Origin of the sequence: Providencia sp. PROV261 (assembly GCF_028477945.1) — a bacterium.
Taxonomy (GTDB): domain Bacteria; phylum Pseudomonadota; class Gammaproteobacteria; order Enterobacterales; family Enterobacteriaceae; genus Providencia; species Providencia stuartii.
This window is the reverse complement of the sequence record NZ_JAMPMC010000015.1, coordinates 57,672-115,342: the sequence shown is the minus strand read 5'-3', so window position 1 is coordinate 115,342 and position 57,671 is coordinate 57,672. Positions and strand designations below refer to the sequence as shown.

Below are 57,671 nucleotides of genomic sequence, written 5' to 3'. Positions count from 1 at the left end.
GACCACGAAGTTCACTTCCAGTTACACAGCGATGTTTTTGCTGAGCTGAACGTTATTATCGTTGCTGAGTAATCAAAAATGATGGTAGTACTATCGGACTTATTCGATGGTACAAAAAAACACCGGCTTGTCCGGTGTTTTTTATTGCCTAAAAACCGTTATTTTTACTTAAAAGTCGTGAGCGTTTTACCTATCCTGCTGCTTTCCACGAAATAACCTTATTCACACCACTCCATCCTATATCGAGTACAGTGATACCACTGATTTGCGACTTTGATAGAAAATGGCAATAGCCTAATTTTTTCAAGTGTGAGTTAGAGTCGGAGCAATCGAGCTAAATGCGATTGCGTAATAGCAAATTTACCGCGTAAGGTTGATTGACAGTATGTGGCATAAAGCGAAATGGGATTTTTTGTATAAACATTAATGCCCCAGCTATTGCCTGATAGTGGAGCGTTAATGTTTTAACGAATAACTAAGGTGTACGGTAGTAACTACCATCACTTAAACGGGCAAAACTAACCGTTTTACCTTCCGCAGTTGTCACTTCTAAAAGCTGTACTTCACCTTTGGCATTCGCTTTCAAACGAATTTTCTGCCCTTGGCGCAAGTTACTCAATGGTTTTTCTGGGCCTTCAACGCGTGCCATGATAAATGCATCGTTGGCTTGCAGATGATTATCACGAAATAACTGAGCCAGTGTTTTTCCTTTTTGGACTTGATAATTTTGCCAATTATTAGTGGAAGGACGCGTAGCTGGACGCTTCTCTTGCTCTGTTGGTGTGGTCTGTTTTGGCTCTGATGGTGTGACCGGTTGCTTAGGTTGCTCGACAGTGGTAGGTGGAACGGTTTCAACGGGAGGCTCTTGAATAATTTCAGGCTCATTAGGTAAACGCGTTTGTGTGTCGTCTGTTCCACTACTGATGGTTGGCTCCTCCGAAGGGGCTTGGGTCACAATTTCCGGTGCTGTGGGTGGTGGAACTACAATAGGTTGTGGCTGATTTTGTGCTATTTGCTGATCGCTGTTTTTGTCATCGACAGGTATAAAAAACGCCGCGATGATAATGATCGTTAAAACAGCAATACCAATACGATGAAATATTGAAAGTTTAAACATGACTCCTCCTTGATTGAGGAAACCCTAACAACAGGCAAAATAACTTGTGATAACAAGAATACTAGCACTGATTTGTAGTAATTTGATTACCCTAAGTTATTTTTCAGAGAACACTGAGCGGGATCAGGCTGTCCGAAAGGCTTTTATTCTTGATAGGCATTGTTTAGGTTTACCCATAAGAGAGGGGCTGTTATCCTTGGTTTTTTATCAAAAACCATACAGGTATTTTCATGGCAAACCAAAATTTTGATTCAGTAGAAGCTCAAGCAAGCTACGGTATTGGCCTGCAAGTTGGTCAACAACTATTAGAGTCTGGCTTAGAAGGCCTAGAGCCGGCAGCTATCTTAGCGGGTCTTACTGACGCATTAGAAGGTAATATGCCTTCAGTTCCCGTCGAAGCGCTACATAAAGCGTTACGTGAAATCCATGAGCGTGCAGATGCTGTTCGTGTAGCTCGCCAAGAAGCGATGGCCGCAGAAGGCCGTGCATTCCTTGAAGAAAACCAAAAACGTGAAGGTGTCTCAACCACTGAGTCTGGTTTGCAATTTTCTGTCATTAACCAAGGCGAAGGCGCAATTCCTACACGTACAGACCGTGTTCGCGTACATTATACCGGTCGCTTGATTGATGGTACTGTATTTGACAGCTCAGTGCAGCGCGGTCAACCCGCAGAGTTCCCTGTTAGCGGCGTTATTCAAGGTTGGATTGAAGCATTAACACTGATGCCTGTCGGTTCTAAATGGGAACTTTATATCCCTTCCGAGCTTGCTTATGGTGAACGTGGTGCAGGCGCATCTATTCCGCCATTCAGCACGCTAGTCTTTGAAGTTGAGTTACTCGAAATTCTGTAATCTTGGCGGTCAGTATAACTGACTAAGCTACTATCAGGGCTTTGCAGGTCAGCCTTTTTATTATGAAGGCGAGGCCGCAAAGCCCTTTTTATGTTTTAAGCGGTAGGCGTAATTGTGGGTGAATCTTTTTTCGTTCTAAACACCCGTTTATTTATAAGACGTGCAATGATAATAAAAATCACAATACCAACGATGACGAAGAACTTATCTAAAGTGGCGATTTGTTGATTGGCCTTTATTGATAAATAGAGTAAGAATGCTAACAGGCTCATTATCGCCAGTAGTATAATGGTATTAATGAACGAAAGAAGCATTAAACGTTTTACCTTGAGTTGACTTCCTTGGAAAGGAATTGTTCTATATATACTTAAAAGGAAGATAACGATAGCAGCTGCTGTTGCAGGAAATAACATGTCAGACGCTTGGTAACTCAGAAGCAAGAAACCTTTTAATATCAGTTGATTCTCCTTGAATAATGCAATGCTATATACTGTGATAAAGGTGATAACAAGCGTAAAACATAACATGGTTATGGTATAGAGTGCATTGTAAATTAACCCATGATTTTTTTCTGTTAATACGAAATCATGACGCGCTTTTTTACAAAAAAATATTCTTGGTATAAATAGCAAAATAAGTATCAAGACGTTGATAATGCTAACTATAATGGAAAACCTGTAGGCATACACTAAGCTGGGGCGATGATATAATCCTATCCCTCCAAATGTCTTGTTCATGACTATGCCACTTAAGTGTTGCGTAAATTTGAGAATAAAAAAGTAGACAATGGCAATACCCGCAACAATAAGGATATTCTTAAGGTTAGCTTGGTTCAATTTGGTGTAGTAAAAGATAAGACAAGTGGAAAGTAGGAAGATAAAAATCTTAATGAACCACTCTACCCTTAGGCCATATATAATCGAATTTAAATAATGCGGTGGCGCGTATAATAATGGTTGGATTGTCACGCTATAAAACCACAAATATTCAGTGAGGATCCAAACACTCACAAATATGGCGGGTAATCTAAAAAAAGAGAGTTTGGCTGCATTTGATTGACTCATTTTTATTCCTAAATTTTAGAGAATCACATAATTGATAGCGGTGATATATAAATAGAAAATTACATTCCCGTTCAAAAATGCTATCAAGCTTACTGTCATTTTTACTTATTGTTCTGTATGGCATTAAATCATAATGCGTTGTTGCTACTCGAGAATGGATCATAACGTTTGCTATCTTAATGTTGCCATCGGGCATAAATATAGGAATTTTTCTTAGTAGCGTGAGAGCTAAAAACCTAAACTAACTTCGGATATATATTCACAATCTATAATTGCTTTTATTTAAAAGAAGCTCACGGCTCTCGCTTATTTGTTTCTTACGCATACAAAACAATGGATTAAGCAATATCACTATTGCAAATGTCGAGTAATAAATCAAACTTAAAGCAAAATATAAAGCACTATTCTGATATAACGCAACATTTCCCCAAGAACACTATTCTTTTCATTAATTGAAACTACTTAGAAAGAAAATAATGTAGATTGATAAGGTAAGTGTGAACGGTTTCTGTGGCTTCAATTAGCGTGCACTTACTATCTATGGCTGTTAATCTTAAGGTAAAGAGTGATGGAAAAGAGGTGAATCATGCTAAAACAAATTTGTGAACTGGCTATCGATGCAGGCTCTGCCATTATGGAGATCTATCATGCTCAAGAACCGCTACAAGTTGAGCAAAAAAGCGATAAATCTCCGGTGACGGCTGCGGATATTGCCGCTCATCAAATTATTACAGCGGGTTTGACTCGCATTGCACCGGATATTCCTCAGTTATCTGAAGAAGACCCCCCTTCATGGAATGAACGCAAAGGTTGGCAACGGTATTGGTTGGTTGATCCACTTGATGGCACAAAAGAATTTATTCATCGTAATGGGGATTTTACCGTTAACATTGCCTTGATTGAAAAGGGGATGCCCGTTATGGGGGTTATTTATGCGCCCGCCAAAGGCTTGCTCTATTATGCGGAGGGTAATCAAGCGTGGAAAGAAGAGGGTGGGCATAAACAGTCAATCCATGTTAAAGATATAACACCTCCAATCATAGCGATTAGCCGCTCTCATCAAGACGCTGAATTACGTGATTACCTTGCACAATTGGGGAACCATGACACGGTAGAAATTGGCTCATCATTAAAATTTTGCTTGGTAGCGGAAGGGAAAGCGCAGCTCTATCCTCGCTTTGGGCCAACTAACATTTGGGATACAGCAGCAGGGCATGCAATCGCAATGGCAGCTGGGGCTAAGGTGCTTGATTGGAATGGCAAAACATTAGATTACACACCACGTGAATCCTTTTTAAACCCAGGTTTTCGCGTAACGTTATTTTAAACTATGGTGAAATAATGTCGGGTAAATAACTTTATTTACCCGACAGCGCTGAATTAATTATCCAGTTTGAGCACTTTTGCCGTTGCCGCACGGATATCAGAGCAAGCTTTTGCATCGACTTTTAAGTCAATACCATAAGTTGGAATGATCTCTTTTAAGCGTGCTTCCCAGCCATCTGCACTAAGCTGCTCGGCAAAACAAGTTTTCAAAACGTTTAGCGCGATAAAGGCCGCAGTAGAAGCGCCCGGTGATGCTCCCATTAATACGGTGAAGGACTTATCTGCACTGGTAATTAGCTCCGTGCCGAATTCCAAGACCCCTTTCTTATCATGATCTGGCTTAATGATTTGTACACGTTGACCCGCGACAACTTCTTTCCAGTCTTCATGTTGTGCTTCAGGGTAGAACTCTTGTAGCATCGCAAACTGATGTGCTGATGTTTGTAATACTTGTCCAACTAAGTATTCCGCCAGCGACCAGTTATCTTTAGCAACTGCCAGCATCGGTTCGATGTTATTTAAGCGCACAGATTCAAACAAGTCTAAATAAGAGCCATGTTTAAGGAACTTACTGGAAAAACCCGCGTAAGGTCCGAATAGAAGTGAACGTTTGCCGCCAATGATACGTGTATCTAAGTGAGGCACTGACATCGGAGGGGAGCCTTTGCTTGCTTTACCATAAACTTTTGCATGATGGCGATTAGCAATCTCTTCGTTGTCGCAACGTAGCCAGATACCACTTACAGGGAAGCCACCGAAGCCTTTACCTTCTGGGATGCCTGATTTTTGTAGTAGCTCTATTGCACGTCCACCCGCGCCCACAAACACAAATTTCGCTGATGTGATGGTTTTTTCGTGAGTGAGTAGGTTTTTAACCTCAATATTCCATCGACCCTCTGCGGTTTTCTTAACATCAACCACTTCATGTTTGTAATGAACAGTGAAACCCGATTGCTGTGTTAATTGCTCCATCAATAAATGGGTCAATGCACCATAATCTACGTCAGCCCCCGTTACCACGCGTGTGACTGCAATGGCTTCTTTTGGATCACGGCCTTCCATGATCAACGGTGCCCACTCATTGATCTGCTTAGGATCATCACTGTATTCCATGTTTTGGTAGCAGTGGTGAGCAGACATTTGGCGATAGCGTTGCTGGAGGAATTTTACGTTATCATCACCCCAAACAAAGCTCATATGTGGGCAAGGGTGAATGAAGTCACGGGGATCTTTGATTTTACCTTTGGTGACAAGATAGGACCAAAGTTGACGTGATAGGTCAAATTCAGTATTAACTTCAAGCGCTTTGCTGATATCCACTGTACCATCTGGGTTCGGTGGCGTGTAGTTCATTTCACAGTTTGCTGCGTGACCTGTTCCCGCATTATTCCATGGGTGGGAACTTTCTTGAGCACAGTCATTGAGTCTTTCAAATATCGCAATATTTAGCGATGGCTCAAGCTCTTTTAAAAAAGTTGCGAGTGTGGTGCTCATGATACCTGCGCCAATGAGCGCAATATCAACTTGTTCTGAAATAGGCTTACTCATTCAAAAAACTCCTAAGACTTAGAGGGTTTAAAACACAGTTCAGTGCCTTCTTGATAAACAACATAAGCACGGCGCCATGGTTCATCACCAATTAAACGCCATTTATGGCCAGTACCTGTGTTGTCTTGTGCGAGTAAAATATCACCAGGCTTGATAATAAAAGTTGAGCCGTCTTTGGTTTCGAATTCTAAAGTGCCTGAAAGTGTGATGACATAACGTGGTACAGGATCTTTATGCCAATCCCAAGACCCACCAGAGGTTGTTTCACGAAATGAAAGTTCACTGACGGCAATAGCAGGCGTTTCTTTATCGCCTCTAGCTTCACCACTTAATTCAATCGTACCTTCTTCAAAAAGAGAATTGCCATCTTCACCGGTCCACATACGAACACAACGTATCATATTATTAACCTCTTACATTTTATATGGCTGAACAAACAACTTAATTGGTAAAAGAGTGAGACTTTCAATAAAGGACTTTCTAAAAAAGACTAAACTGAAAATTAATAATTAACCTACTCGTTATTGTTGTAAATATAAAATATCACATTATTTGATTGTATCGTGTTTTATTTAAAATAAACACTGTAGTTATTAGATTAATAGTTCCTGATAGTATATTTGTGAATAAAAAATTATCGTAACCTATTGATTGTAATTTGGTATTTTTATTTATTTTTTGAGCTGGGATAAGAAATGTCAATATTTCTAGTATAGAGGAAATAAAACGTATTAATGTAAAAATATAAGAAGAAATAAACCCTATTTAATTTTCCTTCTTGGTTCTTATCAAGAAGGAAAATAGAATAATATAAATAGTACTTTTAATGACTCTTTAAAATATTATTTAGGGCAATGTGTTGTATAAGCATAATCGTTTTTCCATCAACAATCTCACCACTTTTTATCGCGGCTAATGCTTTTGGGAATTCCCACTCTAATACTTCAATATCTTCACCTTCCTCGGTAAGCCCACCTCCCGAATTGATGCGGTCGCCATCGTGATATTCGGCAATATAAAAATAGAGTTTTTCGGTGACGGAGCCTGGGCTCATATAGGCTTCATAGACTTTTTCTATTTTTTCGATACGAAAACCTGTTTCTTCTTCTGTTTCGGCAATAATGCGTTCTTCGGGCGATGTATTATCAAGCAACCCAGCCGCAGCTTCGATAAGAAAATGAGGATAGCCGTTGATATACAAAGGAAGGCGGAATTGGCGGATCAGTATAATGGTATTTTTCGCTTGGTTGTAAAGTAGGATAACAGCCCCGTCTCCTCTGTCATATGACTCACGGGTTTGCTGCTGCCAACGACCATCGCGGCGTTGAATTTCGTAAGTGTATTTTTTTAAGGTATACCAATTATCAGAGAGTAAAGTTTCACGAATATGACGGATTTGGGGCGTTTTAGCAGACATGATGTTACCTTCGTAATAGGGGTAACGGTTAATTTAGCACTGTGGTCACCATCCTTAAATAAGAGTTTATGCCAGTTTTATCACATCAATCTCTATCAATATAAATAAGGCAGCCGTAGCGGCTACCTTAATTTTTACCAAAAGATTATTTTATAATTTGGATCTGTTTGACTTCCACTTCGCGTGTATTCCAGTCTTTGTCGATTTTACCGCGGATCTCTACTTTATCTTTTGGCGTGACATTAATGCCATTCCAGCGTTTTGGGCTAATTTCGAGATTGATGGTGCCTGTCCCATCGGTAAACTCATAATGTTTTTGATCTAACTGCTTAACAATATTACCACGCAAGATCACCCAGCTATCATCGGATAAATCGAGAGCTTTAGCGACCGTAGTTTCGCCGCTATTTGGGCCAGAAAAGCCACCAGCTTGGTTTGTTTGATTGGTGGTCGTCTGAGCCGCGCCTGGTCCATCAAAGCCACCATTTGCAGCGAGTACAGGTGCAGAAGCTAATGCAGCAATTAACGCGATTAAGGGTAATTTTTTCATAGTGGTCCTCTCCATTTGTTACCAAAATTTGTTTACGGGAGCTATTAAAACAAGAAATTCTTAACAGGATCTTAAGAACCCACAGAAAAAAAATATATTTTAAATTTAGTTCATAACAACTGGTCATATCCAAATTAATCGGATAAATATAACAATATTCTAATAAAGGAGAAAATCATGCGTATTTTGCTGATCGAAGATGACCGGTTAATTGGCGATGGTTTAAAAGTAGGATTAAGCCAACTTGGCTTTACCATTGATTGGTTTGCCGATGGTAAGCAAGGGCAAGTCGCCTTATTCGATGCGCCTTATGATGCCGTGATACTCGACCTTTCTCTGCCGAGTGTAGATGGTATGGAGATTTTGAAGTTTTGGCGCAAAGAAGGGCGTGATGAGCCTGTTTTAATATTAACCGCAAGAGATGCCTTGGATCAGCGAGTTCAAGGGCTACAACAAGGTGCCGATGACTATCTTTGTAAGCCCTTTGCGCTTGCAGAAGTTGCCGCGCGTTTGCAGGCATTAATCCGTCGGCGTAGCGGGCAATTGTCGCCAATATTAAAGCATGGTCATATTGAAATGGATCCTGTTGCAATGACTGTCACCTGTCACGGTGAACGTATCGAATTAAAAAGTAAGGAGTTATCTCTATTATCCTTGTTTTTACATAATCCAAACAAGGTGCTGTCTCGTGCCTTCATTGAGGAAAAATTGTATAACTGGGATGAAGAGGTATCCAGCAATGCCGTCGAGGTGCATATTCACCATTTACGGCGTAAGTTAGGTACACGTTTTATTCGAACAGTTCATGGTGTCGGCTACCGTTTAGGTGAGGAAGCATGAAAACCTTTAGCTTACGCTTAAAATTGACACTCATGCTGTTGCTACTCGCGCTAATGACGTGGGGAGTGGCGAGTTTACTTGCGTGGCATCAAACATATAAAACGATCAATGAACTGTTTGATACTCAGCAAATGGTATTTGCTAAACGTTTGTCTGTATTACCTTCTGATCTCGATTTTAATGATGTTTCATTAGCAAAAACGAAGAAAATCTTACGTAAAAACCGTGGTAATCAAGATGATGATGCGCTGGCATTCGCCATTTTCACACCTCAAGGGGAGATGGTACTGAATGACGGTGATAATGGTCGCAAAATCCCGTTTAACTTTAGCCGAGAAGGGTTTACCGAAGGCAAAATTAAAGGAAGTGATGATGAATGGCGCTTTGTTTGGCTAAGATCATCGGAAGGGCAATATATTATTGTCGTGGGGCAAGAGTGGGAATATCGGCAAGATATGGCGATGGAGATTATGGTTGCGCAGTTTTTACCTTGGCTAATTGCGCTGCCTATCATGCTAATCCTGTTTTTATGGTTATTAACGCGTGCATTGAGGCCATTACATCAAGTCACAACCCAACTCTATCAACGGCGGCCCGATGAGCTGAGTTCAGTGCATGTTGAGCGGCTCCCCTCAGAAGTCAAGCCAATGTTAGATGCACTCAATAGCTTATTTACGCGTATTCAAGCGATGTTTGCTCGTGAACGCCAATTTACCTCGGATGCGGCCCATGAGCTACGTAGTCCGTTGGCAGCACTGAAAGTGCAGGCCGAAGTTGTGCAGATAGCAGGGCATGATCCTACCATTCGAGAACATGCGGTTGCTAACTTATCCGAAGGGATCGATAGAGCCACACGTCTTGTCGATCAGCTATTAACGCTTTCTCGTTTAGAGTCATTGTCACAGCTTGATGATGTGGAGCAACTTTCATGGTTAGCCTTAATTGAGTCTGCACTGCAAGATATCTCATTAGAGGCGAAAGCTGCACAGACGACAATGGATGTTGTAGTGGTTAATGAGCCACCATTATTGACTGGGCAGCGTCTGTTATTAGCTATCCTTTTAAGGAATTTGCTACATAATGCCATTCGCTATGGTAAGGCTGGTGGAAAAGTAGATATTGTACTGAATAAGGATCACCTCACGATCCATGATGATGGGCAAGGGGTAACTCAGGATGTTCTTAAACGGTTAGGTGAACGCTTTTATCGTCCACCGGGGCAAGAGAAAACAGGTAGTGGTTTAGGGTTATCTATTGCGAAACAGATTGCTGAGCTACACCATTTCAGATTGACTTTTGCAAATGGCGAAAATGGCGGTTTTTGCGTCAAAATCGCTTGGTAATAATGCTTGGTTATTAATAAATTCCAAATAATTATTCACCATATAAATTTAGTGGCTAATAAGTCTTTTTAGAATAACTCACTAGTGATAGATAAACTCACACCTCTCTTTTAATATGTGCACGACAGCGATGTTTCCGTGCACGAGAGGTGATGAGCGCTATTGAGCAAGTTCAGATTTAATTAATGTGATCACTTTATCCACTTCAGGGGCAGTGAGCGCACCGTCTTTGAAATAAAGCACTTTTCCTTGTTTATTCAAGATGATAATCGCTGAACTTTCTGGTGCGAGATGCCATGCTTTTTTAACGACACCATCGCTATCAACGATAAATTGCGAATAAGGAAACTCTTTTTTGCTGTCTTCAACACTGTTACTGACGAAAACACCTGTGCCAAAAATGGCATCATCCGCATTGATAATTGAGGTTGTTTGATAAGCATCATGGGGAAAATTCGCTTTTTTGATCGCTTCAATCAATGGTGCATTCAGCTCTTTAGCGGAAGAGCGCCCCGCAATGTGTTGAACTGTACGGACTTTTCCTGGTAATTGTTGGCTTTTCCACTCTTGATAGGAAAATTTCCCCTCTTGACTTAATAGCATCTCTCCTTTGTCTGTAACAGAAACTGCCGGTACAGGTTGATTTAGTTGGATTTGGCTTGCGAAAGCTGTGGATGATAAAGTGAGTAGGCAAGCAAGTAAAAAATTCTTTTTAATCATTATATTACCTCATTATTACTCGGTTTGAGAGTGTCATGCAATGACTGAAACATGGCAGTCATGTTTTGCGCTTACAGTTATAGCATAGCTCATCCGATGAGTTGTGAAACTGAAATTAACATTTTTGCAAAATTTAGCATAACTACAAAGTTTTTGAGGTTATTGACAGAATGTTCGTAGTGTCATTTTCTGTAAATGAATTGAATAAAACTGCAATAATAGAACCAAAGTAAATATTACTGGTCTATTATTAACGAGCGGTATGAGTGAACGAGTATCGTATGACAAAAGGAAAGGAAAAGTTCTAATGAAAATATTTAACCGTTATAACCCATCCAAAATTGCACTCTACGTTAAAACGCTATTCCGTGGTCGTATTTACATCAAAGGCTTTGGTGCATTTGAATTCAATTACGGCAAAATCTTACCACCTAAAGTGGGTGATAAGCGCCACTACAATGTAATGAGTGAGGTGAATAAACAAGTTCTGGTTCTACAATCTGAGTTGGGGTAAATGCTGTTGATTTAATTAAATAGTTGTTCGCTATTTAATTAAAAGCAGCGCCACACAAGGTGGCGCATCAAATGAAACGGCTTCGCTGTAAAGTATTACTCTTTGACTTTTTGTGTTGGTTGTTCTGCGTTAGCCGTTTCTGTGTTGTTTTTACCCGCTTGAACCACGACAGGTGCGGGTGGCGTTGTAATTCGGGTGACAAGCAACTGATCAATCTTATAGTTATCGATATCGACAACTTCAAATTTATAGCCTGCATATTTCACATAATCAGTACGTTTCGGCATTTTCCTTAAACGGTACATCATAAAGCCTGCGATGGTCTCGTAATTACTCACATCAGGGAATTCATCGATATCTAAAATACGCTGTACATCTTCAATCGGAGTACCGCCTTCAACCAGCCATGAGTTTTCATCCCGCGTAATAATCTGCTCTTCTTGGCCCGGCCCAATCAGATCACCCATTAATGTTGTCATAACGTCGTTGATCGTAATAAGCCCCATCACAAGAGCGTACTCGTTGAGAATGACGGCAAAATCGACCCCATTTGTTTTAAAAGCTTCGAGTGTATCGGAAAGCGAGAGGGTATCGGGGATCATCAGCGCATTTTGAATATGAACGCCATCTTGCAAGTTAAGGCTTTGACCATTCAAAACACGATTTAGCAAGACTTTTGAATCAACAAAGCCAATGACATGGTCAATATCACCACTGCAAACTAAAAACTTAGAATGCGGCTCGGTTGAAATTTTATGTTTAATACTCTCCTCTGACTCTTCTTTATCAAAGAAGATAATACTTTCACGTGGCGTCATTGCAGAGGGAACGGTGCGTGATTCAAGTTCAAATACGTTTTCGATCAGTTCGTGCTCTTGCTTACGCAGCACACCTGCAACAGCTCCCGCTTCGACCACAGCAAAAATATCATCGGAGGTAATATCTTCATTACGTGCCGTTGGTAACTTGAAAATTTTGAAGATCAGGTTTGCAAGACCATTAAAAAACCAAACTAGAGGGCTTAATACGGTCAAACAAAAACGCATTGGATTGACAATTCGCACTGCGATGGCTTCAGGTTTCACCATTCCAATACGCTTAGGCGTTAGATCCGCCACTAAAATAAATAGGCTGGTGACAATCGTAAATGAAAGAATGGATGCGGTTTGCTGTGCCCAAGTTGGTGATAAGAAATGAATAAATACCTCTTGTAGTGATGGCGCAAAAGCAGATTCGCCGACAATACCTGCTAAGATGGCGACGGCGTTAAGGCCAATTTGCACTACGGTAAAAAACATACCCGGCATTTCTTGTAATTTTAGAACACGAGCGGCATTAACATTGCCCTCATCAGCCATGAGTTTCAATTTAATGCGGCGAGATGCTGCCAATGATATTTCTGACAGCGAAAAAAATGCGCTGATAGCACATAATAAAAGTACGATTAGTAAACTGTTAAGCATAAATTATCCAGACATTACCTTCAGGTATAACGGATCTTGATTTGAGATCACCTGAAGGTAACTCGTTCTACTACATAGGTAAAAATAACGCGGAGTGCGCAAAAATTCGGTTAGTGGCGTTATTATAGCATTAGGTTAAATTTTCTGCCTAGTTTATGTTCTGTGGTGGTAAACAAATGCCGATTCCACCTAAACCACAATAGCCTGCTGGGTTTTTGTGAAGATACTGTTGATGGTAATCTTCCGCAAAATAAAACACTTCAAATGGCATGATTTCTGTGGTGATTTGGCGTGGATCACCCTGTGCTGCCATCGCTTGTTGATAAGCGTCCCGCGTCTTTGTGGCTTGCTGTAATTGCGAATCAGAGACGGTGTAGATAGCCGAACGGTATTGGGTGCCAATGTCACCCCCTTGGCGCATACCTTGTGCTGGATCGTGGTTTTCCCAAAACAGGGTCAGTAAGTCTGCATAACTAATAGTTTGTGGGTCAAAGACGACTCTCACGATTTCAGTATGGCCGGTGAGACCCGTACACACTTCTTCGTAAGTTGGATTTGGCGTAATCCCGCCACTATAGCCAGCGGATGTTGAGTAAACGCCCGGTTGCTGCCAAAATAAACGCTCAACTCCCCAAAAACAGCCCATCGCAAAATAGGCAATTTCAGCGTTCTTCGGAATATTGTCAATCGAATGATGGTTAACCGCATGGTATGGTGAATGGGGAATAGCACTTTGCCTACCGGGTAGCGCTTGGGAAATATTTATGGGTTGTGACTGATTAGATGACATAACTATTCCTATGAGTAATGTTGTGCACGTTAGGTAAAAATTAGGATAAAAACTTGTATCTAAAATTTATTTTACTCAAAATAAATTGATATGGAGTCTTTAGTCAAACTATCAATGAACTTAGGAGCGGGCGTGTCAAAATACCCTATCATTTGTTTTCTCAGCTTAACGGCGGCGGTTTCTACGGCATATGCTGCAAATCTTCGCCTTAATATTGAAGGGCTTGAGGGGCAACCGAATCAGAACGTCCGAGTTCAATTATCTACGATTTCTCAAGATGAAGTTGTGCCTAATGGTCGCTTCCGCGCTCGGGTAACAAAAGCGATTGAGGATGGTTTAAAGCCGTTAGGCTACTACCAACCAAAAATTGAATTCAGCTATCAAGAAAATAAGCCACCAGCGCGTTCTGTGCTGACAGCGAAAGTGACTTTGGGTGAACCCATTCGAGTACAGGGTGTAAATATTGAATTAGAAGGGGGAGCCAAAAACGACCCTGACTATGCCAAAATGATTAAAAGTAATACACCCAAAATTGGTACGATCCAAAATGATGGTGAATATGAAAGCTTTAAAGGGAAGTTTAGTAGCCTAGCGATCCGTAAAGGTTATTTCGATGCGATAATGGAAAAAAGTCAGTTAGGGATATCGCTAGACCACCACGCGTCTTATTGGGATTTTAATTTTAATAGTGGTGAGCGTTATCGATTTGGTGCTATTTCCTATGAAGGTTCTCAAATTCGCACGGATTACCTAAATAACCTTGCTCCCTTTAAAGAGGGGGAATATTACACGTCAGAGCAATTAGCTGAATTTAACCGCCGATTAGTCGAAACTGGCTGGTTTACTTCGGCTATTGTCACTCCAAACATCGCTAAAGCGCGAGAAGATGATACTGACATATTGCCGATGGAAGGGGTGATGGTGCCTCGGGCAAAAAACTTTGTTGAATTGGGGGGCGGTTATGCGACAGACGTGGGGCCGCGTGTCAAAGCAACATGGAATAAGCCATGGGTCAACTCTCGTGGGCAAAGTATTACATCCAATATTAGCCTATCACAGCCAGAACAAATTATTGATGCAAGCTATAAGATCCCCCTTAAAGCCAATCCACTTGAACAATATTATGCCGTTCAAGGGGGGTATAAACGTACTGATTTAAACGATACGGAGTCTGATACCACAACGTTAAATCTGTCTCGTAACTGGGATTACTCCAGCGGTTGGCAGTATGGCGTCAATATGCGTTGGATGCTCAGTCACTTTACTCAGGCAGATGTCACAAATACCACGATGCTGCTCTATCCAGGGGCAAATGCGAGTCGCATTCGTCAACGCGGAGGGGTGATGCCAAGTTGGGGTGATAGCCAACGTTATTCTGTTGATTACTCAAATGAAATTTGGGGATCAGATATTGATTTTCTCGTGTTACAAACAAAACAGGTCTGGATCCGTTCTCCTTGGGAAGGGCACCGTTTTGTGTTTAGAGGCAACTTAGGTTGGATTGAAACTAATAACTTTGACAAAGTACCGCCAGACTTGCGTTTCTTCGCAGGAGGTGATGGCAGTGTACGTGGTTACGGTTACCAAAAAATCTCTCCAGAGGATAGTAAAGGCAAGCTAACCGGGGCATCTAAACTGGTTGTCGGCTCTATCGAGTATGATTACAACTTCACGGGTAATTGGTGGGGCGCCGCGTTCGTTGATACCGGTGAAGCAGTTAACGATATTAAGAAAAGCGATTTTAAAACAGGGGCCGGTGTTGGCGTCCGTTGGGTTTCTCCTGTAGGGCCAATTAAATTCGATTTGGCCACCCCAATTGGAGATTCGGATAACAATAAAATTCAATTTTACATCGGCTTGGGGACAGAACTATGAAATGGATGAAGTGGTTAAAATGGACTAGTCTCACCATTTTATTAGTCTTGATCTTGGTTTTTGCCGCGCTAGGCTGGGTACTTGGCACACAATCGGGCCTGCATTTTGCCTTGAACAGCGCCACCCGTTTTGTATCGGGGTTAGAAATCCGTTCGATTGAAGGGGATATTAATAATCTCACCTTGACCGACGTAAAATACCAAATGCCAGGTGTTGATGTGAATGCTGGAAAATTACATCTGGCGTTACGTTTAGGCTGTTTGACTAATCGGGAATTATGTATTGATGATCTTTCGACCGAAAATGTGGTCGTTAATGTTGATACATCCAAAATGCCACCTTCAGAAGAGACACCACCTTCTGAGCCATTAACAGAGTTGAATGCGCCACTGACCATCAACCTAAATCAACTACAACTGACTTCAACGCAAGTCAATGTGGATGGAATGGCGATTGATTTAGGGAAGTTTAAAACGGGTATTTACTGGCAGAAAAAAGCGTTAACGGTAACGCCAACCGATATTATTGATTTGGCGATTAATTTACCTGAAAACAAAGAGGCACCACCAGAAGAGCCCGTCAAAGAAGTCGCGACTGGCGAAGAAAAATCTATTGGTGAAACGCTAAAAACATTATTCGCCAAACCGTTATTAGCGGAATTGCCGGAAGTGATTTTGCCTGTTGATCTAAATGTTGAAGGTATTAATGGTTCAAACTTGCAACTGACGGGAGTAACCGAAGCGGTTATTAATAGTTTGAATTTAACGCTTTCAAACGATGGGCAAAACGTTTTACTTAAGAAATTTACGATTGATTCACCGCAAGGTAATGTCGCCTTATCAGGCACCGCAACATTACAGGATAAGTGGCCGGTTTCTTTGTCGATAACAGGGGAAAGCCGCCTTGAAGATCTTAATGGACAAAAGATTGATTTATCCCTTAAAGGTGGATTGCTCGAAGAGTTAAAACTGGCACTGAATCTCAGTGGGCCAGTGAATGCGACGTTGAATGCTCAGACCGATCTTGGTCAGGCAGACTTACCTATTCAATTAACGCTAGAGAGCCAAAAATTGAGCTGGCCGCTGGTGGGAGAGGCTCAATATCAGCTTGATGGCACTCGTTTACGCTTAAATGGGCGTCCTTCGGCTTATGATTTATCCTTTCGCTCAGCGATTACCGGACAAGATATTCCACCTTCAACGCTAATGTTGGATGCGAAAGGTAATGAAGAGCAAATTAACCTTACGCGCCTACGTTTAGCGGCGTTGCAAGGTAATGCGGATATTACGGGGGTGGCTGACTGGAGCAAAGCGATCAGTTGGAATGCAGTACTGACGTTATCAGGTATCAATACCGCAAAACAGTGGCCTGAATGGCCAGCAAAAGTCGATGGTAAGATTGCCACTCGCGGTAGTCTTTATGGCGGTAGCTGGCAGTTACAAGTCCCTGAGATTAGCTTAGACGGTAACGTCAAGAATAATCCGCTAAAAGCACGCGGTCAGGCTTCAGGTAATGCGGCAGGGCAATGGAATATACCTGATCTGAAACTGTCATTGGGTAAAAACCACCTTGATGTTAAAGGAAGCCTTGCGGACAAATGGAACCTAGATACTAAAATCAATGCACCGGGCCTTGATGGCATATTGCCGGGGCTAGGTGGTGTGATCATCGGTGATGTAAAACTACGCGGTGATCTCGACGCACCAGAGGTGCAGGCTGATCTTACCGCTCGTGGGGTGAGATGGCAAAAAGACCTATCCATTGATAATGCAGTTATTAAAGGAAAAGTCACATCGGGTGAGCAAATCAAAGGGGATTTATCCGTCGTTGTTCGCCAACTCAAACAGGCTGACTTGGTGATCAGCCAGCTAACATTAGATGCGAATGGGAGCGAGAAAAAACATACCGTAAAATTGGATGTGAAAGGTGAGCCAGTTTCGGGGCGCTTAACGTTAGCAGGTGGTTTCGATCGCCAAACTGAAACATGGAAAGGTAATCTCAGCAATACCTTATTTGAAACGCCAGTGGGTGAATGGCAATTAAGTAAGGTCATGGCGCTGGACTATGCAAACCAAACGCAAGAAGTGACTATTGGTACTCACTGTTGGGTGAATACCAATGCACGCCTTTGTGTTCCCAAACCGATTAAAGCAGGGAAAAGCGGTAGCGCCGATGTTGTGTTAGAACGCTTTGACCTTGCGATGTTAAAACCGTTCCTGACAGATGAGACACGCGTCAAAGGCGTATTTAGCGGTAAAGCCAATGTGGTATGGAAGGATGATGGCAGCTTGCCACAAGCTAAAGTCGATCTTAAAGGTGATGGTGTTAAAGCTGTTCAATTGGTTCAAGGTACACTATTACCGTTAGAGTTTGAGACTCTGACCTTGAATGCCGCATTGAAAAATGGCAAAGCAGACCTGAATTGGTTGTTTAAAATTGCCAACAATGGGCAGTTAAAAGGCAATGTTCATATTGCTGATTTGGAAAAGAGACGGCAGCTTTCAGGTAATGTCGAAATCAATGCGATTACCTTAGCGTTAATTAAGCCGTTATTAGGCGAGAAAGAAGTTGCCAATGGTAACCTAAATGCCAATTTACGTCTTGGCGGAACGGCGAATAACCCATTGCTAAATGGTAATTTATCCCTTTCAGGCTTAGAGCTTAAATCGTCATTGATCCCATTTGATATCAAAAGTGGTCAATTAGGTATTGCCTTTAATGGCGCCAGCTCAGTCATGACGGGGCAAATTAATACGCCAGAAGGTTATCTGAATATTAATGGTGATGCGGATTGGCGTAAGGCAGAGGCATGGCACGCTAAAGTCATGGCCGTGGGTAACAATTTACGTGTATCCATGCCGCCAATGATCAAAGTGGATGTGCAGCCTGATATTGTGTTTGAAGCTTCACCGACCTTACTGACGTTAAACGGAAGTGTGAATATTCCGTGGGCAAGAATTACGGTTCAAGAAATTCCTGAATCAGCGGTAGGGGCTTCTTCCGATGTGGTGATGTTAGACAGTGACCTGAAACCTATTGAGAAGACAAGCACACCAATTCCAATTCAAACCAATCTGGATATTAAGATCGGCAACGATGTGATGTTGGATGCGTTTGGTCTGAAAGCTCGCTTAACAGGCATGTTGAAGGTACTGCAAAATAAACAAGGCCTGAGCTTGAATGGGCAAATCGATATTCCATCAGGGCGTTTCCGTGCTTATGGGCAAGATTTGATCGTGCGTAAAGGGCAAATCCAGTTCTCAGGTCCTCCGGAACAGCCTTTCTTGAACTTAGAAGCGATTCGTAATCCTGAAAACACAGCTGATAATGTGATTGCTGGTGTTAAGGTGACAGGGCTTGCAGACAAACCGAAAGTCGAGATATTCTCTGAGCCAGCCAAAACGCAACAAGAAGCTTTATCCTATTTGCTACGCGGAGAAGGATTAGAAAGCGGAGATGCTAATGGTTCACAAATGACATCAATGCTAATTGGACTCGGGGTGGCTCAAAGTGGGCAACTCGTAGGTAAGATTGGTGAAACATTTGGAGTATCTGATTTAGCCCTCGATACGCAAGGGGTTGGTGATAAATCACAAGTCGTGGTGAGCGGTAAAATTACCAATGACCTTCAAATTAAGTACGGTGTTGGTATATTTGACTCACTGGCAACGCTAACATTGCGTTATCGATTAATGCCTAAATTATATTTGGAAGCGGTGTCTGGTGTGAATCAGGCGCTGGATCTTCTTTATCAATTTGAGTTTTAATATATGCGTGTAATTGTTTATGGCAGTTTAAGGCGCAAGCAAGGAAATCATCACTGGATGACTTACGCTCAGTTGTTAGGCGAACATAGCTTAGAAGGCTATGAGCTTTATGACTTGGGGTATTATCCAGCGGTTATCAAAGGTGAAGGTGTGATTGAGTGCGAAGTGTATCGCATCAATCCCTCTATCTTGACTGAGTTAGATGAGTTAAAGAAAAATTCACAGGACTATGTTCGTGAATTAATCCCTACGCCATATGGCAATGCTTGGATTTATCTTTATCGGCATTCCGTTGAAGGCTTGCGTCGTATCAAATCAGGTGACTGGTTAAAACGTCACGAAGAAGAGTAATAAAGCGCCGGTAGCCAATGGGTTATCGGCGCTTTTTCTATAAAAAAGGCTCTCGTGTTACCACCAGAGCCTTCCCTTCCCGAGTTAGGGGAAATTATTTTTTAGCAGCGCGTTCGAAAGAAGAGATAATTTCAGCTTTAGCCGCTTCAACGTTATCCCAACCGTCTACTTTCACCCACTTACCTTTTTCTAAATCTTTGTAGTGTTCAAAGAAGTGTGTGATTTGTGCGCGTAGCAGCTCTGGCAGGTCGTTCACATCTTTAATGTGATCGTATTCTTTGCTCAGTTTAGTGTGTGGTACTGCAACTAATTTGGCATCTTCACCTGATTCATCAGTCATTTTTAATACGCCGACTGGACGGCAACGAATAACTGAGCCTGGTTGTAATGGGTAAGGTGTTGGTACCAGTACATCAACAGGGTCACCATCTAAAGATAGTGTGTTGTTGATGTAACCATAGTTACATGGATAGAACATCGCTGTAGACATAAAACGGTCTACAAATAGAGCGCCAGAGTCTTTATCAACTTCATATTTGATAGGATCTGCATTAGCAGGGATTTCGATGATAACGTAGATATCTTCTGGCAGATCTTTACCTGCCGGTACATTGTTCAGGCCCATGAAAAAGTATCCTTTATGTTAAAAACTAATATGCCCATCAATAAGTTAAGCCCTATCTAAGCAACTTAAAACGATTTTGGGTACATAACGTGAAAGGTATTATAGCCGTAAAGAGGGGTAAAACTCACTAGTTGGTAGGGCATTCATAAAAAAAAGCTGAGAAAAGGCCACAAAAAAGGCGGGATTAGCCCGCCTTAGCGCGATGAATAACATTATTCAGCGTCAGGGAACTCACGCATAAAGGATTCTGCTTTTTCAACCATAGAAGCTGTACCAACAAAGAAAGGAACGCGTTGGTGAAGTTCAGTTGGGTTGATATCTAAAATACGGTCACGTCCGTTACTCGCTTTACCGCCTGCTTGTTCTGCAAGGAACGCAATTGGGTTGCATTCGTACAGTAAGCGGAGCTTACCATTTGGATGGCTTGCCGTGCTTGGGTAGATATAGATGCCGCCTTTAAGCAAGTTACGGTGGAAATCCGCAACCAGTGAGCCAATGTAGCGAGTCGTATAAGGGCGACCTGTCGCTTCATCTTGTTCTTGGCAGTATTTAATGTATTTTTTCACGCCCATAGGGAACTTGATGTAGTTACCTTCGTTGATTGAATACATTTTTCCTTCTGTTGGGAACATCACTTTTTCGTGAGAGAGGCAGAAGACACCAAGTGATGGATCATAGGTAAAGGCATGTACGCCACATCCTGTGGTATACACCAACATGGTGGATGAACCGTAAACGACGTAACCTGCCGCGACTTGACGATGACCTGGTTGCAAGAAGTCAGCTTCAGTCACCGGTTGGCCAATTGGGGTAATACGATGGTAGATAGAGAAGATTGTTCCGACGGAAACGTTTACATCGATATTCGAAGAACCATCCAGTGGATCCATTAATACGACATATTTCGCGTTTTCTGCACGATCGCCTTCGAAAATGACGATTTCATCTTCTTCTTCGGAGGCAATACCAGCTACTTCCCCGCGAGCTTTCAAAGCGGCTTTTAATTTTTCGTTTGCATACAGGTCAAGCTTCATCTGGACTTCACCTTGGACATTCGACACACCGCTTGTGCCAAGAATGTCTACAAGTCCAGCTTTGTTAATATCACGATGGATAATTTTAGCGCCCAGTTTGATTGCTGACAGTAATGCGGTCAGTTCTCCTGTTGCATGAGGAAAATCTTGTTGCTTATCGACGATGAATTCGCCTAATGTTTTCATGACGAAGGTCCTGAATATAATTGACAGAGGTTTGCAGGGGGGAATTGTACCCTTGCGCGTGGAGTTAATCTATACCCTTGATACGTTGTACCGCCGCGATGTGGGTCGTATTTTGTTACCTAAGTCACATACTTGAGCATGTACTCTTGGGATAACAGTAACTGGCTCTTGTTGCCGCGTTTGGATCATTTTGGGAATACTCTGCCTATTTTTCCCTGTATTTAATTCGAATTTTTTGTCTATATAAACCTAACGTTGATGGGTAGAATAGTGACAAACCTCATGCTATTGGATGGAAAATAATGCACATACATATTTTGGGTATCTGCGGTACGTTTATGGGGAGCTTGGCAATACTGGCTCGCTCCCTCGGGCATAAAGTAACAGGCTCCGATACAAACGTGTACCCTCCGATGAGTACCTTACTAGAAAAGCAAGGTATTGAACTCATTCAGGGCTATGACCCTAGTCAGCTAGAACCAGCACCTGATATGGTCGTTATTGGTAATGCGATGACGCGTGGTAACCCTTGTGTTGAAGCGGTATTGGAAAAAGGCCTCACTTATACATCTGGTCCACAATGGCTACATGATCATGTACTTCCTGAACGCTGGGTACTCGCTGTCGCGGGCACCCATGGTAAAACAACCACGGCGGGGATGCTTGCTTGGATCTTAGAAGATTGCGGTTATAAACCAGGGTTTTTAATTGGAGGCGTGCCAGGGAACTTTGAAGTATCAGCCCAATTAGGGGAAAGTCCCTTTTTTGTGATTGAAGCTGATGAGTATGATTGCGCGTTTTTCGATAAGCGTTCGAAATTTGTACACTACAGTCCAAGAACGCTGGTGCTCAATAACCTTGAGTTCGACCATGCCGATATTTTTGAAAATTTAGAAGCCATCCAAAAACAGTTCCACCATCTTGTTCGTATTGTGCCTGCTAGCGGTAAAATTTTCATGCCAGATAGCGATAATAACCTTAAACAGGTTATGACGATGGGCTGCTGGAGTGAGCAAGAGTTCGTCGGTGAACATGGTGAATGGCAAGCGAAAAAGCTGAACCACGATGGCAGCCAGTTCGAAGTCTATTATCAACAACAACGTGTGGGTGAAGTGAATTGGTCACAAGTGGGTAATCACAATATCCAAAATGCGTTGATGGCAATTGCCGCAGCACATCACGTAGGCGTGCCCGCCAAAGAAGCGTGCTTTGCTTTAGGTAAATTTATTAATGCTCGTCGCCGCCTTGAATTACGGGGGGTTGAGTATGGTGTCAGTGTTTATGATGATTTTGCTCATCATCCAACGGCGATCCTCGCAACACTGGAAGCGCTGCGCAGTAAAGTTGGGGGTACTTCCCGCATACTGGCGGTATTAGAGCCACGCTCTAATACTATGAAGTTAGGGGTTAATAAAAGTGATATTGCTCCGGCGTTAGGTCGTGCTGATGAAGTTTTCTTATTCCAGCCAAGCAATATTCCGTGGATGGTCACTGAAATTGCGGAAAAATGTGTTCAACCTGCCCGTTGGAGTGGTGATATTGATGCGTTGGCACAAATGGTCATTGAAACCGCTCAGCCAGGCGATCATATTCTTGTTATGAGTAATGGGGGTTTTGGTGATATCCACGGTAAGTTACTCGCCGGCTTAAAAAATAAAGCAGAAACAGAGTTAGACGACTAAATATAATGGCTGACGCAAAATGCCACTTCCCTTAACAGGACAGTGGCATTTTTTGTTTTTGGATAGTAGAAAACGTCTCGTATGTTATACGACTAAACTCAGTGGATGATATTGGTGAAATGCATTGGGTTAGCGCTGTAAAATCGCGCTTTTGGCGAGGTGTGCCGAGGCTAAATGTTAACTCGCCTCAATAAATTGGCGACTATAACAATAACTATACTGTAGCTCTTGTTTTAGGCTGCCCATGTAGCAATCTAAAGAATCTGTGCAGAGATGGAAAAGACAACCAACAGCGATAGCCTTTAATTTCCACGATGGCATCAAAAAGAGGATACAATAAGCGATTGCCGCCCAGAGAGTATGTAATGGGTGAAAACCAATGCCACAGCGATTAGGATCAAAAATTGGATCCGCAAGAAGATGGTCTAAATCAATCGCCATCGTGGCTATCATAAGCAGTGACGCTAATTTCCAATTTTTGCGCCAAAATAGATAACCGAAGAGAATGGGAACTAAAAAGTGAAATCCATAGTGCACAACGTTTCTGAATATCTCAAATATCACTTTGATAGCCCATCGTTTTTATATTCAATCGCGCACGAATGCGCGAATGGAATAGAAATTAAAAAATAAAAATGGATTTAAAGCTCTTGATCAAAGAGTGAAAGGATCGCTTCGTAAAGCTCTTTAGTTGTAAAATTATTCGCTGGTGTAGAGAAAATGGTATCGTCCCCTGCGATACTGCCTAAGATCCCTTCCGCTTTCCCTAAAGAATCTAGCAAGCGTGCAATCAATTGTGCGGCGCCGGGGCTTGTTCTGATCACCACAACAGAATGGTTGTAATCGATATCCAGTACTAGGTTTTTTAATGGGCTAGTCGCCGTGGGAACGCCAGGCTCTGTGGGTAAGCAGTAGACCATTTCCATTTTTGCGTTGCGAGTGCGCACAGCACCGAACTTAGTCAGCATTCTGGAAATTTTTGATTGGTTGATATTTTCAAAGCCTTGCTCTTGCAGTGCGATAACAATTTCAGCCTGAGAGCTAAATTTTTCTTCTTTAAGCAGCGCTTTGAACGCTTTAACCAAGTCTTCTTGTTTAGACGGTGTACGCATAATTAACCCATCCTATGACAATAAATTGGTCTGTATTATCTGTAAATGTGAATTTTTATGCAACAAAATTGCGTTATGATGGTTTTGTATACGATGAAAAATGAAGGTTATTGTCTTTTTTATGCATAAAAAGAGAACATTGATGAAAGTTTAGTTTAGCAAAAGTTGATAAATAAAAATAATCAATAATCTTAATGATTTATGCCTATATAAGAAGAAAATAGACCCAGTAGCATAGAGAGGTAATGCAATTTGTTGCCAAAAGGTGTAAATTTTTTGTTAATCACTTTGTGAATAACGGGATTATCAGCAGTAAAAACAATTTATTATGCAAAAATCAATAGTGATAAAAACTATTTGTTAAAAAAGTGCCCCTTATCTCATTAACAGATAAGGATTTTGTTTAGAATAGATGAAATCAGTGCGTAAGCCTATACACATTAATATGCTTCAACATCTGTTAATGAATTGTTTTTTATCAGTAATGTGTTTACTACATAACAAGATGAATCAATATACTTTTTTAAGTACAAATAAAGGAGTTTCAGAATGAAAGTTGCAGTCCTAGGCGCAGCAGGTGGTATTGGTCAGGCTCTGGCCCTTCTTCTTAAAAACCAGCTTCCAGCAGGTTCAGAACTCTCACTATATGACATCGCACCAGTAACTCCGGGTGTTGCTGCGGACCTTAGCCATATCCCAACTGACGTTAAAGTAGTTGGTTTCTCAGGTGAAGATGCGACTCCTGCACTGAAAGGCGCTGATGTTGTCCTGATCTCAGCAGGTGTTGCTCGTAAACCAGGTATGGATCGTTCAGACCTATTTAATGTTAACGCGGGTATTATTCGCAATTTGACTCAACAAATCGCTGATACTTGTCCAAAAGCATTAATCGGTATCATTACTAACCCAGTTAACACAACAGTGGCTATTGCGGCTGAAGTGCTGAAAAAAGCAGGCGTTTACGACAAAAACCGTCTATTCGGTGTAACGACTCTGGATATCATCCGTTCTAATACTTTCGTTGCTGAACTGAAAGGTAAGAAACCACACGAAATCGAAGTGCCTGTCATCGGTGGTCACTCAGGTGTTACTATCCTGCCTCTATTGTCTCAGATCCCAGGTGTTAGCTTCACCGATGAAGAAGTTGTTGCTCTGACTAAACGTATCCAAAACGCAGGTACTGAAGTTGTTGAAGCAAAAGCAGGTGGCGGATCTGCAACACTGTCAATGGGCCAAGCAGCAGCACGTCTAGGCCTGTCTCTGATCCGTGGCCTACAAGGTGAGCCAAATGTTATCGAATGTGTTTACACCGAAGGTGAAGGTGAACACGCTCGCTTCTTTGCTCAGCCAGTCCGTTTAGGTAAAAATGGTATCGAAGAGCATATCTCTTACGGCAAACTGAGTGAGTTTGAACAAAAAGCACTGAAAGACATGCTTGATGTACTGAGAAAAGATATCGAACTAGGTGAAAAATTCATTAATGGCTAATTGCTATTAATTTTCACTTATTTCTTAAGAAAACCGCTGTCCTGATATTGTTGGGGCAGCGGTTTTTTTTATATTCTTTCAGCTTGAGGTTGGGGTTTTTTCTCTTACTTTTCTTTCTAATAATTCACCTGTAATTGGATTGAAATAGCGGCTTGGCCATATCTCTGAAGGATGAATTCCGAGATAATTCGCAATAATCCATTCACCTTTAGGCCAAGGACGAGATAAGGCATTCGCCAGTGTGGAGGAGCTTAAACCTGCTTGTCGAGATATTGCTGCTAAAGTCGTTCCGCGTTTACGTAAAGCGGCAATTATATCTGCTGGATGCCAATCCGATTTCCGTAAGATCATTTTTTAGTCCTTTTTTTACTCAGAATCATGTAGAGTTAGTAGTACATCTAACAGGAGATTGTGATACATTCACTGCAATAGCCCTGTTATTGGAAATAAAATAACAGAAATTTTCCAAAATTATTTCTAATTTTTTCTAAAAATTCAGTTTTATGAAAGGAGTTTTATTTTTATGAAATATAAGAAAGATTTGGCATATATATTTGTGATTTTATCTAACATATTGAAAGTAAAAACTAACTAGTTTGGGTTATCTGTAAAAATCACATATTAATGATAGATGTTATAAGTACAGCTAATATATAAAGACGATCGCATGAAAAAAGATAACTGTGACCTCGTGTATATCCAATCTATTGTTATTAAAAGAAATTAAAATATACTTTACATGTATAACTCATAAATTAATTAATAATAAATATTAATAAAACAAAAAAGAAAAAGGTTATTGAGAAAATAAACACGTTTTTCAGCAATTATTATTAAATTGTAAATCGTGACTAGGAGGGTCAGGCATGCAAAAAGAATGGTTAACGGCGAAAGAGTTAGTTGGCTTAAAAGGACTCCCAATGACTACTCAAGGTATCAATGCGATGGCTCGTCGTGAAAACTGGTTATGCCGCAAGCGGCGGGGGATTCAAGGAAAGGCGTTGGAATATCATATTAATAGTTTGCCTGAAGGTTTATTTGAGCCCCTTTCTGTTTATGAAGCCCCTGCATTATATCAAGCAAAACATCATGATAATGCATTTATTTGGCAGGAAGTTTATCACCAGCTTTCTCCGGAAGAGCGTAACCTTATATTGGCATTTATTATGCGTGAAGGTGTAATAGCATTGGTAGATTTAATAAATAAAAAATAATTTACCTAAAAAATCGGTTTGGGTAATTCAATAATGAAGAATAGGCATATTGGTACTCAACATATTCTTTATTAACAATATTTAGATAGAGCCTCAACGGCAGATTTCATAATATAAGTTCGAAAGAGATAATATGAAAAAAATGTGGTTCACTGCGAAAGAATTAGCAGGTTTAGAAGGCTTACCAACTTCTCCTCAAGGTATTAATTTGATGGCTAGAAGAGAAGGATGGAAAAATCGTCGTAAGCGTGGCGTTCAAGGTAAAGCCGTCGAGTATCATCTAGAGAGCTTACCTGGAGAAATACAGAGTCAATTGAGTCTTTCTGAGCCTTCAGTGGGCTATCAAAGCCAAAGAATGGATGCTTCACAAATTTGGATGGAAGCCTATTACCAACTCACTGAAGCGGAGCGTGATAAAGTGGTGAAATATATTTTGCGTTATGGCCTTTCATCATTGCTCGCTAGGATCGAAAAAGAAGAAAAAGGGGAAGAGTAGTCTCTTTCCCCCTCATCGCATTCAAAACAATACGTTTAACGCTATGAGTGACGTGAAATAGCCACCTCTGCGAGGCTGATTAACGCGTCTTTATAAACTGAATCATCAAGAGTACTCAAAGCATCAATGGCTTTTTGCGATTCCTCTTTTGCGCGAGCGTAGGTGTACTCCAGTGAGCCGCAACGTTTCATAGTTGCCAGCACAGTGTCCAGTAGGTGACGGCCATTGCCCTGCTCGATCGCTTGACGGATCAAGGCGGCTTCTTCCTCAGTTCCATGGTTCATTGCATGAAGTAGGGGCAGCGTAGGCTTCCCTTCATCAAGGTCATCCCCGGTATTTTTGCCTAATTGCTTATTATCTGCGTCATAATCCAACAAATCATCAATCAATTGAAAGGCAGTGCCGAGATAGCGACCGTAATCTTGCAAGGCTTTCTCTTGCTCGGGGGTTGCTGATGCTAAAATTGCCGATGCATGCGCGGCAGCTTCAAACAAACGAGCGGTTTTACTGTAGATCACTTGCATGTAGTTTTCTTCAGTAATGTTAGGATCGTTACAGTTCATCAACTGTAAGACTTCACCTTCAGCGATAACGTTCGTCGCTTCCGACATGAGTTTAAGGACACGCATCGAGTCAAGATCCGTCATCATTTGGAAGGATCGTGTATAAATAAAGTCCCCAACGAGGACACTCGCAGCATTACCAAATACGGCGTTCGCTGTTTGTTTACCGCGGCGCATGTCGGATTCGTCGACAACATCATCATGCAATAAAGTTGCAGTATGGATAAACTCGATCAGCGCAGCAACTTGAATATGTTTTTGCCCTGAATAACCAAGGGATCGTCCTGCCAATACCGCGATCATTGGACGGATCCTTTTCCCACCACCGCTAACAATGTAATAACCAAGTTGGTTAATTAGCGCAACGTCTGAATTCAATTGACTGAGGATTGCTTCGTTTACTGCTGACATATCCTCGCTAGTCAGTTCAACAATAGATTCTAAATTCATCGTAATTTATTCATATTATAGGATTTTAGCCGCCACCCTTTAGTCAAAAAGGTGTCGCCAATAGAACAGTTATAGCCTAAGCATAACATTAATATTTCTAAGATAATTAGTTGTAATGCAAAAAATGTTTAAATAAGTAACAATTCGAGTTATTCATCATAAATCAAAGGCTGACCGGAGTATGGAATAAAAAAGTCGGTTTTTTTGTGATCTAAATGCATTATTGGCTTGTGTTCTGACGCTTTTTTGCGTAGAATTCGCGCCCTATTGTGAATATTTTATAGCGTGCTCAGGAATTAAATTTTTTAGCGGGTACGCGGAAAGCGGAGTTAATATGTACGCGGTTTTCCAAAGTGGTGGTAAACAACACCGAGTTAGCGAAGGTCAAACTGTCCGCCTAGAAAAGCTGGACATCGCAACAGGTGAAACTGTTGAATTTGATCACGTTCTGATGGTTGCTAATGGCGACGATATCAAAATTGGCGCTCCTGTCGTTGAAGGCGTTAAAGTGAAAGCGGAAGTGGTTGCACACGGTCGTGGCGATAAAGTTAAGATTGTCAAATTCCGTCGTCGTAAACACAGCCGTAAACAACAGGGTCACCGTCAGTGGTTCACTGATGTTAAGATCACTGGCATCGCTTAAGATTTAGGAGAGCAGATTAATGGCACACAAAAAGGCTGGCGGCTCGACTCGTAACGGTCGCGATTCAGAAGCAAAACGTCTGGGTGTAAAACGTTTCGGTGGCGAAGCTGTATTAGCAGGTAGCATCATCGTTCGTCAACGTGGTACTAAGTTCCACGCAGGTAACAACGTAGGTTGTGGCCGTGACCACACTCTGTACGCTTTAGCGGACGGAAAAGTTAAATTTGAAGTTAAAGGTCCACAAAACCGTAAATTTATCAGCATCGAAGCTGAATAAGTTTTCTGACTTTTAATTCGAATTAAAGCCCTGCAAAAACTTTTTGCGGGGCTTTTTATATTTAGAATACGCCATCTCTGGGTAACACGGCCATCCAGCACTATAATGGCTATCATACGGAGAAAGAATTATGAAATTTGTAGATGAAGCCAAAATATTGGTTGTGGCGGGGGATGGTGGCAATGGTTGTGTCAGCTTCCGCCGCGAAAAATACATTCCAAAAGGCGGTCCTGACGGTGGTGACGGCGGCGATGGTGGTGATGTCTATCTGCAAGCCGACGAAAACCTGAATACACTCATCGACTACCGTTTTGAAAAATCTTTCCGCGCAGAGCGTGGGCAAAATGGTCAAAGTCGTGACTGTACAGGGAAACGTGGTCAAGATATCACGATCAAGGTGCCTGTCGGAACGCGTATACGCGATCTCGGTACTGGAGAAATACTGGGTGATATGACTCGCCATGAGCAGCGCCAAATGGTCGCGAAGGGCGGTTTCCATGGTTTGGGTAATACACGCTTTAAATCTTCAGTTAACCGCGCTCCACGTCAACGTACGATGGGGACGCCTGGTGAAACTCGTGAGCTGATGTTAGAGCTGATGCTGCTCGCTGATGTGGGTATGCTAGGGATGCCGAATGCGGGTAAATCGACCTTTATTCGTTCGGTATCGGCAGCGAAACCAAAAGTCGCTGATTATCCATTTACTACGCTAGTACCGAGCTTAGGTGTCGTGCGTATGGATAACGAAAAAAGCTTTGTGGTTGCGGATATTCCAGGGTTAATCGAAGGTGCTGCGGAAGGCGCAGGTTTAGGGATCCGTTTCCTTAAACACTTAGAACGCTGTCGCGTGCTATTGCATCTGATCGACATCTGCCCGATCGATGAATCGGATCCTGTGGAAAATGCCAAGATCATTATTAGCGAACTCGAAAAATACAGCGAAAAACTGGCAGAAAAACCACGTTGGTTAGTGTTTAACAAAGTGGATATTTTAGGCCCTGAAGAGTCCGCAAAACGTGCTGCTGAAATCGCTAAAGCGATGGGCTGGGAAGATAAATACTATATGATCTCCGCGGTGAATCACGAAGGTGTGAAGGCACTGTGTTGGGATATTATGGAGTTTATGGAAACTCAGCCGCGTGATATGGCAGCATCGGAAGATGAAAAACAGCCTGAAAAAGTTGAATTTATGTGGGATGACTACCATAAAGAGCAACTCGAAGGTGCTGAAGATCTGGATGACTGGGATGATGATTGGGACGAAGATGACGACGAAGGTGTCGAAATCATCTATCAGAAATAATCAATCTCAGAAAAACCCCCAATGATTGGGGGTTTTTTCAAATATAAAGATTGTTTTATTTACGGGGAATTGATCGAAGGATCAATTTTTCTGGTAAAGATCTTTATACAACCGACTCTCAAAACGCACGAGAGGAACGCGTCGGCTCCGTTGTTGGTTTTGTGGTACCGCATAGGCAGAGATAAACTGTACGAAAGCAACGCGTTGCCCACTAGCCGTCGTGATAAAGCCTGCTAAGTTATAGACGCCTTGTAAAGCCCCTGTTTTAGCTGAAACTTTGCCATTCACACCGGCTTCATCTAAGCCGCCACGGTAACGTAATGTACCGTCATGTCCTGCAAGAGGCAGCATAGAGATAAAATCAAGTTGCTGATCGTTTTTAGCGATAAATTGTAGAATTTCCATCATTGTCGTCGGCGTGATCAGGTTATGGCGGGATAAACCAGAGCCGTCGACCATAACGGTATTACCTAAATCGATGCCCGCTTTTTGTTTTAAAACCTGCCTAACAGCATCCGACCCCGAGCGCCACGTACCGGGAACACCGTAATAGTCTCGACCAATAGTACGAAAGACAGTATCAGCAATCATATTGTCTGATTTTTTCAACATCACCTTCAATAGGTCATGCAGCGGCTGAGATTCGGTTTTGACGAGGACCTGCGATTGTGCCGTTGGTTGGGTACGCTTTTTGACATGCCCTGTTAGCGCTATGCCCGCATTTTGCAGTTCATTTTTAACAATAGCGCCGGAATAGCTTGCGCCATTTTGTACCGCAAAGGCAAGGGGGAGAGGTTCACTACGTTGTGATAGACAGCCTGTTAACGTGTAGCGATTTAGCTCGCCAGGAACCACATCCAGTTCACAATAACGCCCTTCAGGGTCTCCCTTGGCTAATGTTTTAACCTCACTGAACATATTGACGGGGTAGAAACTGGCTGCCTTGATATAAGCCATATCCCCTATTTTTTGAGCGGGATAGAGTGAAACAGAAAAACAGTTTCTATCGATAATGGCTGCGGCAGGCGGCGCACTAAAGCATTGCGTCATATCGTTCCATACCCAGCCCGGCGCTTTATCATGGCTAGTAAATGCCGAAATATCGACAATTAAATCACCTTCAACTTTGTGGATACCAATCTGTTTCAGCGCATTGACCATATTGCGGATTTGCTGGCGTGTGAGTGTTGGGTCGCCACTAAAGCGGATAACGAGGTCGCCCGTTAGCGTATTGTTGTTTAATTTTGCATTGGTTTCGAAATTCGTCACAAAACGGTAATCAGGACCAAGCTGTAGCAAAGCCGCGAGGGCAGTGACGACTTTTTGGGTACTTGCAGGCAGTGCCATTTGCTGCGCATTGTAATCAATAATGGGGGTGTCACTACCGACTTTTTGCGCAACCAGAGCGAGGTTAGTACCATCGGGTAAATATTGCTTATAATCATCAATTGGAATGGCAAATGCTTGTCCTGTGGTGAAGACAAGTCCTAAAGTGATGATCCATTTTCTGGTAAGTGTTAATAACGGCATAAATTTCACGCATTAGGGTAGACATACTGTACATACTAAAGTGTAATGCCTGAAAAAGTAAACGATGACCCGCTATTAACTCTACGTTAGAATGGTTAGCATTGTGATAAGATAAGTGTGTGAATGGGTTTTAAAGACACATTCACAGCCTGTGTATTGTTTGAGCCTCCCCATTAACCATGGGGCGGTTCAGTGTACTGTTGTTACAAAAATCAGGAAGATACTTATTTTTAGATAGGATTGAAACAGAGGTATTTATCAATGAAACAGATTCCAATGACGGTATTGGGTGCAGATAAGTTACGAGAAGAGCTCGATTATCTTAAATCTGTCCGCCGCCCGGAAATTATTGCAGCGATTGCGGAAGCCCGCGAACACGGTGACTTGAAAGAGAACGCAGAATATCATGCCGCTCGCGAACAACAGGGCTTTTGTGAAGGCCGAATTCAAGAAATTGAATCCAAGCTTTCCCATGCTCAGGTTATTGACGTCACGAAAATGACAAACAATGGTCGTGTGATTTTTGGTGCGACAGTTACTGTGTTGAATGTTGATACGGATGAAGAGCTGACTTATCGCATTGTGGGTGATGATGAAGCAGATATTAAAATCAATCTGATTTCCGTTAACTCACCGATTGCACGCGGCTTGATCGGTAAAGAACAGGATGATGTTGTCACTATCAAAACGCCCGGTGGCGACGTTGAGTTCGAAATTCTTAAAGTTGAGTATATCTGATTCCTATTTGCCTGAATTGGTTATATTATTTTACTGTATTAGCGAAAAAGGCCGCTGGCGGCCTTTTTCTTCATATAAAAGCTGCCTTCAATGGCATTTTTATATAAATTAAGGGTGATTATTTAGGTAAAATAATTTTGCGCTCATCCGATGGACGGTAGAGAACAAGTATCTTGCCTATAATTTGTACATTAACAGCACCTGTTTCGCGAACGATCGCTGCGGCGATCAAATTTTTAGTTTCGCGATCTTCGCCTGCGATTTTGACTTTGATAAGCTCATGATGTGCTAATGAAAGTTCAATCTCAGCTAAAACACCCTCAGTTAACCCATTGTTACCAATCATAACAACTGGGTTGAGGTGATGAGCGAGGCTTTTCAGGTGTTGGATTTGTTTTTTATTAAGATTCATCGATTTTTTGCTTCGTTAGTATTGAAAATGGCTTATTCTACCGCCATCTGATATCTATCACCATCAATTATATTTATCGGATGGTAAAGAAGTAACAATGAACACCCAAAATAATTCGAATTACATGCAGTGGTATCATCAACGTTCATGTAGGCCGAAAAATGATGGGGATAGATGTGCTCTATTTAGTATAGTTGGAAAATGCAATGGCCAATAAAAAACGTTCGGCAAGCTCTAGTCGCTGGTTGCAAGAACATTTTAGTGATAAATATGTTCAACAAGCACAAAAAAAAGGGCTTCGCTCACGTGCATGGTTTAAACTGGATGAAATCCAGCAAAGTGATAAAATTTTTAAACCAGGTATGACCGTTGTTGATTTGGGGGCAGCACCCGGAGGCTGGTCACAGTATGTGGTTAGTCAAATAGGCCATAATGGCCGGGTGATTGCTTGTGATATTTTACCGATGGACCCGATTGTTGGCGTTGATTTCCTTCAAGGAGATTTTCGTGAAGAAGCAGTGCTAGCTGCACTGTTAGAGCGGGTTGGAGATAAAAAAGTCCAGGTGGTCATGTCTGACATGGCTCCCAATATGAGTGGGACTCCCGCGGTCGATATACCTCGGTCGATGTATTTGGTTGAGTTAGCATTGGATATGTGCCGTGCTGTGCTGGCTCCTGGGGGCAGTTTTATTGTTAAAGTGTTTCAGGGGGAAGGCTTTGACGAGTACCTCAGGGATATCCGTTCCCTATTTACGAAAGTAAAAGTTCGTAAACCCGAATCTTCGCGGGCACGATCGCGTGAAGTATACATTGTAGCGACAGGGCTAAAACTGTAGTACCCTGAACGTTATTTGTTAACACAGTTGTAATATGAGGTTAATCCCTTGAGTGACATGGCGAAAAACCTGATTCTCTGGTTAGTCATCGCAGTTGTTCTGATGTCCTTGTTCCAGAGTTTTGGCCCAAGCGATTCGAATAATCGCAGAGTTGATTATTCTACGTTTATCAATGAGTTAGCCCAGGATCAGGTACGTGAAGTTCGTATCACAGGTCGTGAATTAAACGTCAGAAAGGCTGATAATAGCCGTTATACAACTTATCTTCCTATGCAGGATGAGAAGCTGTTAGACACGTTGCTAAATAAGCACGTAACTGTCGTTGGTGAGCCACCAGAAGAACCTAGCTTTCTGCAAACTATCTTTATTTCCTGGTTCCCAATGCTTCTGCTGATCGGTGTCTGGATCTTCTTTATGCGCCAAATGCAAGGCGGTGGCGGTAAAGGAGCAATGTCATTCGGTAAAAGCAAAGCTCGAATGCTAACGGAAGATCAAATCAAAACGACTTTTGCCGATGTTGCTGGCTGTGATGAAGCAAAAGAAGAAGTTGGTGAAATTGTTGATTTTCTACGTGAACCAGCTCGTTTCCAGAAGTTGGGAGGTAAAATACCAAAAGGCGTCCTGATGGTAGGTCCTCCAGGTACAGGTAAAACTTTGCTTGCTAAAGCAATTGCCGGTGAAGCCAAAGTACCATTTTTTACGATTTCAGGTTCTGACTTTGTTGAAATGTTTGTCGGTGTTGGTGCATCGCGTGTTCGTGATATGTTCGAACAAGCGAAAAAAGCAGCACCTTGTATTATCTTTATCGATGAAATCGATGCGGTTGGTCGTCAACGTGGCGCTGGTTTAGGTGGTGGTCACGATGAGCGTGAACAGACTCTGAACCAAATGCTGGTTGAGATGGACGGTTTTGAAGGCAATGAGGGTATTATTGTTATTGCGGCAACAAACCGTGCTGATGTTTTGGACCCTGCATTATTACGTCCAGGCCGTTTTGACCGTCAGGTTATGGTAGGCTTACCAGATGTACGCGGTCGAGAACAAATATTAAAAGTTCACATGCGTCGTGTTCCTATTGATCCTGCTGTTGATACAGCCATCCTTGCTAGAGCAACCCCTGGGTTCTCCGGTGCTGAATTGGCAAACCTAGTGAATGAAGCAGCCCTGTTTGCGGCTCGTGCCAACAAACGCGTTGTTTCAATGGTTGAGTTTGAAAAAGCTAGGGATAAAGTATGGCTGGGGGCTGAACATCGTTCTTTGATGATGACAGAAGAACAAAAAGAAGCTACCGCGTATCACGAAGCAGGCCATGCAATTGTTGGTTATCTGATGCCTGAGCATGACCCTGTGCATAAAGTGACGATTATCCCTCGTGGGGGTGCATTGGGCGTTACTTTCTATCTACCTGAAGGCGACCAAGTCAGTGCAAGCCGTCAGAAATTAGAAGGGAATATCGCTAGCACATACGGTGGTCGTATTGCAGAAGAGTTAATTTATGGTCATGACAAAGTCTCTACAGGGGCGTCAGGCGATATTCAGCAAGCAACCAACACCGCAAGAAAAATGGTGACTCAGTGGGGCTTCTCTGAGAAGTTAGGGCCAGTACTGTATGCTGACGAGGAAGGGCCTGCATTTTTAGGTCGCTCGGGGCACAGCTCGACTTATTCGGATGAAACTGCTCGCATTATTGATGAAGAGATTAAAGCAATTATTGAGCGCGCTTACCAAGTCGCCTATAAAACGCTGACAGACAATATGGATATTCTGCATGCTATGAAAGATGCATTATTGAAATATGAAACCATTGATATGCCAATGATTGATGATTTGATGAATCGTCGTCCTGTACGCGAACCGGCGGGCTGGGATGAAGACAAAAAAGTCAACAATGTAACGGGTTCTTTTGGTGCTGCGGTTAATACATCAAAACCTGAAACAACGACTGAAAAACCTCAATCTGAAGAGCCAAAAAACAGTAATGATGAATCTCATTCATCAGACAATACAAACGATAACAAACCACAATAAGCTATCGTTAAGTGATATGGAAAAACCCCAGTTCTCTGGGGTTTTTTACGTTAAGGTGAAATAACGATGAAAATTAGAGCAAGGGCTTGTGAACTCGATCTATCCACACCAAAAGTGATGGGGATTTTGAATGTTACTCCTGATTCATTTTCAGATGGTGGCACTCATAATCGTTATCATGACGCATTGGAACATGCCGCTAAGATGGTGAATGAAGGGGCATCGATTATTGATATTGGCGGTGAATCGACGCGTCCGGGAGCGGCAGAGGTTTCTGTCAATGAAGAACTCGATAGAGTTATTCCAATTGTGGAAGCCATTGCACAGCGTTTTGATGTGTGGATTTCTGTTGATACCTCAAAAGCGGAAGTGATGTCAGAAGCCGCAAAAGCAGGTATGCACCTAATCAATGATATTCGCTCATTACATGAGCCAGGAGCCATTGAAGTTGCGGCACAAAGTGGCTTACCCGTTTGTATTATGCATATGCAAGGTCAGCCAAGAACCATGCAAGATGCGCCTAATTATGAAAATGTTGTAGCAGATATTAAAGCTTATTTTGATGCTGAAATTGCGCGTTGTGTCGCGGCAGGTATCGATAAACAGCAGATAATACTCGATCCCGGTTTTGGTTTTGGTAAAAACCTGTCACATAATTATCAACTGCTGGCAAATTTGGATCAGTTTCATGATTTCGGACTACCGCTATTGGCAGGAATGTCCCGTAAATCTATGATTGGAAACTTATTGAATGTTCCACCACAAGAAAGGCTTGTGGGAAGTATTGCTTGCGCAACTATTGCAGCGATGCAAGGCGCACAGGTTATTCGTGTACATGATGTCAAAGAGACCGTACAAGCAATGCAGATCGTTCAGATGACTCTGTCAGAAAAGGAAAAGTTAGCGTATGAGTAACCGTAAATATTTTGGTACTGATGGTATTCGTGGCAAAGTGGGTGACAGCCCAATCACGCCTGATTTCGTATTAAAATTAGGCTGGGCAGCAGGGAAAGTTCTTGCTCGCCATGGCTCACGAAAAATTATTATTGGTAAAGATACGCGTATCTCCGGTTATATGTTGGAGTCATCTTTAGAAGCGGGTCTAGCGGCTGCGGGTTTATCTGCGTCATTTACTGGCCCAATGCCAACACCTGCCGTAGCTTATCTGACACGTACTTTCCGCGCTGAGGCGGGGATTGTAATTTCTGCGTCTCATAACCCTTATGATGATAATGGGATTAAATTCTTCTCGATTGATGGGACTAAATTGCCTGATGAAGTCGAAGAAGCGATAGAAGCGGAGATGGAAAAACCAATCACATGTGTTGAATCCGCAGAGCTAGGTCGCGCAAACCGTATTGTTGATGCTGCGGGTCGTTATATTGAATTTTGTAAGGGCACTTTCCCTAGTGAACAAAGCCTCTCTAGCCTAAAAGTCGTTATCGACTGTGCTAATGGCGCAACTTACCATATTGCACCGAATGTATTTCGTGAGTTAGGGGCTGAAGTCATCGCGATTGGCTGTGAACCTAATGGGATCAACATTAATGAGAAGTGTGGCGCTACGGATGTTCGCATGCTACAAGAGCGTGTGCTTGCAGAAAAAGCGGATGTGGGGCTAGCCTTTGATGGTGATGGTGACCGTTTGATTATGGTTGACCATGAAGGTAATAAAGTCGATGGTGACCAAATTCTCTATATCATTGCGCGTGAAGCATTACGTCAAGGCCAATTAAAAGGTGGTGTTATCGGCACGCTGATGAGCAATATGGGGTTAGAAATCGCTCTGAAACAACTTGGCATTCCTTTTGAGCGCGCAAAAGTGGGTGACCGCTATGTACTTGAGAAGCTCCAAGAAAAAGGTTGGAGAATGGGGGCTGAAAACTCAGGTCATATTATCTTATTAGATAAAACGACGACGGGTGACGGTATTGTGGCTGGTCTGCAAGTACTCAGTGCGATGGTTCGTAACCAAATGAGTTTGCATGATTTATGCAGTGGCATGAAACTGTTACCGCAAGTACTGGTTAACGTACGCTTTTCTGGCTCACATGACCCATTACAAAGTGAAGCTGTATTGGCCGCGAGTGAGCAAGTCGAGAAAGAGTTGGCAGGCAAAGGTCGTGTTCTGCTGAGAAAATCAGGTACAGAACCTTTGATTCGAGTCATGGTCGAAGGTGAAAATGAAGCTGACGTTTTGGCGATGGCTAACCGCATTGCTGATGCAGTAAAAGCGGCAGGTTAATCATTTTAACGATAGGATCGTTTAAAAATAAGGCACTAACTGAGAGCCTGACAAAATTGCCCATCCCGAGTTCATTTGCTGTTTTTTTCCGCAAATGAACTCAGGAAATGAAATTTGGCTTGCTTGTCGGCTCAGCTTTGGTTAGTATTCGCACCTGCTTAATCCCGTAAAGGTCATACTTAAGCGGCAAATAAGCGGGTGTGCAGTATTATAGGTCATAGTGGTTACACTATGTTCCGCAAACTGAATAGGTAACTCAAATGTACATAGCTCTTTTAATTGTTTTCTTGTTGGTAGCTATCGGCCTGATTGGTCTGATCATGTTACAACAAGGTAAAGGTGCTGACATGGGTGCGTCATTCGGTGCGGGTGCCTCTGCAACACTGTTTGGTTCATCGGGTTCTGGTAACTTCATGACTCGTATGACTGGAATCTTGGCTGCTGTATTTTTCATTATCAGTTTGATCCTTGGCAATATGACTGCCAATAAATATGGAACTGGTAGCAAATGGGAAAATATTAGTGAACCGGCAAAAGTCGAGCAACCAACAGACGTTCCGGCAGCACCAGCAACACCAACGAGCGATATCCCTCGTTAAGTGTTAAAGATTCCGGATGAAGGCATTTAAGCCATCATCAATAAAGTAAAAAAGAATTTGAGGTTATTGTTAAGTTATTCATCAATAACCTCGCCTCAGTGCCGAGGTGGTGAAATTGGTATACACGCTACCTTGAGGTGGTAGTGCCTACAAAACGGGCGTACGGGTTCAAGTCCCGTCCTCGGCACCATTATTTAAGATAACTTGTGCTCTACAGGTTATTTGTGTAGAATATGTCACGTTTTCGAACGCGGGATGGAGCAGCTTGGTAGCTCGTCGGGCTCATAACCCGAAGGTCGTCGGTTCAAATCCGGCTCCCGCAACCAATTCTTAGTCAGCATATCTTATCAGATGTATTTATCGGAAATTCTCATCGATTTATCACGGTTTTAAAGATATACTAAGAACATGGTGAACCCGTTGGCACTACAGGGTCCAGTTTCATAAAGCCCCGAAATTTCGGGGTTTTTTGTTATTTGACAATCGAATTAACTGGGCTTTTATAGCCCTTTTTTTATGTCTGGGGGTGGGCTTGTCCACATTAGAACAAAAATTGACAGAGATGATTTCAGCACCGGTGGAAGCACTTGGCTTTGAATTTGTAGGCTTAGAGTTTGTCCGTGCTCGTACATCGACATTGCGTGTTTTCATTGATAGTGAAGAAGGCATCACTGTTGATGATTGTGCTGATGTCAGCCATCAGGTGAGTGCAGTATTGGATGTCGAAGATCCAATCTCTGTGGTCTATAACCTAGAAATATCGTCACCAGGGCTAGAACGCCCACTGTTCACTGTCGCACATTATGAGCGTTTTGTCGGTGAAGAGGTGGCACTGACTTTACGCATTGCGATGCAGAACCGCCGTAGATGGCAAGGCATTATAAAAGCTGTCGAAGGTGAAATGATAACGGTTACTGTGGATGGTAAGGATGAAGTGTTCGCCCTTGGCAACATCCAGAAAGCTAACTTGGTACCCCACTTTTAATTAAGTTCAATGAGGCAACTAGGATGAACAAAGAAATTCTGGCTGTTGTAGAAGCGGTTTCTAACGAAAAATCCCTCCCTCGTGAAAAAATCTTCGAGGCACTGGAAACGGCACTAGCGACAGCAACCAAAAAGAAATATGAGCAAGAAATTGACGTTCGTGTCGAAATCGATCGCAAATCCGGTGATTTTGATACCTTCCGTCGTTGGCTGATCGTTGAAGATGTAACGATGCCAACACGTGAAATTACGTTAGAAGCAGCACAATTTGAAAACCCAGAGCTAAAACTGGGCGAATACGTTGAAGACCAAATCGAGTCCGTTGCTTTCGACCGTATTACAACCCAAACTGCAAAACAAGTGATCGTACAGAAAGTACGTGAAGCGGAACGTGCGATGGTGGTTGATCAATTCCGTGAGCAACAAGGTGAGATCATCACCGCTCAAGTTAAGAAAGTAAACCGTGAAAATATCACGTTAGATCTTGGTAACAATGCTGAAGCGGTGATCTTACGAGAAGATATGTTACCGCGTGAAAACTTCCGTCCAGGTGACCGCATCCGTGGAGTCCTGTATGATGTTCGTCCGGAAGCACGTGGCGCACAACTTTTTGTTACCCGTTCTCGCCCAGAAATGTTGGTTGAATTATTCCGCATTGAAGTGCCAGAAATTGGTGAAGAAATTATTGAAATCAAAGCCGCTGCTCGTGATCCGGGTTCTCGCGCTAAGATCGCAGTAAAAACTAACGATAAGCGTATTGACCCGGTCGGTGCGTGCGTTGGTATGCGTGGCGCGCGAGTTCAAGCTGTTTCTAGTGAGCTAGGCGGCGAGCGAATTGATATTGTGTTATGGGATGATAACCCAGCTCAATTCGTGATTAATGCAATGGCTCCGGCTGATGTGGCATCTATTGTGGTTGATGAAGACAAATGTACAATGGATGTTGCCGTAGAAAGCAGTAACTTAGCTCAGGCGATTGGTCGTAACGGCCAAAATGTGCGCTTAGCAGCACAGTTACTGAAAAAACACCGTGGTGATGACAAATGGGAATTGAATGTCATGACTGCAGAAGAGCTGAATGCAAAACATCAGGCAGAAGCGCATGCTTCTATTGACACATTCACTAAGCATCTTGACATTGATGAAGAGTTCGCCACTGCACTTGTTGAAGAAGGCTTCTCGACGTTAGAAGAACTGGCCTACGTGCCTATCAAAGAGCTTCTGGAAATTGACGGTTTAGATGAAGAAACTGTTGAAGTTCTACGTGAAAGAGCGAAAGCGGCCCTCACTACGATTGAATTGGCTCAAAAAGAGAGTCTAGGTGATAACCAGCCGGCAGAAGATTTATTGAATCTGGATGGTATGGATAATACTCTGGCCTATAATTTGGCTATTCGCGGTATCTGTACACTGGAAGATCTTGCTGAGCAGGGCATCGACGACCTGATTGATATCGAGGGTCTGGATGGTGAGAAGGCAGGTGCACTCATCATGGCCGCACGTAATATTTGCTGGTTCGGTAACGATGCGTAAACACTGTAGCAGGAAGGAACGGCATGACAGAAACTGTAAAATCATTGGCAGCAGAAATTCAAACCACAGTTGAACGCCTGGTACAGCAATTTGCTGAAGCAGGGATCAAAAAAGGTGAGAATGACTCTGTTAGTCAGGCAGAAAAAGAAACATTGCTGGGGCACTTGAATCGTGAGCAAGGCGGTTCAGCGAGCCAGCCAAGTAAGTTAACATTGCAACGTAAAACGCGTAGTACGTTGAGTGTTCCAGTCACCGGTGGTAAGAGCAAATCGGTAAATGTAGAAGTCCGCAAAAAACGCACTTATGTGAACCGCGACGCTGAGCAAGCGCAAGCGGAAGAGCAGGCGAAGCGTGAAGCGGAAGAGCAAGCACGGCGCGAAGCTGAAGAACTGGCTAAACGTGAAGCAGAAGCAAAACGTATCGCAGAAGAAAATGCGAAGCGTGAAGCGGAAGCAAAGCGTGCAGCCGAAGAGAAAGCAAAACGTGAAGCAGCTGAGAAAGCTACGCGCGAAGTAGCGGAAAGAGAAAAAGTGAAATCAAGCGAAAATCATCAAAAAGCTGGCAAAGCCGGTGAGACCAACTCTGAAAAACAGCGCCGTGAAGCTGAAGCAGCAGCTCTGAAGCGTAAAGTTGAAGAAGAAACTCAACGTAAAGTTGAAGCAGAAGCGAGACGTGTCGCAGAAGAGGCTCGCAAAATGGCAGAAGAAAACAACGAAAAATGGAACAATGATTCCAGAATCGACGACGATAGTGACTATCACACGACGACTTCTCGCCATGCTCGTGCAGCGGAAGATGAAAGCGACGAAAAAGAAGAAGGTCGTCGTTCTCGTAACCGTAGTGCGAAAGCGCCTCGCCAAAAGAAAGGCAATAAGCTTTCTGAAAAAGCCGATCGTGAAGAAGAACGCGCTGCTGGCCGCTCTAATCGCGTCAAAGGTAAACAACGTAAAGGTAGTTCACTGCAACAGAGCTTTAACAAGCCTGCGGCAGCAGTAAACCGTGACGTGGTTATCGGTGAAACGATCACTGTTGGTGAACTCGCTAACAAAATGGCGGTGAAAGGTTCACAAGTGATTAAAACAATGATGAAGATGGGCGCGATGGCGACTATCAACCAAGTCATTGACCAAGAAACTGCGCAGCTTGTTGCAGAAGAGATGGGTCACAAAGTTATCCTTCGTCGCGAAAATGAGCTAGAAGAAGCGGTAATGAATGACCGTGATACGGGTTCAGCAGTTGAAGAGCCACGTGCACCGGTTGTTACCATCATGGGTCACGTTGACCATGGTAAAACATCACTGCTTGACTATATTCGTTCAACGAAAGTCGCTTCAGGCGAAGCAGGTGGTATCACTCAGCACATCGGTGCTTACCATGTGAAAACTGATAAAGGGATGATCACCTTCTTAGATACTCCGGGTCACGCCGCGTTTACGTCAATGCGTGCTCGTGGTGCTCAGGCGACGGATATCGTTGTTCTGGTTGTTGCAGCAGACGATGGTGTGATGCCACAAACTATCGAAGCCATCCAACACGCAAAAGCGGCGGGTGTGCCTATCGTTGTTGCTGTGAACAAAATTGATAAACCAGAAGCGGATCCAGATCGTGTAAGAAATGAGCTGTCACAATACGGTGTTATTTCTGAAGATTGGGGTGGTGATACTCAGTTTATTAGCGTATCGGCGAAAAAAGGTACCGGTATCGATGAGCTGCTTGATGCTATCTTGCTACAAGCAGAAGTCCTCGAGCTGAAAGCAGTTTACGCAGGTATGGCAAGCGGTGTTGTTGTTGAATCTTACCTTGATAAAGGTCGTGGTCCAGTTGCAACGATTCTTGTTCAAGAAGGTACGCTCAACAAAGGCGATATTGTTCTTTGTGGTTTTGAATACGGCCGTATTCGTGCAATGCGTAACGAACTCGGTAAAGAAGTTCAATCTGCTGGCCCATCAATGCCTGTTGAGATTTTAGGTCTATCCAATGTTCCATCCGCAGGTGATGAAGCAACCGTTGTTCGTGACGAGAAAAAAGCACGTGAAGTTGCATTGTATCGCCAAGGTAAATTCCGCGATGTGAAATTGGCTCGCCAACAGAAATCTAAACTGGAAAACATGTTTGCTAACATGGAAGAAGGTAAAGTTTCTGAACTGAACATTGTTCTAAAAACCGACGTTCAAGGTACTTGTGAAGCGATTACTGACTCACTGTTAAAACTATCGACTGATGAAGTTAAAATCAAAATCATCGGTTCTGGTGTGGGTGGTATTACCGAAACTGACGCAACTCTGGCTGCGGCATCGAATGCGATCATTCTTGGCTTTAACGTTCGTGCTGACGCATCTGCTCGCCGCGTTATTGAGAGTGAAAGTGTTGACTTACGTTACTACTCCGTCATCTATAGCTTGATTGATGAAATCAAACAAGCGATGAGCGGTATGTTAGCACCTGAATACAAACAGCAAATCATGGGTCTTGCAGAAGTCCGTGACGTCTTTAAATCACCGAAGTTTGGTGCTATCGCTGGTTGTATGGTGACAGAAGGTACTATCAAGCGTAATAACCCAATCCGTGTTCTGCGTGATAACGTGGTTATTTACGAAGGTGAGCTGGAGTCACTACGTCGCTTTAAAGATGACGTCAACGAAGTCCGTAATGGTATGGAGTGTGGTATCGGTGTTAAGAACTACAACGATGTCCGTGTTGGCGATATGATTGAAGTCTTTGAAGTGATTGAAGTTAAACGTTCGATTGACGGTTAATTTCTTTTATACCCGCGAAGGGAGCATATCGCTTATCGCGGGTATCCATAGCTTTGTATTTATTGGGGGGCAATAGCCCCCCAAAATGTCAGGAGATATAACGATGGCAAGAGAATTTAGTCGTTCTCAGCGCGTAGCCCAAGAAATGCAAAAAGAAATTGCGATTATCTTGCAGCGTGAAGTTAAAGATCCCCGCATTGGCATGGCAACTGTTTCAGGTGTCGAGCTATCAAGAGACTTGGCTTATGGTAAAGTTTTCGTGACTTTCCTTAACATTTCTCATGAAGAACATGAGTCTCAAATGGTTCAAGATGGCATTAAAGCGCTCAATGAAGCTTCTGGCTTTATTCGTTCTTTGCTAGGAAAAGCGATGCGTTTACGCGTTATTCCAGAGTTAACGTTCTCTTACGATAGCTCATTGGTTGACGGTATGCGTATGTCTAACTTAGTTTCCAATGTTATTCGTAATGATGAAATGCGTCGTGCGAACGCGGATGATAAAGAGGAAAAATAATGGGGCGTCGTCGTAGCGGCCGTGACATACATGGCGTTTTGCTGCTGGATAAACCCACTGATATTTCTTCAAACGATGCGCTGCAAAAAGTGCGGCGCTTCTTCAATGCAAATAAAGCGGGTCACACGGGAGCGTTAGATCCACTTGCAACAGGGATGCTCCCTGTTTGTCTCGGTGAAGCAACCAAGTTTTCTCAATTTTTACTCGACTCAGACAAGCGTTATCGTGTGATTGCCCGTCTAGGACAACGTACTGACACTTCGGATTCCCATGGTCAAATCATCAGTGAGCGTAACGTTGAGTTTACACAAGCTCAGCTTGATGAGGCATTAGCGCATTTTCGTGGTGATACATTGCAAGTGCCATCAATGTATTCGGCACTAAAATATCAAGGGAAACCTTTGTATGAGTATGCGCGTAAAGGGATCACCGTTGAGCGGGAAGCACGGCCTATCACAGTGTATGAGTTACAGTTTATTCGTTTAGAAAATAATGAACTGGAACTGGAAATTCACTGCTCTAAAGGTACTTATATTCGTACCATTATTGACGATTTAGGTGAGATGTTAGGTTGTGGTGCACATGTCATTTACCTACGACGCTTGCAGGTAGCAAACTACCCTTATGCGCGGATGGTGACATTAGAGCAGCTCGCCGCATTAAGAGCGCAAGTTGATGAAGGCAATGGCACTTTTGAATCGCTGCTCGACCCTTTATTGTTGCCGATGGATACTGCGGTGGTGCATTTTCCTGCCGTTAATTTGACAGAAGAAACGGCGGCATACTTTAAGCAGGGCCAGCCTGTTAGGGCGAATATTGGTCAATTAGCGGAAAGCACCATGGTTCGCGTGACTTGTGGTATTGCTGAACGTTTTATTGGCATTGCGTTGATCAGTGAAGATATGCGGGTTGCTCCTCGGCGTTTAGTTGTTGAAAATGAATAATCCGCATGGCGGCACTTATTGCTTTGCGACTATAAGCAGCGTAGAATAGCGGCGCTTAATCTGTGAGATGCTAAATTAGAGATTGGCTCTCATTACATACATTTATACATTTGGAGTTTAATATGTCTCTAAGTACTGAAGCTAAAGCAAAAATCGTTGCTGAATTCGGCCGCGATGCTAACGACACTGGTTCAAGCGAAGTGCAAATCGCTTTGTTGACCGCTCAAATCAACCATCTGCAAAGCCACTTTGCAGAGCACAAAAAAGATCACCACAGCCGTCGTGGTCTGCTGCGTATGGTTGCTCAGCGTCGTAGATTGCAAGCTTATCTGAAAAGCAAAGATATCGCGCGTTACACCGCTCTTATCGAGCGTCTGGGTCTGCGTCGTTAATCGAGTCAGTTTCAGTGGAAAGGGGCCTAATGGCCCCTTTTCTTCTAAAAGTTATATTTAAAGTTGAAGTAAGACTCGAATTATACTTAACTTAAATGCTAAGCTATGATTCGTAATTAATTGTTTTATTAACGCCTCTTCAGCTACACCGATTCGCGCGGCTAATGAGAAAATTGATCATTTGAATATCTGTCTTCTCATTAGTCGCGAGGCTGTAGTTAGGAAGAGAAAGCCAATGCCACGAGAGAGAGTCGAGTGGCCTAAAATAAAGGGTACTATTTTGTTAAATCCTATCGTACGCAAATTTCAATACGGTCAACATACCGTATCCATTGAAACCGGCATGATAGCGCGTCAAGCGACTGCCGCTGTTATGGTAAACATGGATGATACAGCCGTTTTCGTGACCGCGGTTGCTCAGAAAAAAGTTAAAGAAGGCCAAGACTTCTTCCCTCTGACCGTTAACTACCAAGAGCGCTCTTATGCTGCTGGTCGTATTCCAGGCAGTTTCTTCCGTCGTGAAGGCCGCCCTGGTGAAGGTGAAACGCTGATCGCGCGTCTTATTGACCGCCCATTACGCCCTCTGTTCCCAGAAGGTTTCCTGAACGAAATCCAAATCATCGCAACCGTTGTTTCTGTTAACCCACAAGTTAACCCGGATATTGTTGCTATGATCGGTGCATCGGCTGCATTGGCGTTGTCTGGTGTTCCTTTTAATGGCCCAATTGGTGCGGCACGTGTTGGTTTTATCAATGACCAATATGTTCTGAATCCAACAGCAGATGAGCTAAAATTAAGCCGCCTTGATTTAGTGGTAGCAGGAACAGAAAGTGCAGTTCTGATGGTTGAGTCAGAAGCGGATCTGTTAAGCGAAGAGCAAATGCTGGGTGCCGTTGTTTTTGGTCATGATCAACAACAAATCGTGATTCAAGAAATCAATGAGTTAGTTAAAGAAGCAGGTAAAGAAAAATGGGATTGGCAACCAGAGCCAGTTAACCAAGCTTTACGTGATAAAGTTGCAGCGCTGGCTGAAAGCCGTATGGGTGATGCTTATCGTATCACTGAAAAACAAGAGCGTTATGAGCAAGTTGACCTGATCAAAGAAGAAGTCACAGCAGCAATCGTGGCTGAAGATGAAAATGTCGACGTAGCTGAAGTTGCTGACATTCTAGCGAACCTAGAAAAACAAGTTGTTCGTAGCCGTGTCATTCGTGGTGAGCCACGTATTGATGGTCGTGAAAAAGACATGGTTCGTGCGCTGGATGTACGCACTAGCGTTCTGCCACGTACTCACGGTTCTGCGCTATTTACCCGTGGTGAAACTCAGGCATTAGTCACTGCAACACTGGGTACTGAACGTGATGCACAGGTTATTGACCAGTTAATGGGCGAATATACTGATCGCTTCTTGTTCCACTATAACTTCCCTCCATACTCTGTTGGTGAAACAGGTATGGTTGGTTCGCCTAAGCGTCGTGAAATTGGTCATGGTCGTTTAGCGAAACGCGGTGTGATGGCGGTCATGCCTGATCATGCTGATTTCCCATACACTGTTCGTGTTGTATCTGAAATCACTGAATCAAACGGTTCATCATCAATGGCGTCGGTTTGTGGTGCTTCTTTAGCACTGATGGATGCAGGTGTACCAATTAAAGCAGCGGTTGCTGGTATTGCTATGGGTCTGGTTAAAGAAGGCGATGATTTCGTCGTACTTTCTGACATCCTTGGTGATGAAGACCATTTAGGCGATATGGACTTTAAAGTCGCAGGTAGCCGTGATGGTATCAGCGCACTGCAAATGGATATTAAAATCGAAGGTATTACTCGCGAAATCATGCAAGTTGCATTGAACCAAGCAAAAGGTGCTCGTCTGCACATCCTAGGTACAATGGAACAAGCGATTAACAGCCCTCGTGATGATATTTCTGAATTTGCACCACGTATTCACACTATCCGCATTAATCCAGATAAGATTAAAGATGTTATCGGTAAAGGTGGTTCGGTTATCCGTGCGCTGACAGAAGAAACTGGCACTACAATCGAAATTGAAGATGATGGTACAGTGAAAATTGCTGCAACTGATGGCTTGAAAGCAAAAGAAGCTATCCGTCGTATCGAAGAAATTACTGCTGAAGTCGAAGTCGGCCGTGTTTACCAAGGTAAAGTTACTCGTATCGTTGACTTTGGTGCGTTCGTTGCTATCGGTGGTGGTAAAGAAGGCTTAGTGCATATTTCTCAAATCGCCGATAAGCGTGTTGAGAAAGTGACTGACTATCTGCAAATGGGTCAAGAAGTTCCTGTTAAGGTGTTGGAAATCGACCGTCAAGGCCGCATCCGCCTGAGCATGAAAGAAGCTGTTGCGACTGAAGAAACTCCAGCACAGCAGCAGGACTCAGCAGAATAGGCTGAATCTAAGCAGCGCCCTATAAGTTAGGGCGCATAGCCGTAATTTGCTGAAATAGTGGTAATGTAAGGGCGGAGTATGCTGAATAGTATCTGTCTTCGGTTTAGGGGCTTAAGCACGTTTACTCGTGTGGTCTCTGCGCTTATCTTTTTTGTGCTCATTGGATGCAGCAGTAAAGATTGGCGTAAAAACGAGGTATTTGCTGTTCCTCTGCAACCTTCATTACAACAAGAAGTAATATTGGCTCGTATGGAACAAATCCTTGCGAGCCGATCTTTAACCGATGACGAATACGCTCAGCTTTTATATGAGCGCGGAGTGTTGTATGATAGTCTCGGTTTGAGGGCGTTAGCGCGCAATGATTTTTCAACGGCGTTAGCGATTCGCCCTGATATTCCTGAAATTTTTAACTTTTTAGGAATATATTTTACGCAGGCTGGCAACTATGATGCCGCCTATGAAGCGTTTGATTCTGTATTAGAGCTTGATCCAACTTACACTTTCGCGCGTATGAACCGCGGCATCGCATTATATTACGGTGGTCGGTACAAACTAGCGCAAGATGATCTGCTGGCGTATTATCAGATAGATCCAAATGATCCTTTTCGCACGCTATGGCTTTATCTCGTTGAGAAAGACATAGACCCGCGAGTGGCGCAAGATAATCTTGCAGCTCGTTATGACCGTGCGGAGAAAGGGCTATGGGGCTGGAATATCGTAGAGTTTTACCTTGGCAAAATCAGTGAAAACACATTGATGGAGCGCTTGAAAGAAACTTCTACGGATAACACTTCGCTCGCTGAGCATCTCAGTGAAACTAACTTCTATTTAGGTAAGCATTACCTAAGTCTGGGGGATAAGGATAGCGCAACTGCGTTATTCAAACTGACGGTGGCTAACAACGCTCATAGCTTTGTTGAACACCGCTATGCATTGTTGGAATTGGCGCTGTTAGGCCAAGAACAAGACGACCTTTTAGAATCGGGCCAGCAATAGCTGACGAACATTTCATCACTATTTTTTGAGTCATCATCCTTCGGGGTGACGGCCTATTTGTTCGTTTAATAACACAATTTGAGCCAGTTCACATTTTAAATGAAAATGACCGAAATGATTTTCGCACGGTTATGTAAACTGGCCGCCATTAAGTATGAGGCACCTTTACATGACCACCGAGACTGATATCTCTTTCGCTGATTTAGGTTTATCAGCGTCTATTTTGACTGCACTAAACGACCTGGGATATGAAAAACCTTCTCCGATCCAAAAACAATGTATTCCATTGTTAATGGACGGTAATGATGTGTTGGGTATGGCACAGACGGGGAGCGGTAAAACCGCAGCCTTTAGTTTGCCGCTACTGCACAACATTGATCCAGATTTAAAAGCTCCGCAAATTCTAGTCCTAGCCCCAACACGTGAGTTGGCGGTTCAGGTTGCTGAAGCGATGGGCGATTTTTCTAAACACATGAGCCGTGTTAACGTGGTGGCCCTATATGGTGGCCAGCGTTACGACGTGCAATTGCGTGCTTTGCGCCAAGGGCCACAAGTTGTTGTGGGAACGCCTGGGCGTCTGCTTGATCATCTGAAACGCGGTACATTAGACCTGTCTAAATTGAAAGGCTTAGTACTGGATGAAGCTGATGAAATGCTGCGTATGGGCTTTATTGAAGATGTTGAAAACATCATGAGCCAAATTCCAGCAGAGCATCAAACAGCGCTGTTTTCAGCGACGATGCCAGAACCAATTCGTCGTATAACACGCCGTTTCATGAAAGAGCCTAAAGAAATTCGTATTCAGGCTAGCATTACAACACGTCCAGATATTGCTCAAAGCTATTGGACTGTTTACGGCATGCGCAAAAATGAGGCTCTGGTTCGTTTCTTAGAAGCCGAAGATTTTGACGCAGCAATTATTTTTGTTCGTACAAAGAATGCAACGCTGGAAGTGGCAGAAGCGCTTGAGCGCAACGGTTATAACAGTGCTGCATTGAACGGTGATATGAACCAAGCGTTACGTGAACAAACGCTAGAACGTTTAAAAGACGGTCGTTTGGATATTTTGATCGCCACTGACGTTGCTGCTCGTGGTCTTGATGTTGACCGTATTAGCTTAGTCGTTAACTATGACATCCCAATGGATGCAGAGTCTTATGTTCACCGTATCGGTCGTACTGGCCGTGCAGGGCGTGCTGGCCGTGCACTCTTGTTCGTAGAGAACCGTGAGCGTCGTTTGCTGCGTAACGTTGAACGCACCATGAAGCTAACGATCCCTGAAGTTGAACTGCCAGATTCACAATTGCTAAGTGAACGTCGTCAGGCGAAATTTGCTGAAAAAATCCAACAGCAATTTGAAAGCAGTGACTTAGACCAATACCGCGCGCTGTTAAAGAAACTGTCACCGTCAGAAGATGTTGATATGGAAACATTGGCCGCCGCGTTGCTAAAAATGGCTCAAGGTGAGCGTGCACTTATTCTGCCACCAGATGCACCGCGTCGCCCACGTCGTGAATTCAATGACCGTGATGATCGCCGTCGTGATCGTAATGGCAATGGCTTTGACCGTGCAGAGCGTGGTGATCGTAGTGGTCGTCGTGAGCGCCGTGATGTTGGCGATATGGAAATGTATCGCATCGAAGTCGGCCGTGATGATGGCGTAGAAGTGCGCCACATTGTAGGGGCGATTGCCAATGAAGCGGATATTAGCAGCCGTTATATTGGTAATATCAAGCTGTTTGGCTCTCACTCAACGATTGAGCTACCAAAAGGCATGCCAACCGAAGTGTTAACTCACTTAAGCCGTGCACGCATTTTGAATAAACCAATGCAAATGCAATTAATTGGTGATGCACAGCCGTTTGAACGTCGTGAGCGTCGTGGTGGTTCACGCCGTGACGGTGGCTTTAATGGTGAGCGTCGCAACGACCGTGAGGGTGGCAATCGTCGTGGTGGCCATCGTGGTAACGGACGTGGTCGTAATGAAGATCACAACTCGGCAGCTCCGCGCCGCCGTAGCACCAGCCATAATGCTTAATTACACACATTTACCGAGTGTTTCTATTTAGGAAGCACGACTTAAATTGTGAAAAAACCGCTTCAAATTAATGGAGCGGTTTTTTATGTTGTTCTAACACGACAGGTAATAACACTATTTATTATCTAATAATTCTTCCGCTTGCCTTTGTGGCATGGGTAATTCGTCATGGCTGACAATCACCTTTTTCAGTTTATGATTAAACGCCGTAACGGTAATTTCTTCTAATAACCTGACTTCAACGGGGCTTAGTCCACCTTCATTTTTTTCTAAGGCTTGGATAACAATGCGGTGATGAGGGGTTAAAGGAAGGCGAATACTGAGTTTCATTGCATCAATAAGCTGTATTAGGAGGCTTTGGGCGACGTAGAAATCTCCGACAATTAACCGAGAAGATGAGAACTCCCCTTCGGCGGTGTACTCCTCATGGGTCTTTAGGTTTTTTAAAGTCATTGAGTTAGTGCGAAGTTGTAAATAGAAGTCCGCCATGTGTGATCTCCTTATAAACTCGTTATCCGCCAAGTTGCAGTATGTTGACTTGTCGCCTAGCGACAACGCAAATTATTTAGAGTCAGTATGGCACATTAAATGATCCCCAGCGCTTCTTTTAGTGGTTTTAAGTAACGACGGCTGACAGGAATATGTTCGCCCGACCTTAAAACGAGCTCTGCTTGCCCATTGTCACCAAACAAAATCTCACTTAATTCTGTCATGTTCACCAAATACTGGCGATGGCAACGGACCAAAGGTGTGCGTAACTCTAGCGTTCTCAGTGTCAGTTCGGTGAAGCCCTCTTGACCTTGCGTGCTCATCACATAAACACCACTCATCCGCGAGGTCACATACTGCACTTCGTCCAACTTCATCAGCCAAATACGACTGTGACCAGTACAAGGAATAAATTTGAGCGGTTCATGGTCACTTAGGATCTCGAGATCTTGTTTTTGCTTGCCTTGGCGTAGACGGGTTAGTGTTTTATTTAGCCTTTCACTCTCTAATGGTTTTAATAAGTAATCAAAAGCATGTTCTTCAAAGGCTTGTATGGCAAATTCATTAAATGCAGTTAGAAAGACAATATAAGGCCTATCTTCAGGGTCGAGCATGCGTACCATTTCAAGGCCCGTAATACGTGGCATCTGAATATCAAGAAACACGACATCGGGCTTCTTTTTATGGATAACACTGATCGCCTCAATGGCATTGGCACACTCATCCATAATTTCAATATCATCATGCTCTTCCAACAAACAGCGTACATTTTCCCGCGCAAGTGGTTCATCATCAACAATCAATACATTCATAGAAATTTAATCATTTTATTCTGTTAGCCTATAAGGCAGACGTAATTGCACTCGCGTAAACTGTTCAGGTTCATATTCCACGCTAACGCCATATTGTTCGCCATATTTTAGGCGTAGACGCTTATCAACTAGGCTCATGCCTAATCCATCGTTCTGAGCTGTGGGTTGATAAAGACCTGCATTATCTTCTATCTCAATATAAACCTGTTCACAGCGTATATAACTTCTAATTGTAATATATCCAGTGTCTAATAACTGTGAGGTGCCGTGTTTAATTGCATTTTCAACGATCGGTTGTAGGGAAAAGGCAGGTAACTCTACTTGTCTTAATGCTTCAGGGATATCCAGCTCTATCTGTAATTTCTCACAAAAGCGTGCTTTCTCAATTTGTAAGTAAGCATTTACATGCTCTAACTCTTCGCCAAGCGTTGCATTTTGTTCCGGACGCTTAAGGTTATTACGAAAGAAGGTGGAAATATATTGCACTAGCTGACCCGCTTGTTGGCTGTCTCTGCGAATAACGGCTTGTAGCGTATTGAGGACATTAAATAAGAAGTGAGGGTTTACTTGCGCGTGAAGTAGCTTCACTTCGGATTGTAGTAATGATTGTTTATTGCGTTCATATTGCCCAGCAAGGATTTGTGCCGAAAATAGACTCGCAATGCCTTCACCCAATGTACGGTTGATAGAGCTAAATAAACGGTTTTTGGCCTCATACAGTTTAATTGTACCAATAACGCGTTCGTTCTCTCCCCTAAGTGGGATCACCAGTGCAGAGCCGAGCTTACATGTTGGGCTTAACGAACATTTATAGGGGGTTTCATTACCATCGGCATACACCACCTCGTTATTATCAATTGCTCGGCGCGATTGTTCTGAAGCTATGGGGGTTCCGGGGCAATGGTGATCGGCTCCTATCCCAATAAAAGCTAATATTTTTTCTCTATCGGTGATGGCGACCGCACCAATTTCTAGCTCTTGATAGATAATTTTAGCCACTTTCATACTGTTATCGGTATTGAACCCTTTACGTAAAATACCATCTGTGCAGAGGGCTATTTTTAGGGCCTGTGCGGAGAATGCGGTTGTGTATTTTTCTACGATAGCGCGGCGATCGAGTAAAATCCGAATAAACATCGCGGCACCAATCGTGTTGGCAATGACCATCGGGGCGGCAATACTTTTGACCAGTTCCAGCGCTTCGCCGAAAGGGCGGGCAAGTAATAGGATGATCAGCATCTGAATAATTTCGGCCACAAAGGTAACGCAACTGGCGGTGAGAGGATTAAATATTTTATTGATCTGACCGCGTTTCATATAGTAGCGGTGGACTAAGCCACCAATTAGCCCTTCCACGATGGTGGAGACCATACAACTGAAGGCGGTCATGCCGCCGAGTGAGTAACGGTGCAATCCTCCCGTGAAGCCAACAGCAAACCCAACCGCGGGGCCACCAAGTAATCCACCAAGGACAGAGCCAATGGCGCGTGTATTTGCTATTGAGTCGTTAATGTGTAACCCAAAATAGGTTCCCATGATGCAGAAAACCGAGAAAATGAGATAGCACATCACTTTATGGGGTAAGCGAATGGTCACTTTTAATAATGGAATAACAAGGGGGGTTTTACTGAGCGCCCATGCAATGACCAAATAAACGCACATCTGCTGTAGTAGTAGCAGAATGAGATCAAACTCGTACATAAAGGTTTCCAGTTGGTGGCGTCTTAACAGGGCAATTGTAACGTAAGCGGCTGATTTGATAATAGCGATTTGGTCAAAGTTAACTTTTCTTTATTTGACATAAGGGGCAAGTCACTTCAATATTATATATCCCCCTTCTATTTGTGACCTTGCGCACAAATTTATTAACGCTGTATCGGCAATTACTGCGATAATTTTATAGCCATAGTTTCCTCCGTGATTATTTAGGGTTTTACTAATAATGAAAAAAAGAACAATAGCACTGATTTTGTTGATGCTGATTTTGATAGCGGCGGCGGCACTTTTCCATTCTCACAATCAATTTTTGCTATTACAAGGTGAAGTTGATGCACCCGAAGTCATGGTCACATCTAAGGCTAAAGGTCGTGTTATTGAGCGTCATGTTGAGCGTGGGGATGATGTTAAAAAGGGGCAGTTATTATTGACCTTAGAAAGCCCTGAGCTAACAGCGCAATACGCTGCCTTGAAAGCCGCAAGAGATCAAGCAAAGGCACAGTTAGCACAATCGCTCCATGGCACTCGCGAAGAGACGATCCGTCACCTGCAAGCCTCATTGGCACAAGCCAATTCACAATACCAAAATGCGTCTCGTGAATACCAACGCTTAAGTAATTTATCGGCTAAAGGCTATGTTTCAGCCAATGAGCTTGATAATGCGCGTAAAGCGAAAGAAGTTGCTTTTCAGCAAGTTCAAGGGGCAAAAGCGCAGCTTGAAGAAGCTAAGAATGGTGATCGCATTGAACTGCGTCAAAAATATGAGGCGGCGCTGAATGAAGCTGAACAAAAACTCGCGGAGCTTCAAGTCCAATTAGATGATTTACAAGTGAAAGCGCCAGTGGATGGGGAAATCGGTCCTATTCCCGCAGAAGTAGGGGAAATTTTCAATGCGGGCAGCCCGCTTTTGACCATGGTGCGTATACCGCAGTCTTACTTTATCTATAACTTACGTGAAGACATTCTTGTCGATGTGAAAAAAGGCGATAGAGTTCAGCTTGATGTGCCTGCATTAGGCGATAAAAAAATCGAAGCTGAGGTGCGTTATATTGCGCCAAAAGGGGATTACGCAACAAAAAGGGCAACACGTGCAACAGGGGATTTTGACTTGAAAACCTTTGAGGTTCGTTTGTATCCAGTAGAGCCTGTTGACGGCTTAAGGCCTGGAATGAGCGTGCTATGGCGCTGGGATAAATAAAAGGCGCGAGTATGAGATTAAAATTCGCTTGGCATGGTTTTGAGCATGCATTCAGTCGAGAAACACAAGCCGCTATTCGTAGTCCGGTTTTTCACTGGTTAAGCTGGTTGTTTCCATTAATGTTATTCACGTTAGTTAGTGCTAACTTCTCAGAAGGAACGTTGATGGATTTGCCTGTTTCGGTGGTGGATAATGACAGAAGCCCCGTTTCCCGACAAATTATCCGGGATCTCAATGCTGGACCCCATGCTGACGTTAAAGCGATTGATAATAATCTTAATACATCGTTAAAACGATTAGCCAGTGCACAGGATTATGCGCTGCTGTACGTGCCGACTAATTTTGAGGCCGATGCATTACGGGGGCGTCAACCTGAGCTACGCATGTACTATAACGCGCTGTTTTATGCGTCAGGGAGCTATGCAATCCAAGACTTTAGTGGGCTGGTGGCTGAGCTAAATGCCAAATATCGAACGCAGTTGGCAGGTTCGATGGGGAAAGCATTACCACCGCTCGCTCAAGTGACCCTCTCTTATGACAGTTTATTTAACCCTAGTGGTAGTTATATTTATTATCAGCAATTTGCGGCTACCATTCATATGCTACAACTGTTTGTGGTGACCTGTACGATTTACACATTATCACGTAGTTCTATCTTACAAAGCGTGAAGCCTTTCGGTATGGCGGTCTTAGGGAAAATGGCTCCTTATACGCTATTTTTTACGACACTGTTAGTGGTTGAACTTGCGGCTTTGGTCAGTATTTTTGATGCTAAGGTTGTGGGGAATCCCCTCTATATGATAATGGTGGGCTTTTTCTATGTAATAGCGGCGCAAAGTATTGGGCTACTGCTATTTAGCTTTACTTCAAGTGCGATTATGGCTTACAGCTTGATAGGGATGCTAGTGAGTATTGCACTCGCTTTCTCCGGTATGGCTGTACCGGAATTATCCATGATTTTACCTGCGCAGATTATTTCCAATATCGAGCCATTAACTCATACACTCAATGCGATGTTTGATATTTTCCTACGTGAGATCTCATTTAAACGTATTGTGGAAGTGTGTCTATTTTTGCTGATTTATCCAATAGTGACGGCATTTTTGATCCGTAAGCGCTTGCCGAAACGTATTGCGGCACAAGGAGGGGAGCTGTAATGCAAATGTATTTTGCGACTTTCCGTAAGGTGCTGATTGGCATGTTAGATAAGCCAATGTGGTTATTATTGATCGTTTCACTGTGTGTGATGAGTTTGGTGTATGCGAAACCCGTCTTGTGGGATCTGCCTGTTGCAGTCATCGATCAGGATCATAGTGTGGCAAGTCGGGCACTTATCCGCGATTTGGATGCGGCGCCTAAAGTTAAATTACACAGCTATGACAATTTGGAACAAGCTCGTAAGGATATGATTAATCGGCAGCTTTTTGCCATTATTATTATCCCGACAGACTTTGAAAAATTCCTGCTAAATGGGAAAAATATCACTATCCCCGTTTATGGTGATGCGACAAACCGTTTAGCAAGTGGTCAGATCCAGCAAGAGCTAATGAGTGCGTATCAAACGTTATTAAATAGCTATAACACCCAATTACTCATCAACTCAGGATTTAGTCAAGAGCAAGCGAACGTCATTATTACGCCAATACGTAGTTTAACAGAGCCGTTATATAACCCGGGTGTAAGCTTTGCCGCGATTGTGTTTCCTGGGTTGTTAGTGATGTTGTTACAACACTCCTTGCTGATTGCTTGTGTTCGCGTGAGTATTGCTATCCGCGGTACACCGAAAGGTAAACCACCATTAGCGGTGTATTTGGGGGCGCTATCGGCCTTGATACCGATCTGGCTATTTTTATCGACCGTCTTTTTTGCATTATGGCCGTGGATATTAGGCTATCGTC

The 57,671-nt window shown here is 43.1% G+C and carries 54 protein-coding genes and 2 tRNA genes (2 of these 56 cut by a window edge); 36 read left to right on the top strand and 20 right to left on the bottom strand.

Going from position 1 to position 57,671, the window contains the following annotated elements:
- A protein-coding gene (rplI, locus tag PR675_RS11245) for a 50S ribosomal protein L9 (RefSeq protein ID WP_004915671.1) crosses the window boundary here: on the top strand, positions 1–72 show its end. The gene continues 378 nt to the left of window position 1, outside the view; only the last 72 of its 450 coding nucleotides appear in the window; its start codon lies off the left edge, out of view; the stop codon is at positions 70–72.
- A 403-nt stretch (positions 73–475) separates the two neighbouring features.
- On the opposite strand, the gene PR675_RS11240 is transcribed toward rplI, so the two are convergent.
- Positions 476–1,117, bottom strand: coding sequence for a LysM-like peptidoglycan-binding domain-containing protein (locus PR675_RS11240; RefSeq protein ID WP_004915675.1), 642 nt, complete (start codon positions 1,115–1,117; stop codon positions 476–478).
- Positions 1,118–1,347: 230 nt separating this feature from the next.
- On the opposite strand from PR675_RS11240, the gene fklB reads away from it, so the two are divergent.
- A complete protein-coding gene (gene fklB, locus PR675_RS11235; protein WP_004915679.1) occupies positions 1,348–1,968 on the top strand; it encodes an FKBP-type peptidyl-prolyl cis-trans isomerase in 621 nt (206 codons plus the stop codon).
- A gap of 95 nt (positions 1,969–2,063) precedes the next feature.
- Here the strand turns inward: fklB and PR675_RS11230 are convergent, their stop codons facing one another.
- The gene (locus tag PR675_RS11230) at positions 2,064–3,032 is read right to left on the bottom strand and encodes a hypothetical protein (RefSeq protein ID WP_060561484.1); all 969 of its coding nucleotides are present in this window, start codon (positions 3,030–3,032) and stop codon (positions 2,064–2,066) included.
- A 586-nt stretch (positions 3,033–3,618) separates the two neighbouring features.
- Here PR675_RS11230 and cysQ point away from each other — a divergent pair.
- On the top strand, positions 3,619–4,359 hold the full coding sequence (gene cysQ, locus PR675_RS11225; protein ID WP_004915686.1) for a 3'(2'),5'-bisphosphate nucleotidase CysQ: 741 nt from the start codon (positions 3,619–3,621) through the stop codon (positions 4,357–4,359).
- Positions 4,360–4,412: 53 nt separating this feature from the next.
- On the opposite strand, the gene mqo is transcribed toward cysQ, so the two are convergent.
- From mqo to PR675_RS11205, 4 genes are all read right to left on the bottom strand, one after another.
- Entirely contained in the window at positions 4,413–5,906 is a 1,494-nt protein-coding gene (gene mqo, locus PR675_RS11220; protein ID WP_004915691.1) for a malate dehydrogenase (quinone), read from the bottom strand.
- An 11-nt stretch (positions 5,907–5,917) separates the two neighbouring features.
- Positions 5,918–6,307 carry a cupin domain-containing protein gene (locus PR675_RS11215; RefSeq protein WP_014657311.1) on the bottom strand — a complete coding sequence of 130 codons (390 nt, stop codon included), beginning with the start codon at positions 6,305–6,307 and terminating at the stop codon, positions 5,918–5,920.
- Positions 6,308–6,729: 422 nt separating this feature from the next.
- Positions 6,730–7,323 (bottom strand): NUDIX domain-containing protein, encoded by a 594-nt coding sequence (locus PR675_RS11210; protein WP_060561483.1) that lies wholly within the window; start codon positions 7,321–7,323, stop codon positions 6,730–6,732.
- A 145-nt stretch (positions 7,324–7,468) separates the two neighbouring features.
- The gene (locus PR675_RS11205) at positions 7,469–7,873 is read right to left on the bottom strand and encodes a YgiW/YdeI family stress tolerance OB fold protein (protein WP_036942658.1); all 405 of its coding nucleotides are present in this window, start codon (positions 7,871–7,873) and stop codon (positions 7,469–7,471) included.
- Between the two features lie 177 nt (positions 7,874–8,050).
- Between PR675_RS11205 and qseB the strand changes: the two genes are divergently transcribed.
- Both qseB and qseC read left to right on the top strand, forming a co-directional pair.
- Positions 8,051–8,713 (top strand): quorum sensing response regulator transcription factor QseB, encoded by a 663-nt coding sequence (gene qseB, locus PR675_RS11200; protein ID WP_004915700.1) that lies wholly within the window; start codon positions 8,051–8,053, stop codon positions 8,711–8,713.
- Complete coding sequence (qseC, locus tag PR675_RS11195; protein WP_053110811.1) at positions 8,710–10,056, top strand: quorum sensing histidine kinase QseC; 1,347 nt, start codon at positions 8,710–8,712, stop codon at positions 10,054–10,056. Before qseB ends, qseC begins: the two co-directional genes overlap by 4 nt.
- Before the next feature lie 159 nt (positions 10,057–10,215).
- Here qseC and PR675_RS11190 read toward each other — a convergent pair whose 3' ends face one another.
- Complete coding sequence (locus tag PR675_RS11190) at positions 10,216–10,776, bottom strand: YtfJ family protein (protein WP_004915703.1); 561 nt, start codon at positions 10,774–10,776, stop codon at positions 10,216–10,218.
- 307 nt (positions 10,777–11,083) lie between these two features.
- Between PR675_RS11190 and PR675_RS11185 the strand changes: the two genes are divergently transcribed.
- A complete protein-coding gene (locus tag PR675_RS11185; protein ID WP_014657315.1) occupies positions 11,084–11,290 on the top strand; it encodes a DUF1107 domain-containing protein in 207 nt (68 codons plus the stop codon).
- 95 nt (positions 11,291–11,385) lie between these two features.
- Here PR675_RS11185 and PR675_RS11180 read toward each other — a convergent pair whose 3' ends face one another.
- Positions 11,386–12,753 (bottom strand): hemolysin family protein, encoded by a 1,368-nt coding sequence (locus tag PR675_RS11180; protein WP_014657316.1) that lies wholly within the window; start codon positions 12,751–12,753, stop codon positions 11,386–11,388.
- A gap of 148 nt (positions 12,754–12,901) precedes the next feature.
- Positions 12,902–13,543, bottom strand: a complete 642-nt coding sequence (msrA, locus tag PR675_RS11175) for a peptide-methionine (S)-S-oxide reductase MsrA (protein ID WP_036942667.1) — start codon at positions 13,541–13,543, stop codon at positions 12,902–12,904.
- 132 nt (positions 13,544–13,675) lie between these two features.
- Here msrA and tamA point away from each other — a divergent pair, with 132 nt between their 5' ends.
- Genes tamA through PR675_RS11160 form a run of 3 tightly spaced genes read left to right on the top strand, consistent with a single transcriptional unit; the run spans position 13,676 to position 19,536 of the window.
- The gene (gene tamA / locus PR675_RS11170) at positions 13,676–15,418 is read left to right on the top strand and encodes an autotransporter assembly complex protein TamA (RefSeq protein WP_036944083.1); all 1,743 of its coding nucleotides are present in this window, start codon (positions 13,676–13,678) and stop codon (positions 15,416–15,418) included.
- Positions 15,415–19,185: an autotransporter assembly complex protein TamB gene (gene tamB, locus PR675_RS11165; RefSeq protein WP_060561482.1), complete on the top strand. Its 3,771-nt coding sequence runs from the start codon at positions 15,415–15,417 to the stop codon at positions 19,183–19,185. Before tamA ends, tamB begins: the two co-directional genes overlap by 4 nt.
- 3 nt (positions 19,186–19,188) lie before the next feature.
- Positions 19,189–19,536, top strand: coding sequence for a gamma-glutamylcyclotransferase family protein (locus PR675_RS11160; RefSeq protein WP_004915721.1), 348 nt, complete (start codon positions 19,189–19,191; stop codon positions 19,534–19,536).
- A gap of 94 nt (positions 19,537–19,630) precedes the next feature.
- Here PR675_RS11160 and ppa read toward each other — a convergent pair whose 3' ends face one another.
- Positions 19,631–20,161 carry an inorganic diphosphatase gene (ppa, locus tag PR675_RS11155; RefSeq protein ID WP_004915724.1) on the bottom strand — a complete coding sequence of 177 codons (531 nt, stop codon included), beginning with the start codon at positions 20,159–20,161 and terminating at the stop codon, positions 19,631–19,633.
- Between the two features lie 212 nt (positions 20,162–20,373).
- Positions 20,374–21,381, bottom strand: coding sequence for a class 1 fructose-bisphosphatase (gene fbp / locus PR675_RS11150; RefSeq protein ID WP_004915725.1), 1,008 nt, complete (start codon positions 21,379–21,381; stop codon positions 20,374–20,376).
- A 302-nt stretch (positions 21,382–21,683) separates the two neighbouring features.
- On the opposite strand from fbp, the gene mpl reads away from it, so the two are divergent.
- Positions 21,684–23,063 (top strand): UDP-N-acetylmuramate:L-alanyl-gamma-D-glutamyl-meso-diaminopimelate ligase, encoded by a 1,380-nt coding sequence (mpl, locus tag PR675_RS11145; protein ID WP_014657320.1) that lies wholly within the window; start codon positions 21,684–21,686, stop codon positions 23,061–23,063.
- A gap of 177 nt (positions 23,064–23,240) precedes the next feature.
- On the opposite strand, the gene PR675_RS11140 is transcribed toward mpl, so the two are convergent.
- Together PR675_RS11140 and argR are read right to left on the bottom strand one after the other, a co-directional pair.
- Positions 23,241–23,627, bottom strand: coding sequence for a DUF6122 family protein (locus PR675_RS11140; protein ID WP_004915730.1), 387 nt, complete (start codon positions 23,625–23,627; stop codon positions 23,241–23,243).
- Between the two features lie 77 nt (positions 23,628–23,704).
- Complete coding sequence (gene argR / locus PR675_RS11135) at positions 23,705–24,175, bottom strand: transcriptional regulator ArgR (protein ID WP_004915733.1); 471 nt, start codon at positions 24,173–24,175, stop codon at positions 23,705–23,707.
- Positions 24,176–24,724: 549 nt separating this feature from the next.
- Here argR and mdh point away from each other — a divergent pair.
- Positions 24,725–25,663, top strand: coding sequence for a malate dehydrogenase (mdh, locus tag PR675_RS11130; RefSeq protein ID WP_004915736.1), 939 nt, complete (start codon positions 24,725–24,727; stop codon positions 25,661–25,663).
- A gap of 78 nt (positions 25,664–25,741) precedes the next feature.
- On the opposite strand, the gene PR675_RS11125 is transcribed toward mdh, so the two are convergent.
- Positions 25,742–26,014 carry a helix-turn-helix domain-containing protein gene (locus PR675_RS11125; protein ID WP_004915739.1) on the bottom strand — a complete coding sequence of 91 codons (273 nt, stop codon included), beginning with the start codon at positions 26,012–26,014 and terminating at the stop codon, positions 25,742–25,744.
- 515 nt (positions 26,015–26,529) lie between these two features.
- On the opposite strand from PR675_RS11125, the gene PR675_RS11120 reads away from it, so the two are divergent.
- Together PR675_RS11120 and PR675_RS11115 are read left to right on the top strand one after the other, a co-directional pair.
- Positions 26,530–26,877, top strand: a complete 348-nt coding sequence (locus PR675_RS11120; RefSeq protein ID WP_004915743.1) for a DNA-binding protein — start codon at positions 26,530–26,532, stop codon at positions 26,875–26,877.
- A gap of 133 nt (positions 26,878–27,010) precedes the next feature.
- On the top strand, positions 27,011–27,373 hold the full coding sequence (locus PR675_RS11115) for a DNA-binding protein (protein ID WP_004915746.1): 363 nt from the start codon (positions 27,011–27,013) through the stop codon (positions 27,371–27,373).
- 41 nt (positions 27,374–27,414) lie between these two features.
- On the opposite strand, the gene ispB is transcribed toward PR675_RS11115, so the two are convergent.
- Positions 27,415–28,386, bottom strand: coding sequence for an octaprenyl diphosphate synthase (gene ispB, locus PR675_RS11110; protein ID WP_004915749.1), 972 nt, complete (start codon positions 28,384–28,386; stop codon positions 27,415–27,417).
- A gap of 334 nt (positions 28,387–28,720) precedes the next feature.
- Here ispB and rplU point away from each other — a divergent pair, with 334 nt between their 5' ends.
- From rplU to cgtA, 3 genes are all read left to right on the top strand, one after another.
- Positions 28,721–29,029, top strand: coding sequence for a 50S ribosomal protein L21 (gene rplU / locus PR675_RS11105; protein ID WP_004915752.1), 309 nt, complete (start codon positions 28,721–28,723; stop codon positions 29,027–29,029).
- A gap of 19 nt (positions 29,030–29,048) precedes the next feature.
- The gene (gene rpmA / locus PR675_RS11100) at positions 29,049–29,306 is read left to right on the top strand and encodes a 50S ribosomal protein L27 (RefSeq protein WP_004915755.1); all 258 of its coding nucleotides are present in this window, start codon (positions 29,049–29,051) and stop codon (positions 29,304–29,306) included.
- 130 nt (positions 29,307–29,436) lie between these two features.
- A complete protein-coding gene (gene cgtA / locus PR675_RS11095) occupies positions 29,437–30,609 on the top strand; it encodes an Obg family GTPase CgtA (RefSeq protein WP_004915758.1) in 1,173 nt (390 codons plus the stop codon).
- Positions 30,610–30,690: 81 nt separating this feature from the next.
- On the opposite strand, the gene dacB is transcribed toward cgtA, so the two are convergent.
- Complete coding sequence (gene dacB / locus PR675_RS11090) at positions 30,691–32,139, bottom strand: serine-type D-Ala-D-Ala carboxypeptidase (protein WP_004915760.1); 1,449 nt, start codon at positions 32,137–32,139, stop codon at positions 30,691–30,693.
- Positions 32,140–32,400: 261 nt separating this feature from the next.
- Here dacB and greA point away from each other — a divergent pair, with 261 nt between their 5' ends.
- Positions 32,401–32,877, top strand: coding sequence for a transcription elongation factor GreA (greA, locus tag PR675_RS11085; RefSeq protein WP_004915763.1), 477 nt, complete (start codon positions 32,401–32,403; stop codon positions 32,875–32,877).
- Between the two features lie 118 nt (positions 32,878–32,995).
- Here the strand turns inward: greA and yhbY are convergent, their stop codons facing one another.
- Positions 32,996–33,289, bottom strand: coding sequence for a ribosome assembly RNA-binding protein YhbY (yhbY, locus tag PR675_RS11080; protein ID WP_014657324.1), 294 nt, complete (start codon positions 33,287–33,289; stop codon positions 32,996–32,998).
- Positions 33,290–33,495: 206 nt separating this feature from the next.
- On the opposite strand from yhbY, the gene rlmE reads away from it, so the two are divergent.
- The 16 genes from rlmE (at position 33,496) to PR675_RS11000 (ending at position 51,558) form a co-directional block, all read left to right on the top strand.
- Complete coding sequence (gene rlmE / locus PR675_RS11075) at positions 33,496–34,125, top strand: 23S rRNA (uridine(2552)-2'-O)-methyltransferase RlmE (RefSeq protein WP_004915770.1); 630 nt, start codon at positions 33,496–33,498, stop codon at positions 34,123–34,125.
- Between the two features lie 48 nt (positions 34,126–34,173).
- Complete coding sequence (gene ftsH, locus PR675_RS11070) at positions 34,174–36,153, top strand: ATP-dependent zinc metalloprotease FtsH (RefSeq protein ID WP_127891335.1); 1,980 nt, start codon at positions 34,174–34,176, stop codon at positions 36,151–36,153.
- A 66-nt stretch (positions 36,154–36,219) separates the two neighbouring features.
- Complete coding sequence (gene folP / locus PR675_RS11065) at positions 36,220–37,068, top strand: dihydropteroate synthase (protein WP_060561480.1); 849 nt, start codon at positions 36,220–36,222, stop codon at positions 37,066–37,068.
- Positions 37,061–38,398, top strand: coding sequence for a phosphoglucosamine mutase (glmM, locus tag PR675_RS11060; RefSeq protein WP_004915791.1), 1,338 nt, complete (start codon positions 37,061–37,063; stop codon positions 38,396–38,398). The genes folP and glmM overlap by 8 nt, the downstream gene beginning before the upstream one ends.
- A gap of 260 nt (positions 38,399–38,658) precedes the next feature.
- Positions 38,659–38,997, top strand: a complete 339-nt coding sequence (gene secG, locus PR675_RS11055) for a preprotein translocase subunit SecG (RefSeq protein WP_004915793.1) — start codon at positions 38,659–38,661, stop codon at positions 38,995–38,997.
- Between the two features lie 100 nt (positions 38,998–39,097).
- Positions 39,098–39,187: transfer RNA gene (locus PR675_RS11050), tRNA-Leu, on the top strand.
- Positions 39,188–39,246: 59 nt separating this feature from the next.
- A tRNA-Met gene (locus PR675_RS11045) sits at positions 39,247–39,323 on the top strand.
- 206 nt (positions 39,324–39,529) lie between these two features.
- Positions 39,530–39,982, top strand: coding sequence for a ribosome maturation factor RimP (rimP, locus tag PR675_RS11040; protein WP_014657325.1), 453 nt, complete (start codon positions 39,530–39,532; stop codon positions 39,980–39,982).
- Positions 39,983–40,005: 23 nt separating this feature from the next.
- Complete coding sequence (gene nusA, locus PR675_RS11035; RefSeq protein WP_004915799.1) at positions 40,006–41,514, top strand: transcription termination factor NusA; 1,509 nt, start codon at positions 40,006–40,008, stop codon at positions 41,512–41,514.
- A gap of 23 nt (positions 41,515–41,537) precedes the next feature.
- Positions 41,538–44,270 carry a translation initiation factor IF-2 gene (gene infB, locus PR675_RS11030; RefSeq protein ID WP_004915802.1) on the top strand — a complete coding sequence of 911 codons (2,733 nt, stop codon included), beginning with the start codon at positions 41,538–41,540 and terminating at the stop codon, positions 44,268–44,270.
- Positions 44,271–44,373: 103 nt separating this feature from the next.
- A complete protein-coding gene (rbfA, locus tag PR675_RS11025) occupies positions 44,374–44,784 on the top strand; it encodes a 30S ribosome-binding factor RbfA (RefSeq protein ID WP_014657326.1) in 411 nt (136 codons plus the stop codon).
- Positions 44,784–45,728 (top strand): tRNA pseudouridine(55) synthase TruB, encoded by a 945-nt coding sequence (gene truB / locus PR675_RS11020; RefSeq protein WP_060561479.1) that lies wholly within the window; start codon positions 44,784–44,786, stop codon positions 45,726–45,728. The genes rbfA and truB overlap by 1 nt, the downstream gene beginning before the upstream one ends.
- 122 nt (positions 45,729–45,850) lie before the next feature.
- Entirely contained in the window at positions 45,851–46,120 is a 270-nt protein-coding gene (gene rpsO, locus PR675_RS11015; protein ID WP_004915813.1) for a 30S ribosomal protein S15, read from the top strand.
- 280 nt (positions 46,121–46,400) lie between these two features.
- Positions 46,401–48,524, top strand: a complete 2,124-nt coding sequence (gene pnp, locus PR675_RS11010) for a polyribonucleotide nucleotidyltransferase (protein ID WP_014657328.1) — start codon at positions 46,401–46,403, stop codon at positions 48,522–48,524.
- A gap of 78 nt (positions 48,525–48,602) precedes the next feature.
- The gene (nlpI, locus tag PR675_RS11005) at positions 48,603–49,520 is read left to right on the top strand and encodes a lipoprotein NlpI (RefSeq protein ID WP_004915819.1); all 918 of its coding nucleotides are present in this window, start codon (positions 48,603–48,605) and stop codon (positions 49,518–49,520) included.
- Positions 49,521–49,689: 169 nt separating this feature from the next.
- On the top strand, positions 49,690–51,558 hold the full coding sequence (locus PR675_RS11000; RefSeq protein WP_004915822.1) for a DEAD/DEAH family ATP-dependent RNA helicase: 1,869 nt from the start codon (positions 49,690–49,692) through the stop codon (positions 51,556–51,558).
- 114 nt (positions 51,559–51,672) lie between these two features.
- On the opposite strand, the gene PR675_RS10995 is transcribed toward PR675_RS11000, so the two are convergent.
- From PR675_RS10995 to PR675_RS10985, 3 genes are all read right to left on the bottom strand, one after another.
- The gene (locus tag PR675_RS10995) at positions 51,673–52,047 is read right to left on the bottom strand and encodes a YjaA family stress response protein (RefSeq protein ID WP_004915826.1); all 375 of its coding nucleotides are present in this window, start codon (positions 52,045–52,047) and stop codon (positions 51,673–51,675) included.
- Between the two features lie 95 nt (positions 52,048–52,142).
- Positions 52,143–52,859: a two-component system response regulator BtsR gene (gene btsR, locus PR675_RS10990; RefSeq protein ID WP_014657331.1), complete on the bottom strand. Its 717-nt coding sequence runs from the start codon at positions 52,857–52,859 to the stop codon at positions 52,143–52,145.
- Between the two features lie 15 nt (positions 52,860–52,874).
- Positions 52,875–54,560, bottom strand: a complete 1,686-nt coding sequence (locus PR675_RS10985) for a sensor histidine kinase (protein WP_004915834.1) — start codon at positions 54,558–54,560, stop codon at positions 52,875–52,877.
- Between the two features lie 241 nt (positions 54,561–54,801).
- Between PR675_RS10985 and PR675_RS10980 the strand changes: the two genes are divergently transcribed.
- The 3 genes in view from PR675_RS10980 to PR675_RS10970 are tightly spaced (at most 11 nt apart) and all read left to right on the top strand, a layout consistent with a single transcriptional unit that may run on beyond the window.
- Positions 54,802–55,773: an HlyD family secretion protein gene (locus PR675_RS10980; protein ID WP_004915837.1), complete on the top strand. Its 972-nt coding sequence runs from the start codon at positions 54,802–54,804 to the stop codon at positions 55,771–55,773.
- An 11-nt stretch (positions 55,774–55,784) separates the two neighbouring features.
- Positions 55,785–56,930, top strand: coding sequence for an ABC transporter permease (locus PR675_RS10975; RefSeq protein WP_004915838.1), 1,146 nt, complete (start codon positions 55,785–55,787; stop codon positions 56,928–56,930).
- Positions 56,930–57,671: the 5' portion of an ABC transporter permease gene (locus tag PR675_RS10970; protein WP_004915840.1), read on the top strand. The gene runs 416 nt beyond the window's last position; the window shows 742 of its 1,158 coding nt (coding positions 1–742); its start codon is at positions 56,930–56,932; the stop codon falls past the right edge of the window. The genes PR675_RS10975 and PR675_RS10970 overlap by 1 nt, the downstream gene beginning before the upstream one ends.

Coding starts and splice junctions, on each gene's coding strand:
- rpmA (WP_004915755.1), top strand. CDS start 29,049: ATGGCACACAAAAAGGCTGGCGGCTCGACTCGTAACGGTCGCGATTCA.
- qseC (WP_053110811.1), top strand. CDS start 8,710: ATGAAAACCTTTAGCTTACGCTTAAAATTGACACTCATGCTGTTGCTA.
- PR675_RS11180 (WP_014657316.1), bottom strand. CDS start 12,753: ATGCTTAACAGTTTACTAATCGTACTTTTATTATGTGCTATCAGCGCA.
- cgtA (WP_004915758.1), top strand. CDS start 29,437: ATGAAATTTGTAGATGAAGCCAAAATATTGGTTGTGGCGGGGGATGGT.
- nlpI (WP_004915819.1), top strand. CDS start 48,603: ATGCTGAATAGTATCTGTCTTCGGTTTAGGGGCTTAAGCACGTTTACT.
- PR675_RS11205 (WP_036942658.1), bottom strand. CDS start 7,873: ATGAAAAAATTACCCTTAATCGCGTTAATTGCTGCATTAGCTTCTGCA.
- PR675_RS11240 (WP_004915675.1), bottom strand. CDS start 1,117: ATGTTTAAACTTTCAATATTTCATCGTATTGGTATTGCTGTTTTAACG.
- ispB (WP_004915749.1), bottom strand. CDS start 28,386: ATGAATTTAGAATCTATTGTTGAACTGACTAGCGAGGATATGTCAGCA.
- PR675_RS10980 (WP_004915837.1), top strand. CDS start 54,802: ATGAAAAAAAGAACAATAGCACTGATTTTGTTGATGCTGATTTTGATA.
- truB (WP_060561479.1), top strand. CDS start 44,784: ATGGGGCGTCGTCGTAGCGGCCGTGACATACATGGCGTTTTGCTGCTG.
- mdh (WP_004915736.1), top strand. CDS start 24,725: ATGAAAGTTGCAGTCCTAGGCGCAGCAGGTGGTATTGGTCAGGCTCTG.
- tamB (WP_060561482.1), top strand. CDS start 15,415: ATGAAATGGATGAAGTGGTTAAAATGGACTAGTCTCACCATTTTATTA.
- dacB (WP_004915760.1), bottom strand. CDS start 32,139: ATGCCGTTATTAACACTTACCAGAAAATGGATCATCACTTTAGGACTT.
- ppa (WP_004915724.1), bottom strand. CDS start 20,161: ATGGGCCTGAACAATGTACCGGCAGGTAAAGATCTGCCAGAAGATATC.
- cysQ (WP_004915686.1), top strand. CDS start 3,619: ATGCTAAAACAAATTTGTGAACTGGCTATCGATGCAGGCTCTGCCATT.
- PR675_RS11115 (WP_004915746.1), top strand. CDS start 27,011: ATGAAAAAAATGTGGTTCACTGCGAAAGAATTAGCAGGTTTAGAAGGC.
- PR675_RS11120 (WP_004915743.1), top strand. CDS start 26,530: ATGCAAAAAGAATGGTTAACGGCGAAAGAGTTAGTTGGCTTAAAAGGA.
- folP (WP_060561480.1), top strand. CDS start 36,220: ATGAAAATTAGAGCAAGGGCTTGTGAACTCGATCTATCCACACCAAAA.
- nusA (WP_004915799.1), top strand. CDS start 40,006: ATGAACAAAGAAATTCTGGCTGTTGTAGAAGCGGTTTCTAACGAAAAA.
- secG (WP_004915793.1), top strand. CDS start 38,659: ATGTACATAGCTCTTTTAATTGTTTTCTTGTTGGTAGCTATCGGCCTG.
- PR675_RS10995 (WP_004915826.1), bottom strand. CDS start 52,047: ATGGCGGACTTCTATTTACAACTTCGCACTAACTCAATGACTTTAAAA.
- PR675_RS10975 (WP_004915838.1), top strand. CDS start 55,785: ATGAGATTAAAATTCGCTTGGCATGGTTTTGAGCATGCATTCAGTCGA.
- PR675_RS10985 (WP_004915834.1), bottom strand. CDS start 54,560: ATGTACGAGTTTGATCTCATTCTGCTACTACTACAGCAGATGTGCGTT.
- PR675_RS11210 (WP_060561483.1), bottom strand. CDS start 7,323: ATGTCTGCTAAAACGCCCCAAATCCGTCATATTCGTGAAACTTTACTC.
- mpl (WP_014657320.1), top strand. CDS start 21,684: ATGCACATACATATTTTGGGTATCTGCGGTACGTTTATGGGGAGCTTG.
- yhbY (WP_014657324.1), bottom strand. CDS start 33,289: ATGAATCTTAATAAAAAACAAATCCAACACCTGAAAAGCCTCGCTCAT.
- rplU (WP_004915752.1), top strand. CDS start 28,721: ATGTACGCGGTTTTCCAAAGTGGTGGTAAACAACACCGAGTTAGCGAA.
- argR (WP_004915733.1), bottom strand. CDS start 24,175: ATGCGTACACCGTCTAAACAAGAAGACTTGGTTAAAGCGTTCAAAGCG.
- rpsO (WP_004915813.1), top strand. CDS start 45,851: ATGTCTCTAAGTACTGAAGCTAAAGCAAAAATCGTTGCTGAATTCGGC.
- PR675_RS11185 (WP_014657315.1), top strand. CDS start 11,084: ATGAAAATATTTAACCGTTATAACCCATCCAAAATTGCACTCTACGTT.
- infB (WP_004915802.1), top strand. CDS start 41,538: ATGACAGAAACTGTAAAATCATTGGCAGCAGAAATTCAAACCACAGTT.
- rbfA (WP_014657326.1), top strand. CDS start 44,374: ATGGCAAGAGAATTTAGTCGTTCTCAGCGCGTAGCCCAAGAAATGCAA.
- PR675_RS11215 (WP_014657311.1), bottom strand. CDS start 6,307: ATGATACGTTGTGTTCGTATGTGGACCGGTGAAGATGGCAATTCTCTT.
- PR675_RS11000 (WP_004915822.1), top strand. CDS start 49,690: ATGACCACCGAGACTGATATCTCTTTCGCTGATTTAGGTTTATCAGCG.
- PR675_RS11125 (WP_004915739.1), bottom strand. CDS start 26,014: ATGATCTTACGGAAATCGGATTGGCATCCAGCAGATATAATTGCCGCT.
- PR675_RS11190 (WP_004915703.1), bottom strand. CDS start 10,776: ATGATTAAAAAGAATTTTTTACTTGCTTGCCTACTCACTTTATCATCC.
- PR675_RS11160 (WP_004915721.1), top strand. CDS start 19,189: ATGCGTGTAATTGTTTATGGCAGTTTAAGGCGCAAGCAAGGAAATCAT.
- mqo (WP_004915691.1), bottom strand. CDS start 5,906: ATGAGTAAGCCTATTTCAGAACAAGTTGATATTGCGCTCATTGGCGCA.
- glmM (WP_004915791.1), top strand. CDS start 37,061: ATGAGTAACCGTAAATATTTTGGTACTGATGGTATTCGTGGCAAAGTG.
- PR675_RS11230 (WP_060561484.1), bottom strand. CDS start 3,032: ATGAGTCAATCAAATGCAGCCAAACTCTCTTTTTTTAGATTACCCGCC.
- qseB (WP_004915700.1), top strand. CDS start 8,051: ATGCGTATTTTGCTGATCGAAGATGACCGGTTAATTGGCGATGGTTTA.
- msrA (WP_036942667.1), bottom strand. CDS start 13,543: ATGTCATCTAATCAGTCACAACCCATAAATATTTCCCAAGCGCTACCC.
- btsR (WP_014657331.1), bottom strand. CDS start 52,859: ATGAATGTATTGATTGTTGATGATGAACCACTTGCGCGGGAAAATGTA.
- rlmE (WP_004915770.1), top strand. CDS start 33,496: ATGGCCAATAAAAAACGTTCGGCAAGCTCTAGTCGCTGGTTGCAAGAA.
- fklB (WP_004915679.1), top strand. CDS start 1,348: ATGGCAAACCAAAATTTTGATTCAGTAGAAGCTCAAGCAAGCTACGGT.
- fbp (WP_004915725.1), bottom strand. CDS start 21,381: ATGAAAACATTAGGCGAATTCATCGTCGATAAGCAACAAGATTTTCCT.
- greA (WP_004915763.1), top strand. CDS start 32,401: ATGAAACAGATTCCAATGACGGTATTGGGTGCAGATAAGTTACGAGAA.